The organism is Lactiplantibacillus sp. B652 (genome assembly GCF_023806745.1).
Taxonomy (GTDB): Bacteria; Bacillota; Bacilli; order Lactobacillales; family Lactobacillaceae; genus Lactiplantibacillus; species Lactiplantibacillus pentosus.
In genome coordinates, this window is the sequence record NZ_JAMSKY010000011.1 from 45,791 (window position 1) to 103,461 (window position 57,671).

Below are 57,671 nucleotides of genomic sequence, written 5' to 3' on the forward strand. Positions count from 1 at the left end.
AACCTTCAGCTGTGCACTCCGCTTGCTACGCCAGTTGACCATTGCAAGGCCCGCAATAATCAACTAGCTAGGCAATGCTCGAGCACAACCCGCTGAACGTTGCACTCTTAAAAAAATTACCGTCCACCATTGTATCGGTAAACGGTAATTTAAGCAAGTTATTCTGTTTTTTCGTCGTCCTCAGTTGCGGCTGGCAACTGGTCAACGGCCGAAACGAAGTGCCGTTCTGCATCTTCTAATTCTGGATCAGTGTCGGTGATTGCTTCATCAGGGATGCGGTCCGTATCGGCAAACATTTCAATGTGTTGCTTCAAGTTACGGAACGTCATCGGTGCATCACCACCGTATTCCCCGTCTAAGTTAATCATCAACCGGTCCTTATCAGCTGGCTTAGCAACGACCTTGCTCGTCTTGACATAGATAATGCTTGGATCATTGATGTGCTTCCCACCATTGAGCACTAAGGTCATCAGGTGGAGCATTTTGGCCAAATTACTGGTCTTAACGATAATCATCGTAAACTTACCGTCGTCGAGCGAGGCATCCGGCACCAACTGTTCGAAGCCACCCACCGAATTCGTCAGCGCTAAGAAGAACATGGACGCCTTGCCTTGATAATGGCCACCATCATATTTCAGATCCATCTCAATCGGTTTCACGCGTGGCAATAACTCAGCCCCTTTGGCCAAGTATGCGGCGTAACCGAAAATCGATTTCAATTGTGATGGCACGTCGTAAGTCAATTCCGTCAACATGCCCCCAGCCGCAATGTTGATGAAGTATTGGTCACCGGCTTGACCGATGTCCATTTTGACCGTCTGGTTCTTTAAAACGACCTTGGCCGCGGCGACCGGATCATTTCGCGGAATCCGCAGTGCCCGGGCATAATCATTGGTCGTACCCGCCGGAATAATGGCCATCTTAGGCCGCCGTTTTAAGCCAGCTAGCCCGTTTACTACTTGATTGATGGTCCCATCACCACCAGCTGCTACAATCAGTTCGAACCCATCCTTGGCACACCGGCGCGCCTCGTCAGCCGCTGAATTAGGGGCTGGCGTCGTCGCAAACGCACTGGTCTCATAGCCAGCTTGTTCAAAGATACCAAGAATTTCAACTAGATCGTGGGCGAGTGCCTCACGTCCAGAAGTCGGGTTGTAAATAAGTCGTGCCCGTTTACGCATGTTTCCTATTCCTCCGCTCGCACGGTCGAGTGTTCTGTGCTTAGTCGTGCCAACTACTGGTCATAGAATCGTGATTCAGGTCCAAGACCTAACCGACCTACCCCAACACGCTACCGTGCCTTTTGATGCAATTATCGTGCTTTTAATGACGTCATTAATAATTGGTTGACCACTTTCGGGTTGGCCTGACCACGCGTCTTCTTCATGATTTGACCCACGAGGAAGCCGACAGCCCGGTCTTTCCCATTCTTAAAGTCGTCGATTGATTGTTGGTTGTTGTCCAATACGTCATCAACGATTGGTTGTAACTTAGCTGGATCTGACAATTGAACTAAGCCCTTGTCATTGACCCATTGAACGGGTTCTGAACCAGCCATAATTGCTTTGAAGACCTTCTTGGCGATTTTACTTGAAATCGTCTCGTCAGTAATCATTTTAATCATGCCCGCCAAATGTTCTGGCGTTAACTCAGTCGCTGACAAGTCGACCTTGTGCTCGTTCAAGTAGGCGTTGACGTCCCCTTGCAAGTAGTTCGAAGCCAACTTAGGATCGGCACCCTGTGCGACCGTGTCATCAAAGAAGTCAGACATTTCCTTAGTCTGCGTCAAAACACCCGCGTCATAAGCCGTCAAACCAAATTCGTTGACGTAACGTTCGCGCCGTGAACCAGGCATTTCTGGAATCGTGGCTTTGACCGCTGCAATCCAATCATCGTCAATGTTGACGGCTGGAATATCAGGCTCTGGGAAGTAACGGTAATCATCGCTACCTTCCTTGACCCGCATTAAAATCGTTTCGCCAGTCGTTTCGTCAAACCGACGTGTCTCTTGTTGAATCTTGCCGCCAGACATTAAGACTTGTTGTTGCCGCTTTTCCTCGTATTCCAACGATTTACGGACATAGTTGAAGGAGTTCAAGTTCTTCATTTCGGTCTTCACACCGTACTTATCCGAACCTGCTGGCCGAATCGAAATGTTAACGTCGACCCGCATGGACCCTTCTTCCATCTTAACATCTGAAACACCGGTAAATTGAATCCGTTGCCGCAATGCTTCACAGTAAGCATAAGCTTCTTCTGGTGACGCAATATCCGGCTTCGAAACGATTTCGATCAATGGCGTCCCTTGCCGGTTCAAATCGACATAGGAATAGTCATTTTCGTGGGTGTTCTTCCCTGCATCTTCTTCAATATGCATTTCTTCGATACCGATTTTTTTCTTCTTGCCATCAACTTCGATTTCAATCCAACCATCATGCGCAATTGGCTTTTCATGCTGCGTAATTTGGTAGGCCTTAGGGTTATCTGGATAGAAGTAGTTTTTGCGGTCGAAGTACGTATGGTGCTCGATCTGTGCGTGTAAGGCAGTTGCGGCCTTGATTCCGGCTTCGACAACACCCTTGTTCGGTGTTGGCAGTACCCCAGGATATCCCCAATCGATCACATTGGTGTTGGCATTTGGTTCGGACCCAAATTGCACGGGTGAAGGACTAAAGATTTTGGAATTCGTTTTTAATTCAACGTGGACTTCCAAACCAATCGTGGTTACAAAATTCATTAGTTAGCACCTCCGACTTTCGGGGTTTGCTTGTAGACTTGGGTCGCCTGTTCAAAGGCATAACCCGCCTTGTAGAGCGTACTTTCATCAAACGCCTTACCGATTAATTGCAGTCCAACTGGTAACCCGTCTGCAAACCCAGCTGGCACTGACATCCCTGGCAATCCAGCCAAGTTGACCGGAATCGTCAAGACATCGTTCATATACATCGTAATTGGGTCTGAGAGTTCATCGCCTAACTTGAACGCTGGCGTTGGTGCAACTGGGCCCATGATGAGGTCGTAATCTTCAAAGACCTTATTGAAATCATTAATAATCATCGTCCGAACTTGGCCGGCCTTGTGGAAGTAGGCATCGTAGTACCCTGCTGAAAGCGAGAACGTTCCAAGCATGATCCGACGTTTAACTTCATCACCGAAGCCTTCAGAACGGCTACGAACATAGACGTCTTCCAAGTTCTTGACGTCATCCGCCCGGAAACCGTAACGAATCCCATCAAACCGTTGTAAGTTAGATGAGGCTTCTGATGACGCGATGATGTAGTATGCAGCCACACCATAGCGACTATTTGGCAATGAGACTTCTTCAACGGTCGCACCTAAGTCTTCGAATTGTTTAACGGCTTGTTCGATGACTTCGCGGACCTTCGGATCAATACCGTCGCCCATGTATTCCTTAGGTAACCCAATCTTCATACCCTTGATATCACCAGTCAAACCAGCGGTGAAATCTGGTACGGCTTGTTGTGACGAGGTCGTATCATGAACATCGTTACCGGCAATCATGTTTAAGGCCGCCGCGTTATCCTTGACCGTCCGCGTCATTGGACCGATTTGGTCGAGTGATGAGCCGAACGCGATCAGACCCCAACGTGAGACCCGACCGTACGTTGGTTTCATCCCAACGATACCGTTGAATGAAGATGGTTGACGAATTGAACCACCAGTATCAGAACCGAGTGCAACTGGCACTTGTCCAGAAGCAACTGCAACGGCTGAACCACCCGATGAACCACCGGGCACCCGACTGATGTCCCATGGATTACGGGTCACGTGGAAGGCTGACGTTTCCGTCGAACCACCCATCGCAAATTCATCCATGTTGGTCTTACCAACGATCAACGCGTTGCTGGCTAATAACTTGTCAACAACGGTCGCGTTATAGACCGGCACAAAATTTTCCAACATCTTAGATGCCGCCGTGGTCGTTAAGCCCTTGGTCACAATGTTATCCTTGACCGCCATCGGAATTCCGGCAAACACATTGTTTTCATCGATACCTTTTTGGTCTAAGGCTGCGGCTTGTTGCAATGCCTGTTCTTCATTTAAATTCAAGAAGGCCCCTAATTGGGGGTCAACCTGATTCATGGTGGCAAAAGTGGCCTTGGCTAGTTCGGTCGCACTGATTTTCTTGGCGACTAAATCAGCATGTAAACTAGTCAGATCTTGGTCGAAATAAGTCATTATTCACCGTCCCCACTTTCATCAATAATTGCTGGCACTTTGATCAAGCCATTGGCCGTTTCTGGCGCGTTCTTCAATAACGCTTCCCGTAGTGCTTCATCACTTTTGACCGCCACGTCCTCACGTAACGTATTGGTATGGTCACTCATCCGTGACGTCACGGGTACGCCAGTCGTATCAACCTTGCTCAATTCTTCGAACATGCCGATAATTTTTTCCAACTGGGGTGTAAACATCGCCAGTTGGTCTGGTGTAAATTCCAATTTTGCCAAACTGGCAACGTGTTGGACTTGTTCGGCATTAATCCGTTCTTCAGCCATCAGATTTCCTTCTTTCTCAAATCTACTTAATTATTTAATCGTCGCCCTGGTCACTAAAGACGTGGGTGTAATACGAGCTGCCCTTCGCAGTCCGCGCTAAGAAACTTTGAATATCGCCATTGGCACTCTTGACCGTGATTTCCACTGGAATCCCAGATGGCAAGTACCGTTTTGCAGCGGTCGCTAAGTACTGCGTAAAGCTAATGATTTCAGTCTCACTGTAGAACTTAGTGGTAATGTTGACACTTAACTTACTCAACGACTTGTCTTTATAGTGGGCATTGGCAGTCACACCAGACAAGTTCGGGAAGAAGTTCTGAACATGCGACTTAAATTGACTAAAGTCTGATTCATCGTTACTATTAGCGCCCGAGTTCTTAGACTCTGAGGTTGCTGGGAAGACGTAATTCTTCCAGTTCAATGAGGTCCAATTGGAAATCGATGTCGACCCATTCTTAGACACGGCGTAGGCAATCATGTCACCGCCCACTAAGCTATCGTTAGATGATTGCTTATAGAGGGCTAATACGATTGGGACACTCTTCAAAGCTGAACGTTGACGCAAACGTTGTAAGACGGTGTTAGCCATCTTCTTCCCTTGTGCCGTTAATTCAGTCGTTGAAATATTCGTCTCATAGGTCGCCCCATATTCAACCTTAGTATAGTAATCGACAGAGTTCATCCCGAGCCCGATCGTGACCCCACCAAGGGACAGCTTACTCCCATTTTGGACCATGTAGTCCTGTTCTTCAAGCTGTTGTAAGTAAATCGGATTCCGGGTCGTCTCCCCAGTCTTACCGTTACTCTTCGGGTTCAAGCCTTCAGAATTACTGCTTGATTTACGGCCTAACCAATTTTCGACCGTTGACGAACTCAAATACTGGCCTTCTTGGAAGACGTACTTGCTAGTTGGAAAGACCTTCTTAGAAACGTCCAAGAGGCCACTTTCAAAGCTCTTCAAATTCATGACGTTATCATTTTGTGATGCGGCGATTCCACGAGACTTACTCGTGCGGTACCGACCATTCTTGATCACACCTTGATAAAATTCGCTGTCGGTCGTCCCAGTCGTCGTGGTCGTTTTCGTCCCAGTCGTCGTGGTACTGCTACTACTCGAGCCAAATGATGAATTTTTTAAATTACCGCAGGCGGCTAGAACAATGGCAGCCATTGCTACTAGACCAATCGTGCGTATGCGTTTGACATTCACGCTTGTGTATCCTCCCTCATTGTTTCGCTGAACCGGGCTTCATCCCATACGGTAATGTCCAGCTGCTGTGCTTTTTGCAACTTACTTCCGGCATCGCTACCTGCAATGACGAGGTCGGTCTTTTTCGAGACGCTCCCCGTTACCGTGGCACCATGGGCCTGCAGCCATTGCGTCGCTTCAGGACGGGTGAAGCTTTCCAGCTTACCCGTTAAAACGACCCGTTTACCTGCAAACCAGCTATTACTATCTTCTGCCACGGTGGCACTAGGGCCTTGATACGTGGTATTCACCTTAACGGCTTGCAATTCGCTGATCAACGTATGCACTTCGTCACTCTCAAAATATTGAACGACGGCGTTTGCAATCACGTCGCCCATCGAATCAATGGCCGCAATTTCTTCCTGACTCGCCGCCATCAACGCTTCAATGGTGCCGAAATGTTGCGCAATCAGGCGAGCCACCTTCGCGCCAACGTGCCGAATACCAAGGCCGAACAATAACCGTTCAAGTGAATTATCACGGCTACGGTCAATTGCTGTCAAGAGCTTTTCAGCAGATTTATCTTTTATTTTATCTAAAGTTAACAGTTGGTCCTTCGTCAATCGATATAAATCAGCGACATCCGCCACCAGATGATTGGTATACAATTGGGCAATAATCCGTGGCCCTAAGCCATCGATGTTCATCGCATTACGGGAGGCAAAGTGGACGAGCCCTTCTTGGACTTGCGCCGGACACTTTGGATTAATGCACCGTAACGCCACTTCATCTTCCAAATGAACAAGTGGCGCGCCACATGATGGACAATCCGTTGGAATCTCGAGCGGTTGCGCGTCTTTTGGCCGTTGTTTTAAATCGACCGATGAAATTTCAGGAATGATATCGCCAGCCTTGTGCAACAAGACGGTGTCGCCGATGCGGACGTCCTTAGCCGCAACGTAATCCGGATTGTGCAAAGATGCGCGAGCGACCGTCGTCCCCGCCAACTGAACGGGTTCCATCACTGCAGTTGGCGTGACGACGCCCGTCCGACCAACCGTCCATTCAACATCTAACAGGGTCGTTGGTTGTTCATCGGGCGGGAACTTGTACGCAATCGCCCACCGTGGCACTTTGACCGTGGCACCCAATGACCGTTGTAGTGGTAATGGATTGGCTTTGATGACGATTCCATCAATACCATACGCCAACTCTGGTCGTTCATTTTGATACTGATCGATATAGTCAAAGACTTCGCTCATCGAATGGGCGACCTTAAAGTCAGGATTAATCGCAAACCCTAAGTCAGCAAACTCCGTCAACATATCACTCTGCGTCCGGGCTTTAAGCGGTTCGTAGTCGGCAATGTTGTACATGAAAGTACTCAGCTGACGTTCGGCGACCACGCGTGAATCTAACTGCCGCAACGTCCCAGCTGCCGCATTCCGCGGATTAGCAAAGACCGGCTCACCGGCTGCTTCTCGCCGTTCGTTCAACGCTGCAAACGCCGCTTTCGGCATATAACATTCGCCCCGAACGTCAATCGTCAATGGCTTAGTCAACCGTTGTGGAATCGACTTGATCGTCTTGATATTGGCCGTGATGTCTTCACCGACCGTCCCATTACCACGAGTAGACCCTTGAACGAGCACCCCGTCTTCATAACGCAAGGAGAGCGCTAGCCCATCGATTTTCAGCTCACAGTTATAATCCACCGCATGACCGACATTTTGTTCCAACCGGTCCGCGAATTCCTGCAATTCGGCTTGTGAGAAGACGTCGCCTAATGACAACATTGGAATCTCATGGGTGACTTTGTCAAAACCAGATTTGACCGTCCCACCAACTAATTGCGTTGGCGAATCGGGCGTGACCAATTGTGGAAATTGTTGTTCAAGTTCGACTAAGCGTTCATACTTTTGGTCATAAACACTATCTTCAACATTGGGTGCGTCTTCATCATAGTACTGCCGCCGCCATTCATTTAACGTTTGCCGTAAAGTCGCCGCTTCTTCAGCCGCCTGTGTGACGGTCATTGTGTTGGGTTCGTCTGCCATCAGCTAGTCCTCCTAACTAATCTTGTACTTTTTGAATCGGTGCAAACGCCGCTAATAAACGCTTGATCCCTTCAGATTTGAAGGCAATGTCTAATTCAGCATCCTCGCCAGCGCCAGTCACCTTCACAACCGTTCCAGTGCCCCACTTGCGATGCTTGACTTTATCACCGATTGACCAACTATTCTTGTCAGCACCCGTTCCAGCGGCCTTTTTGACCGTGGCACGCGTTCCGACTGGGTTCTTCTTGTAGGATGGTGTAAAGGCCCGCCGTTCACGATCGTTACCAAACGGTACTTTTGGCCCAGTGCTGCTGGCGCCATCCAACGTATTTTCATTTTTAATTAAGTCCGGTTCAATTTCTTCCACGAACCGTGATGCCGGGTTATTTTGCCGCCGACCATACAACATCCGTGAGTAGGCATTGGTCAAATACAGCTTCTTTTCAGCCCGGGTAATCCCAACGTAGGCTAAGCGCCGTTCTTCTTCCAATTCATCTTCATCCATCATCGCACGGGACAATGGGAAGATGCCCTCTTCCAAACCAATCAGGAAGACGACTGGAAATTCCAGCCCCTTAGCCGCATGCAGCGTCATTAACGTCACAGCTTGCGGTTCTTCTTCCACGTTATCGACATCCGAGACTAAGGCTAAGTCAGCTAAGAAATCAACAAACTTATCGCTGTCTTCATCTTCAGGTTGATAACTGTCATCAAATTGTTTGGTAACGGACAAGAATTCTTCGATGTTTTCGATCCGCGCCTGAGCTTCTAGTGATTTGGTTGCTTTAGCATCCTTCAAGGCCTTCATGTACCCAGTCCGGTTCAGGATTTCTTGCGTCAAATCAGTCACTGACAAGTATTCACGCATCGCGCGTAATTCATTCATCGTTGCCGCAAACTTAGCTAATGCCCCTTTGGCACGCGCTGAAATACCGTTGGCCATATCAACGTTGCTAGCGGCTTCGAGCATTGAATAGCCCGCTTCATCCGCAAACAACCGAAGCTTCTCAACACTAGTCTGCCCGATACCACGTTTGGGTTCATTAACGACCCGTTCAAAATTCATTGAATCTTGGTCATTGACGACAAGTGTCAAATAGGACAAAACATCGCGAATTTCTTTGCGGTCGTAGAATTTGTTGCCCCCGACCATCGTGTAAGGAATGTTGGCCTTGACCAGCGATTCTTCCATGACCCGGGACTGTGCGTTGGTTCGATACAGGATGGCAAAATCACCGTAATTAAGATTATCGGCTTGCATGCTCTCCTGAATCTTGGCAATCACAAAATGCGTTTCGTCACTTTCGCTTTGACCACGATAGTAAGAAATCTTGTCGCCCGATTCATTTTCCGTCCATAACTTCTTCGGCCGACGCGTTGAATTGTTATTGATGACCGCGTTAGCAGCCGACAAAATCGTCTTCGTTGACCGGTAATTTTGTTCCAACATCACGGTGTCGGCTTGTGGATAATCCTTTTCAAAATCCAGGATATTTTCCATGTTGGCGCCCCGCCAACCATAGATGGATTGGTCGGCATCCCCAACGACACAGAGGTTCTTATACTTGTCTGCTAACAAGTTGACCAATGTGTATTGGGCGTTATTCGTATCTTGATATTCATCCACGTGAATATAATGGAATTTATTTTGGTACCAAGCCAACGTTTCCGGATTTTGTTTAAATAACCGAATCGTCAGCATGATCAAGTCATCAAAATCGACTGCTTGGTCCGCAGCCAGTTCGCGTTGATATTGTAAATAAACATCCGCAACAACACTTTCAAAAGGACTTGCAGCGGATTCCTTATACATTTCAGGCGTCTGCAAATCGTTTTTGGCATTCGAAATCGCGGACAAAATCGAGCGCGGGTCAAACTTCTTCGAATCAATATTTTGTTCCGTCAAAATTCGTTTGACCAGTGTCCGTTGTTCACTAGTCCCCGCAATCGTAAACGCCCGGTTGTAACCGATCTGCTCGATATCACGACGTAAAATCCGGACACACAATGCATGGAACGTGGAGACCCAGACTTCCTGTGCCGATTCCCCTAGCAATTTTCCGACCCGTTCACGCATTTCACGTGCGGCCTTGTTGGTAAAGGTAATCGCTAAGACGTTCCAAGGGTTGACCCCTCGTTCTTCAATTAAATAAGCTACCCGGTGTGTCAGCACTCGCGTCTTCCCCGAGCCAGCACCGGCCATAATTAGTAGCGGTCCTTCTGTGTCTAATACGGCTTCCTGTTGCTTGTCATTCATTCCTGCCAATAGGCTTTCTTTCGACACGCTGTTCGCCACCCTTTCTAAAAATCAGTCACCAAACATTATAGCAAATTTTGGGCATGATTGCTGAACTTTAAAGCCGTCATCGCGGACAAAAATACCACTCACGACCCTGGCAACCGACACACCCTAATTTTACCCCATCCTCGTGCTTACATAAGCTTTTATTAACTTTCAAATTGAATTGTTTTTGACTGTAGTAGCTGCGAAAGTCAAAACCGCCAGCTATGGCCCGCTGGAAAGTAAGGCAAGTTAGCGTAAATCTATTTAGTTAGGCCGTCCTATACCGGCTTCCAGGTATTTCTGACAACGCTGGAACGCGATGGACACAGATTTAAGCCGACAACCCACGTCTTAAATGCTGGTCTTCCACTAACCAAGCCAAAAACGCTTGCTAAGTGGAATTTCATCGCTGAGCATTGTCAGAAACACCTTCCATCCTGGGATGGTATTCGAAAGGCAGACATGTGCGGACTCAACCTTGGATAGACTGGTCGTTGGTTCTTAGCAAACCGTTGTTTTTCCATTCCACTGTAGGACTGACGTTTGATAATTTCTATGCTATCTTACCCATATTTTCATTCTAGAGACCATCATCATCACTGAACGTTATCGGAGCTTTTTTAGTTGACTGAGATGACGATGTGTTCAAGGCTAATCGTTTGGTAATTCTTTTTTGTCAACTTTATGACTATACCCATTTCCGTTGAAACTAGTTATAAGTCTTCAAACAACTTTCTCAGTATTTAGCTGCTTGAAGTCGTCCTCGACGTTGCTTCAAAGTTTGATTGAAGTTCCCAGTCTCTTAATTATTCAGTGCTGAGTTGCGCCAGGATTGGTGGCCGTTCATCTGCCATTCGAACGTTTTTCCAACTGGCCGGACCGCCGAACAATGCTCAGTAGCCAAATTATTCGTAGTCGAAAGTGACTTTCTTCCGACTTAGAATAAGACTCGAATTTGAAATTGCGCAGTGATTTTCTGCGTGAGCTCAAATCGATGTTCGGCTGCGTTCCAGCAATTGTCGGCCGGCCCCGGAAGTCGGTAGGACGCCACCACCACTGCAGATTTACACTGTTCCCAGCGGTCCTCAGCTGGCGATCGTGACCTGAATGCGTCACAAAAATAGCCGTCTCAAGAAGATTACATCTTGAAACGACTATGTATAATCTAGTTAGCCGGCACTGCCGACAACTAGTTTGAAATTATTGATTATTGATGACTGCAATTAAGCATCGTCTTCGGTATCAGTTTCAGTCTCAGCTGGCGCGGATTGACCGAAGCGCCAGATACTGGTGTCCTCGATCTGTTCGAGAGCTTCTTTGACACTCGGTGCTTCAACGAGCACGTGACCAGCAACTGGTGCGCGGTGCGCTTGTAGCAGTGTCCGGTGATAGAAATTGAAGAACCAGTTAGTCTTGATCTGCCACTGTGTCCGAATGCCACTTTCTTGGGCCGGCGTGAAGTACGCTGCGACCACCGGCATTAGTTGCTTGACCGGCATCAATGGTAAGCCAGCAATCGCCCGTAAGTGTTGTTCGGCCATACTGATGTTCGTGGCCCGTTCGAAAACGTAGCCCGCCTGGTGCATCGCTGGGACGATCCGTTTGACATATAAATTGCCGCTCTTCGTCAAGAAGAAAGCCACTTCAAAGACACCAGTGTAGTTCAAGTTGTCACTGATTTCTTTAGTAATCCGCAACATTTCATCGTTAACGGCTGAATCGATCTGAGCCGGCACGATTGAAGCGACTAATTCATGATTTTGATAACGATTCTCGACCGTTGGGAAAAAGGCGGTCGTGTCACCGCTCTTAGCGCCAAAGACTGAGAGTTCCTTATCATAGGGAATCAAGGATTCTAACAGGTAAGTTCCCCAGTCGAGCAAGTCGGCAGCCTTAACGATATCCGTCTGCGTTTTGATGACCAGCTGGCGATTCTGACCAAGCCCCTTTTGAATCGGCTTCAAAATACTTGGGTAGCCAATCGAACCAATCGATTGATAGACATCGTCCAGGCTGACGATGGTGGCGGACGGCGCCACGTTCAAGTTAAGTTGACTAAAGAACGCCCGTTCCAAAGAGCGGTCCTGTGTGATTTCAAGGGCATCCGCACCCTGAGGAACCCGGGTATGGGCCGCCAAGAAATTAATGACGGACGCGTCAATGGTTTCCGATTCATAAGTCACCATATCACAACGTTCCGCAAAGTTTTGTAACTGTTGTTGGTCATTGAGGGCTCCGACAACGCGAAAATCTGCCAGTTCCATGGTCTCTGTATTTTCGTTATCGCCGTATACCCCGACATTGATGCCAGCATTACGCGCGGCAATTACTAATCCAACACCATTAGTACTACTTCCGATGATGCCAAGCGTACCACCTGGGTTTAAAATCGAGTTGTCCACTTCAGTCCCTACTTTCCTATGCTTAAAATAATAATTTGATTATTGATTCATACTTAACGCTGATTAACCTGTAACAATCATACTTGCTGGTGCACCTGGTTGCAAGTTTATCACTGTTTTTTCCGCCGCGCATTGCGTCGTTTGACCCGTTTGAGCCAAAAGCCACCAGAGATATAGCGCGGTTCGTAAGCGATGACGAATGCACTGGGCGCCGCCTCCTTGATCAAATCATAGAGGCGCCGTTCATTCTTGCGTGGGGCTAAAATCTCTAGCGCCAACCGTTCACCTTCCAGACCATACGCCGCGTGCTGCGTGACGCCAAAGCCATTTTCCCGCAGGATGCCAGGCAAACTTGACTTCGGGTCCGGCAAAATGACTGAAATCATCGTGTAACCCAGGGCCAAGTGGTCTTCAATCACCATCCCGACGTACACACCGACGCCGTAGCCGAGCGCGTAGACGACCAGATTGATTGGATTATGCAACCGGTCAAGCACTAGTGACAGCCCTAAGACGTAAATCGTGATTTCAATGACACTGGCGAAGGCCGCGAAGTACCGATAGCCGCGCATCACCAGCAAAAAACGCACCGTGTTTAACGTAATGTAGACGAAGTTGATGACAAAAATGAGGACCAGCATCCCAACGTCAATTTGCATCATAGTCCCCCCTACTTTTTGAGTTCAAACTTACGCATCCACGTCCTCTGAAGCAAAGTGAACGCGGTCCCCGTCAAAGGACGTAATCTGAGCCAATGATTCCAGCAGCACACCGCGGTCGACGATCATCTGGTGACCCGTCTGGAAGACTTTTTCAATGACGATCCCCACGCCGGCAATCGTCACTTGCGCTTGGTCACAAATTTCAAACATGCCTTGAACGGCTTGACCATTCGCTAAGAAGTCATCGATCAAGAGGACTTTTTCACCGGGCTGTAAGAACTTTTTGGCAATCGAGATATGGTTGGACGTCTTCTTCGTATATGAATAGACTTCAGCCGTGTATAAATCATCGATCAGCGTGACGGATTTGTGTTTCCGTGCAAACACGACGGGCACGTGCATCGCTAAACCAGCCATGACGGCTGGTGCGATACCGGATGATTCAACGGTCAAAATCTTGGTGACGCCCGCATCTTGAAAACGGTGGGCAAATTCAGTTCCCATCGCAAACATCAAATCTGGATCGACTTGGTGATTCAAAAAGCCATCCACCTTCAACACTTCACCGGGAAGTACCCGGCCATCCTTCAAAATGCGTTCTTCAAGTTCTCGCATAGTTACCTCCTAGAGTGAAATCAACAAGCCACACATTGTTCGCCACTAATGTTAGTCACGAATTTTGACAACGCCGTTTATTGATTTATTTACTCTCTATCATACCGTTGTAAGTCGTATTTTTGAATAATATTAATTAATTTTTGTGCATAACTTGGGTCGGTCGCGTAGCCAGCGGTCTGTAATGCCTTGGCTGCGACCTTGTAATCCGTAGCCTTAATGACCGCGGCGTAGTGCTGAGAATCCCAAGTCGTACCAAACGCTAACTTTTTGGCATGGTCGACCAGTGAGGCGTGCCAACTGTCGTAGACCGCAAAGCGCCGTTTGACCGTATGATAGGCACCATCATAATACTCCTGGGTCGTCATCAACCGTCCCGAATCCGATTTGACGCCAAACAAGTTATTATTTTCCGTAGCGTTCGTGCTCTTGCCCCAATCCGATTCCAGAATTGCTTGACTCAACGTGATACTCGCAAGCACGTGATACTTCTGGTCCAGCTGTTGCGCAGCCGGCGCGAGCTTCTTGATAAAGGCCGCGTGTGACGTCGCTGGGAGCGTATCGGTCGTTGAATGCGAGGTCGCTGAAGTCCAATTGTGTTGAATGAACCAGACCATGCCGACGATTGCCATAAGCACGACTAAAATATTGAGCCATTGAAGACGGCCCTTTTTCACGAATAGTTGTGAACGCGCTCGTTTACGTGGCCGTCGTCGCTTTTTCGCCATCCCCAATGCTCCCTTCTGACTAATTACACCCATTTTACCGACTTTTGGCTTAATTTTACATGATAATCAAGCGCGAATTTCTTATTTTTTTGCTAAAATGTAAGTGTTCACATTCGATTAATCCTAGGAGGAACTTTTCAATGTCGAAAACTTATCGTTGGGCCATCGTTGGCCTGGGTAACATTGCCCATAGCTTTGTTAAATATTTTGATCAACCCGATGGCGAAATTTACGCCGTCTGCTCACGTTCACAAGCCAAAGCGAGTGCTTTTGCTGCCGAACATGATATTCCAAAGGCTTATGGGAATTTAGATGATCTGCTTGCCGATGACCAGGTCGATATCGTCTACGTGGCAACGCCACACAACTACCATATCGACACCATTTTACCGGCATTACGGGCTGGCAAACACGTGCTGAGTGAAAAAGCGATTACGATGTCGAGCACCCAACTCGCAATTGCTAAGGAAGTCGCTGCCAGCAACCACCTCATCTTGGCCGAAGCCATGACACTTTACCACATGCCGCTCTATGAACGGTTACACGACTTCGCAGCCGAACGGCACCTTGGTGATCTGAAAATGGTCCAGGCTAGTTTTGGGAGCTTCAAAGAACCTGACCCGACGAATCGGTTCTTCAATCCGGACCTTGCGGGTGGTGCGCTGCTTGATATTGGCGTCTACGCCCTCGCTTTTGTCGAAGAATTCTTGACCGCCACACCTTACTTAACGGGAACCACGATGCACCGTTTCAGCAGTGGTGTCGACGAATCCTCGACCATCACGTTACGAACCGCCAACGACGAATTGGCCACGGTCGCGTTGACGTTCCGGGCCAAGATGCCTAAACGTGGCATCGTCGCGTACGAAAACGGCTACTTCACCGTCGACACCTACCCACGCGCTGACACCGCCACCTTTACCGACAGTGAAGGCCACACGGAGACGATTACTGCCGGCGATAGTACCAACGCAATGAATTACGAAATCGCTGACATGCAGAAAATGGTCGCCGGCGAATTACGGAATACCAGTCTGGCGAAAACAACCGACGTCATGGCAATCATGACCGCCGCCCGCACCCAATGGGACTTCCGCTACCCCTTTGAAAAATAACGTTGTTCGTGCTTAAAAACCAGCTCACAAGGACGCGGTCAGAATTCACTGATCATGTGCTTGTGAGCTGGTTTTTTAATTTGAATTCACACGCATTCTGCTGGTTTTCTTGTGATGGATCATGATTAAATCATGCCAGTTAGTTCGGATTACTGTTCGTCAGCCGATGCGCGTCCGATTCCGACTTCCGGGACCGGCTGACAATTGCTGGAACGTAAGCCGACATCGATTTGAACTCACGCAGAAGTTCACTGCGCAATTTCAAATACGAGTCTTATTCTAAGCCGGAAGCAACCCACTTCCGACTAAGAATAATTTGGCTACTGAGCATTGTCAGCCGGCCCCTCCAGTCGGGAAATCACTCGAATGGCGGATGAACGGCCACCTATCTGGGTACAACTGACCACTGAATATTAAGTGACTGGTCCTTCAAGCAAACTTTTAATTGGCCTCAATAATGCTTTATCACACTTAATCACTGAAAAAATCAGTTGAATTTTATTCGCAAGATTTAACGGACAGTAGTCTTGAAATGAGTTGATTAAATTGCCATCGTTTGGAATTCGAGACTTTGCTATCTCCAACGACTAGAGAAAGTTTTGACAAATCCAGTGAAACTGCTGATTTGAAAAATTAAAACATGGGTTAGGAAGCTTAGCTATCATTAGAAACTAGTCTGACAGTTGAATATCAAAATGACCATGTATCAAGGAACCAACGACTAATTCAACAAAAGGTTGGGCCCGCACATGTCCGCCTTTCGAATACCATCCAGGCTGGAAGGTGTTTCTGACAATGCTCAGCGATGAAATTCCACTTGGCAAGCGTTTTTGGCTTGGTTAGTGGAAGACCAGTATTTAAGACGTGATTTGTCGGCTTAAATCTGTGTCCATCGTGTTCCAGCGTTGTCAGAAATGCCTGGAAGCCGACATAGGACGCGGCTACAACAGAAAGTTTACGGTAACTCGCACTGTTTCCAGCGGGTCTCAGCTGGTAGCACTTGAACTTAGAAAATAACATGATTTAATCATCTTTAATGCTAAAGACTAACTAGCACACGTCATTGGACTGATATTTATAGCCAAACCCGTCCTAATGATTACGTACTAACAGTTCCGTCACCAGTCGTCGGATGGTCTGTTGCGTCTCGCCGGCGGGTAGCTGGTCGATTAAATTCAGTGCCGTTTTGGTATAGTGTGTCGCCAGTTGTTGGGCTTGAGTCACACCGCCGAGGGCAATCACCTGGTCGCGAATCATTAGCAGGTGCTCGTTACTGATTTTATCGCCTGGCTGTGGCAAAATCGTCGCCAGATTAGGGTCAGCGGTCAGCGCATAAATCAACGGTAACGAGTACACGCCGTCTTTGAGGTCGTTGAGCACTGGTTTTTGGGTCAAAGCTTCGTCTCCTGCAAAATCGAGGACATCGTCGAGCATTTGATAGGCCAATCCTAAGCGTTCACCAATTTGTTGCGCGAGTTTGACAACGTTTTCAGGAGCAGCCGCAAAGTGCGCGCCCTGTTCACAACTGAGGCTAAATAACCGAGCTGTCTTCCCTCTGGCAATTGCCAAGTAGTCGTCTACAGTCGTGGTGGGGTCGTAGTTATGGGACATCTGGTCGAGCTCCCCCTGCAAAATGGCGCGCATCGCGGCCGTGTTGATTCGAATATCATCCGCCGACTTAGCCGCAATCAAGACTTGATCAAAATAACAGGTAAACAGTAAGTCCCCCGCGTAAATCGCGTTTCGTTGCCCATAATCTTGATGAATGGTGGTGACATGGCGGCGTTCTGGCGATTCATCAATTACGTCATCGTGAATCAGGGTCGCCACGTGCAATAGCTCCATGGCCGCCGCGCCCGCCTGTAAACGAACTGAATCATGCTCAGTTCCAAATTGACTGAACAAATAAAAAAAGCCCGGCCGTAAAAATTTTCCACCCGCCGCTAATAATTGATGGACGCGCTGATTGATCGCAGCGTTATCAATCTTAACGTTTGCTGCCAGGTAAGGTTTTAAAGCTTTTAGTTCATTTGCTACGGCACTATTAGGTTGCCAAATGGTTTGCATCATCATGAAATCCCCCGTTTTTTATAGAGATGGCTCCGGGGCGTGAAGACGCCGACACTTGCAGCCAGTCACATTCTAAAATACAATCTATACTAAAGGTACAAATAACTGGTTAGGTTGTCAAACAAAAGGATGGTGTAAATCATTGAAACCAAAGGTGTTTCTTGAATTTGTCGAAATAAAATCTTTAATCGCGAGCGTTTTACCGTTCGTTTTGGGGAGTATGTACGCGTTTTATAATTATCATCAGCTGCATCTCGGCTATCTACTGCTATTTTTCATCGCGTCGTCCCTCTTTCATATGGCAACTAATGCCAATGATAACTACCAAGATTTCCTGCACGCGCCACGTAACGACGATAATCAGGCGTTTCTTGAGGAAACCAACGTGGTCGGCGTCAACCAGATTTCAATTGGCCAGGCTCGCCTGATTACGTTTGGATTGGCTGGTATCTCGCTGATTATCGGCTTATGGCTCGTCACGCAAACGGGCTTACCTCTGCTATGGATGGGGATTTATTCCTACGCGGTCGGATATTTCTATGCTGGCGGTCCTAAGCCAATTTCACAAGGTCCGTTCGGTGAATTCTTCTCTGGCTTTACGATGGGCTTCATGATTTTCTGGATTGCCGTCTTTATTAATACTTATGACGTCGCCCCACTTAGCTGGTCGTCAACGTTAGGCGTATTGATTGCCTCAGGATTAGCCATTTTCGCGATTTCAAATATTATGTTAGCTAATAATATTTGTGATATGGATGAAGATATTGCACTGGGACGGCACACCATTCTGTATTACCTTGGCAAGCCCGTCATGCTTCAAGTCTTCGCCTGGAGTTACGTCGCGGGCTATGCCTGCCTGGTGATTGCGGTCATCATGGGCGTGTTACCGAAGTTCAGCCTCCTGACTTTAATCAGTATCATTCCAGTTTGGAAAAACACCCGCATCTTCATGCACAAGCAGGTCAAACGGGAAACTTTCACAATCTCAATCAAAAACGCAACCTTAATTTGTCTCTCCTTTATCGTATTCATGGGCTTAGGATTGATTTTCAACTAGTTTCGACTTGTACCTTGACGTAACTTAAATGATGACTACCGGTCACAAAAAAACAATCGCAACAAGAATGAGTTCTTGTCGCGATTGTTTTTTTGCTTAAGTTCAATAACGGCTAACTTTGAGGCGCTAAAAATAATGCGAATTAGCCGGTTGACTGGCAGTTAGCTTACGATTCAACCCTATCTGTTTGCAACCTAGCCACTTAATTATCCGACACTCGGCTATCATGGCCTTGGTCCAAATCATAGAGCCGTTTGAACCGTGGAGCTGTGGCATATAATTCATCCGGCGTCCCGGCCATGTCGAACTTACCAGCTTCCAAGAACCGGACTTGGTCGACGTGGTTGATACCAGCTAAATGGTGCGTGACCCACAAAATGGTCTTGTCGTTGAGGACCCGGAAAACCGTCGTCAACAAGTGGGCTTCCGTAATTGGATCCAAACTAACGGTAGGTTCGTCCAAAATAATGATTGGGGCGTCTTGAAGTAGGATGCGGGCTAATGCCAACCGTTGGCGCTCACCGCCAGAGAAGCGCGCCCCGCCCTCTTCTACGACCGTTTCGTAGCCGTCGGGTAAGCTTGTAATCAAGGGTTCGAGTTCAACCGCTTTAAGCGCGGCTTTCACCTGTTCATCCGTTGCTTGTAAGTTCCCCATCCGCACGTTGTTCATGATCGTGGTGTTAAAGAGGTACGGCTGTTGGTCCAAGACGCCGAACAAGTCGGCCCGTTCTTTTTGCAAGCGTGCGATTGGAATATCATTGAGTTGAATGCTCCCAGCATCCGGCGCCACATCCCCTAAAATCAGCTTGAGTAAGGTACTCTTACCAGTTCCAGAAGGCCCTAAGAGTGCCAGTTTTTCGCCGGCTTTCAACGTCAAGTTAAGGTGTTCAAAAATTGCGTGACCGCCACCTGGATATTTGAAATCCAAATCAGCGACCCGTAAGACTTGGAACGGCTCCGTCAAAACCGTTTGATCCTGTTCGTCAACCGGCGTGGTATCCAGCGCATTGACCCGTTTAATCGAACGTTGATACGTCGGCCATTCGCTGACCCCTTGACTCACCGACTGCATCGCATCGACCAATGGGAAAACGGATAAGACAAACGCAGCAATCCAGTTGGAACTTGCGGCATTCGTCGTCCAGTAAAAGCTACTCCAGACAAGCAAGGCGAGGCAAATCACACCAAAAATAATTTGGATGGAAAAGTCACGCCACCATTGAAACCGGTGATCTTTTTTACGAAGGGCAGCAATCGCCGCAATCGGCTTGGTTTGCCGTTGGTAAAAATCGGCTTGCCGGCCCGCAATCAACCAGTCACCGAGGCCCATGACCGAATCTGTCAGTTGAGTATAAAAGCCCTGTTGAATCTGACGACTCTGCGATTCCCGCGCGCCGTTTAATAACACTGACCAGAGTGGCATCACAACTACGACGAGTCCTAACATCAGTAGCATCAGCAATCCGAACCACCAACTGAAATAGCCGAGTGCAATCACGATAATCAGCGTCATGAACCACGCGATCACTGTCGGAAAGACCGTCCGCAGATATAAGTTCTCAATGTGGTCGATATCATCCGCCAAGATACTTAGGACATCCCCCGTTTGAAAGTTTTGCCGAATGGCGACCGCGTGCTTGGCGACCGCTTGGTATAACTTCTTACGAAAGTCTGACACGATCCGTAAGACCCAGTTATGACTCGTGATCCGTTCTGCGTAGCGAAAGGCAGGACGGCCAATCCCAAACGCCCGCGTGAGCACGATTGGCACGTAAATCATTAGGATATTATACGGATGCCGCGCCGCCTTACTGATTAAATAACCGGAGTTAAACATCAGCGCTGAGCCGCAAAAGAAGGTCATCAAGCCTAGAAACAGCGTCAACGCGAGTAATTTTTTGTACTTACGCAGGTATGGCATGACCCACGTATCGTGTTTAAATGTTGCTAAAAAATCTTTCATTAGATCGCACCTACCATTTCATCACGCAAGCGGACATAAGCGCCGTCATGTGCCGCCAATTCTGCTGGCGTGCCTTGTTCGACGATTTGGCCATGGTCCATCACTAACACGTAATCCATCTGATTGATCCAGTGTAGCCGGTGGGTCGCAAAGAAGACGAGATGGTCATCTAATACGGGCAAAATCGTCTCCTTCAAGGCCGCTTCCGTCTCAATATCCAGATGGGCAGTCGGTTCATCAAATAGTAAGACTCGCCGTGAATCATCCAGAAAGGCCCGTGCGAGCGCGATTCGTTGGGCTTGTCCACCACTGACACCCCGCGATCCTTCACCAATCTGGGTGTCGAGTCCGTCTGGCAACGTGGCGATCCAAGCCGTTAAACCGGCTTTTTCGGCCGCTTGTTCAATCGCTTCACGCGACGCATGCGGCTGATAAAAGGCCAGATTCTCAGCTAAGGTTGCATGGAACAAATAGGGATTTTGTGGAATGTAGAAAAAGCTCTGTTGCCAGGCCTGTTGACTCAGGTGAGTTACGGTTTGACCATTGACCTGAAGCTCACCCTGGTCCGCAACTGGCGTCAAGAAACCACCGAGCAAATTAATCAGGGTCGATTTACCTGAACCCGAGGCACCAATAATCCCAATCCGTTGATAGCCGTGCACCTCGAGGTCAATCTTCTTCAACGCTAGTTTATCATCATTGTCATAGCTAAAATCGACGTCGTGTAAGCTTAACGTACTATCTGCCTGCCAATGAATCGGCGTCGTTCCGAGTTGTTCACGATCAGTCGGAATCGGCAGCGCTAACATCTTTTGCACATCCGCAAACGCGTTTTTCCCATTCAGAGTCGCGTGATAGTCATTCGCAAACGTCCGGAGTGGTAGGAAGTAATCTGGTGACAACACCAGAATTACGAGTGCTGGCAACAGGCTAATCGTCCCGTTAATCAGGCCGAACCCTAGGAAGACGGCAACGACCGCAATGGATAGTGTCGTGAAGAAGTCGAGTGCAAACGTCGAGAGCATCGCAATTTTGATGACCGCTAACGTCTGCTTACGGTAGCCTTCACTGACTTGATAGACGTTATCCGCATAGCGTTTTGACAGTCCTAATTGTTTGAGCGTTGGTAGGCCCCGTAGCGTATCCACAAAGTGATTGGACATCCGCTGGTAACCGACGTATTGCGCGTCAGCCTTGGCTTGGGCGGCGTAACCCAAAATAATCATGAAGAGGATAATCAGTGGAAAAATAGCAAATAGAAAGAGGGCTTCGCGCCACCGCAATACCGCAATATAAATTAAAATAATCCACGGAATCACCATCATGTCGATCACTTTGATGACGACTAACATTAAGTACGTTTGAACCTTATCGATACCTTCCAAGGCCGTCGTGACCACGTTCCCGGTCCCAGTCTTCGCGACGTAGCCCGGTCCTAATTGGTACAGTTTTTGCATGACTTGCCGACGCATATCGCCACTCGTCCGCTCAACCAAGGGGTACATCACCCGATTTTTGATAACGACCAGTAGCTGACGACCGACCCACGCTAAGGCAAATATCAGCATTGGCCGCAGAATCGTGGACAAGGCATGCAAGTGCCACAGTCCAACGATGGCGACCGACAAATAGTAGGCCTGAAATACAATACAAATGCCTTCGATGACCGCCAGCAGGCCTAAAATACCCGCTGCTCGGCGCATTCCCGGTAGTTTAAATAACGCTGGATCAAACACATCCGATCCCTCCCCGCTTAAAATGAACGGGGCCGCCCCCTGGCACTAGGCCAGGGTCGCGACCCCGTTGGTGCTGTTAAATTCATTGTACCACCGCACCCCGTGATACTGTTGTCATCAAATTAAATTATGATGCCAAGCGTTTGTAAAATACCCAGTAACTCCAAATAAAGTAAATCAACATGATCGGTAAGACCGTTAAGGAAATCACCGTCATCAGATGTAACGTGTATGGTGAGTTCGACGCGTCTTTGATCAGAATGCTGTAAGCCGAATTGTTGGCAACCATCACCCGTGGGAATAAGCCGTTGAACAGTAAGACGACCACGTCAATCAGTGATAAGCCACTGCTGATGAAAGACAGCCATTCGTGATTACCATAAACGCCCCAGGTTGCTAAGACGGTCAATAAGACCAATGCGACCACTAAAATCGTTGTTGAGATTGGCTTCTTCGTGAAGAAATCCGTATTGAAGAAGAGTAGAATCGCAAAGACCACTTCACCTGCAAAGAGCACCCAGTATAGTGGTTTGGCCCATTGCAATGCTCGTTCACGCAACGTCCCGGTCGTCTTCAGGCGAATGAAGTTCAAGCCGTGCAAGTAGCAGAGCAAGGTCACTGCGACCCCACCGACGATTGAGAACAAGTTGACGTAATCCGTAAAGTGCGCCGTCATATCACCATTGGCGTTGATTGGCATCCCTTTGACCAGCGCGGTGAACATCATCCCAAATAGGAAGGCAGCGAAGAAACTACCCAGTGCGGCTGCCCATTCCCAGAAGTTGCGACCAGATTCAGTTTCCATCCGGCTGCGGAATTCAAACGAGACACCCCGCATGATCAAAGCAACCAAAATCAACAAGAGAATCAGATAGAAGCCGGAGAATAAGGAAGCATACCACATTGGAAACGAGGCGAACATTGCCCCACCAGCGGTAATCAACCAAACTTCATTGGCATCCCAGTGTGGGCCAATCGTGTGAATCACCACGTCCCGTTCATCACGGGTCTGTGCCAAGCTCTTGATGGTCATCCCAACCCCGAAGTCAAAGCCTTCCAGGAAGAAGAAGCCACTGAATAGCACGCCGACAAGTATAAACCATAAGAATTGTAAGTTACTCATGACTGAACGCCTCCTTACCATAAGGATCGTATGATGCGTCATCAGCAGCTTGTAGTAAATCATCTGGTCCTTGATGTAAGGCCCGCCGTGACAAGACGATCATGACAATTCCGAGACCACTGAAGAGGCAGAAGTAGACGATGTTAGAAATCAACAACGAAGCAACACTGACATTTGGCGATACCGCATCGGCAATCGTGAGTAAGCCATAAACGACCCATGGATAACGGCCAAGTTCAGTAATCAACCAACCAGCCGTGTTAGCGGCAAATGGTAAGAACGTACAAATACCGAGTACCCAGAGGAACCAGCGTTGCCGTTCGATCAACGTCGATTTCGCACGAACGAAGAACAACCCGATGATCGCAATCAGCGCGAACAATCCACCGGAGACCGTCATGACCCGGAAGCTCCAGAACAAGGTCTTGGTTGGCACGTAGTAATTCATGTCCTTACCAAACTTCTTATCATACTTCGCGTGTAACTCTTTGTTGATCGTATTTTGACCCTTAACGTTACCAGATAACTTGTGGTAGCTGAGAATATCGAGGACGTATGGAATTTCAACCGACCATTTGGCCTTGTGATTCTTGGTATCCATACCTTCGATCACCGCCCAAGAAGCTGGTGAACCGGAGTCCTTGTACAACCCTTCAGTTGCGGCAAACTTCATCGGTTGTTCCTTAATAATGTAGCGTGTTTGTAAATCACCCATGCCGACCACACCGATAGAAGCAACCAAACCAACGATCAAGCTGACCTTAATCGACTTGCGGAAGAAGGTCACATTCTTCTTCTTCAACAAAGCGAAGGCCGCCATACCTGCAACCACAAATGAACCGGTGACAAAGGCGCCAAACAACACGTGTGGTAATTCATACCATAACTGTTCGTTCTTAACGACGGCGGCAAAGCTCGTCATTTGTGCCCGACCAGTCTTCGTGTTGATCATAAAGCCAACCGGATTTTGCATGAAACTATTCGCCGCTAAGATCCACATTGCGGAAATCATCGTCCCAATCGACGTTAACCAGATAAACGCACAGTGGATTTTGGCATTAAAGCGGTCCCAACCAAACATCCATAAACCAATAAACGTGGATTCCATAAAGAATGCCACCAACGCTTCAATTGCAAGTGGTGCACCAAAAATGTCACCCATGAAACGTGAATAATCAGACCAGTTCATCCCAAATTGGAATTCTTGTATAATCCCTGTTACGACACCAACGGCAAAGCTAAGTAAGAAAATTCGGCCCCAAAATTGTGCCATGTGTTTGTACATGATGTCTTTTTTGACAACATATACCGTTTCCATAATTGCAACAATCAAGGCTAAGCCGATTGATAATGGCACGAAGAAGAAATGAAACACCGTGGTCATCGCAAATTGAAAGCGCGCCAAGGATAAGATACTTAATCCGAGATTCATAATGGTCCCCCCTTTATAAATTTATTCCCTACGAAAGCGGAAACACCTTATTCACCTTTAATAATAGCAAGTGATAAGTGAAATTTCAATCAATCTCAACTTTTATTCCCAAAATAGTCAAAGTCGCTAATTTTCAAGGCCACTATTAGTACAAATACTAGTTAGTTAGTTGACATTGTCTGTTGCTAATCACGTGATAATTCACGGTTTTGCGCGACTTTAGTTTGGCCATTGGGATTACAAAGCTTTTGACAACTTTAACCAATATAGCTGTGTATTTCACACTATAAACAAGTGATGCCGTTATTAAAAAAGTCCCTGTTTCCACAACTTAAACCGTGGAAACGGGAACAATCGCGCGCTGACGTGCTATATTTTTTAATGTGCAACAGACTAAAACGTTACGAGGAGTAAATAATATGAAAAGGAATTCACAACCATCGGCCACCATTGATCATTATAAAATGTTCAAAGATGGCAAGCATTGGGTCTATGCCGGCATTACCATCGCGGGGCTTGGTAGTACGCTGATGCTGACCACCAATGCGCTTGCCGACACGACGACACCCGTGAGTGCCACCACCACGGCTTCCGCACCCAATGCCACCACTAGTGACCAACTCAGTCAGGCTGCCGGGGCAACTGCGGCTGATTCGAGTTCGGTAACTGATACGAACAGTACGCCGGTCACTGCTAGTTCTGAGACCAGTACCAGCAACACCACTGGCGATGACACGACTGCTACAACAGCAGCCGCCATCAGCCGGACCAGTCTCGCCACAACAACGACTGACGCTGATGCAGACGCGGCTAATAACACTAGCGCGACTGATACTGCGGTAACCAGCGGCTCAACTAATAATACTGTTACAGATCAAACCAGCACTGACGCCACTGCCACGGCGGATTCAACGAAGTCTACAACGACAACTGATGCCGTTAGCGACAAGACTAGTGCTGCGCTAAATTCAACTGAAACGTCATCAGCGTATACGACAACTGCTGTGGACAATCAAGCTGATACGACGACTGCTTCAACGGATGCCGCAGCAAACACGACGTCAAGTGCAACTGATGATGCGACAACTGACGATGCGTCGACCGGTACGACGACAGCTGCAACTACTCTGACTGGCGAAGATGCTACGACTGACATTGACGCGACCGCCGAAGACGCTACAGCCGACACTACCGCAGCGACGACTGCCGTTACGCCCGCCAGTACCAGTTTAACAACGACTGACAGTGGCCACGGTTTGATTTATGAAACCAATGACCAAACCGGCAACCAAAAGAGCACGATCACGATTGAGCAAACTGGTCCTTATAGTGTCACTTGGAAAAAGGTCACGACTTCAAATAAGGACGAAACCACGACCGTCACGTTAGACGCCAGTGATATCGTCGCAATCGTCAATGAAATCAAAGATTTAACTAACCAAGCAGCGACATCCGCTGTCCAAGAAAAATTAGCAGCGGCAAAGGCCAAGCTTAACACGATCGTCGACCAACTCAAAGAACTACCAACCACGATTGCCAGCACGATCGTCGGTAACTTGATCTACCCGATCGTTTTCACTGGAAGTGGCTCAGAAGCGCTGTCGAATTTACGTACTGAAATGAATGAACATCGCTACGACATTTCCAATACTTGGGAAGGCCTCGACCCCGTGGCTTACGCAACTGACCGGGCGGCGGCAGAAGAATACTACCCCGCCGCAGTCACGTGGTGGAACAACGTCACCAAAGAAACTTGGACATTGCCAGAATATAACGACCCGACACAAAACGTTCGGGCCTACTACATTCAAAACGGCGATGCCACCAAAACCGTTATTATTGGTCAGGGTTGGACTGAACATCTCGACTGGATCGGCTACGTCTCTAAAATCTGGTATGACATGGGTTATAACATCCTAATGCCAAGCCAACGTGGTCAATTCCTGAGTGACGGCGATGATTTGACCTTTGGATACCAGGATAAGTATGACTGGTTGAACTGGGTCAAGATGGTCGACGAACGCAACGGCGCCAACAGTGAAGTCGTCTTCTACGGCCAATCATTAGGTGCTGACACCGTGCTCGAGGCTGCTTCAGTTCCGGGGTTATCAAAATCGGTCAAGGCGGTGGTCGCTGATGCCGGTTACGCGACCTTACCTGAATTGGGTGCGTCACTGTACACGAAGGCCATCAATTACGTCTCGAACGCCCTTCAATCAGTTGGGTTACCAGCGATTACTAGTTTGCCGTTCTTATCGTATGACAAAATTGTGGCTGCCATTAACGCTCGTTTGATTAAAACTCAGGGCTTCAATGTTGACGACTTATCCGCCGTCGATGCGGCAAGCAAAGTAACGATTCCCCTGCTGTTGATTCACACCGAAGATGACGCGTTCATTCCATACACGCAATCACTTGAATTAGCCGCTGCTAATCATTCAGCCGACCAAGAAGTCTGGATTTTACCCGGACAAGTTGGTGGTCACGCAGCCGCAAACAACGCGATTCTTCAGTACCAACAACATCTACGTGACTTCCTCGCACCATTAGTATCAGTCGCAGAAGCAGAAGATGAAGCGGTCGATGTCGACCCTAGTGCTGACTCGACGGCAACATCTGATGCGACTGATCGTACGACCGATGCGAGTGTTAATACAGACGGCAAAACCAGTACTACGGAAACGACTGATGACACAGACGGCAAAACCAGTACTACAGATACGACTGATGAAACGGATGGTTTAACTGATACCACTGAAACGACTAACAGTGCGGACAGTTCGACCGACACGACTCACACAGCCAAAAATTCAGCAAGTGCCACCGGCTCGGCTGAATCAGCAGATGATACGACTAATGGCAACGATTCATCGCAAACTGATCCGGATGCCACAACTACTGACGACGATCAGGATGAGTCGACTGCCACCGCTGATGGTTCAACTTCAACAATCGTCAAAAATGGCCGTTTAGCACCTGTCACCACGACGGATGAGTCCGCTACTGACACCGTATCGCTGGCAGATGCGACTCCAACAGACGTTGATATGACCAACGACCAGACGGATGCTGCTGAAGCCAGTGCCACCGATGCTGCAGTCACAAACAATGACTGGCTGGTTAATCACGACCACAGTGGTTCCGTGGTAACTGCCAGTCTACGCGAAGATTTGAGCGCGGCTGACGCAAAGATTGCCATGACACCAACGGCCGTTTCGACGACTAAGCCCGAGGCAGATTCAGACCTTGCCCCGGTCAGCTCACCAACGACTAAATCAGCACCAGCCTTGCCACAAACTGATGAAACGTCGCAATCATGGTTGACTGCGCTCGGTGCCAGTTTATTAACTGTTGTCACTGGTCTTTGGACACGGATTCGTCGGCGTTTTGCTTAACGCAGCGGCCCAACTTTGTGGTATTCTGAATGAACAATAACCAGTGAGGAATGATAATAATGGATATTGGAACATCAGTCTCGTTCGTACTTGAGGGGCAAACCTATACTGGTACGATTGCCAAAAGTTACACGAATTCTTATCTCATCAACTTTAACAGCACTGACCCTGAAATCATTGATAAGTATCATAATAAAGTCATTATCAGTCAAAAGAAGGTTCAGGCAGTTAAATAACGTCAAATAAGCATCGCAGCAAATTACCCCGATTGAGGGTTTGCTGCGATGCTTATTTTATTTTGCAATCATAGCTCAATCTATGCCTTTTTAAAACGTAATAATGGCGTTCCAATCAGCGGCGTTAAAATCCCAGCTAAAATAGCTTCTGGCACCCCATTTGAGGCAACGACCGCTAATAAATAAGGCATTAGCTTACTTAAATTGATTTGATAAAATCCCGCTGCCTGATGACTGTATAGCAGACCAATCAAGCCAAGCACCAAAATCGTGTTGGTCAAAGCGCCAGCAACACCAGCTAGCGTGAATCCCAGCGTTCGGTGTTGTCGTTTTTGAAACCAAATAAAAATCCAGCCAGCGACCACTCCAATCAAAATTCGCGGTACCACTGAAATTAATGGATTGGTAAACACGATTGGCGCTAACGCACTGGTGGGCGCGACGAATGCGCGAATCCAATCAATGATTCCCCAAATACCCCCAACAATTGCGCCATCTCGTGGTCCCAAAACCACCGCAGCAATAATGACCGTTACATGAATCGTCGTAATGCTCAATCCCGGCAACGGAATGTACCCAAAAAACGGCACGATATTTTGAATGATCACAATCGCCATTAGTACCGCCAACACACTGATATGATAGGCGTTTGAACGTCTCTGCATCATCAGTCACCTCAACTCTCTTTTCCATTCAATTACGCGCTTAATTATAGCATATGACTGGAGCCAAATCGCAAACGATATAGCGACAAAAAAACTAGCCCCAAAGCTGGCAGCTAGTTTCGAATTTCATTCCGATTCTTTTTTCCGTAGGCCCGCGCGAATCCGTGAGTGACGATAACTGTAGCTAAAGTAGATGACCACCCCGATGACGAGCCAAATGGCAAACATGTGCCAAGTGAAGGCTTGCAAGTTGATCATCAGATAAATACAAGCTAGAAACGATACGATCGGCAACACCGGATAGAATGGCACTTTGAAGGAACTATTGATTTGCTGTAGCGTTTCATGGCGACGTAAGAAGACGACTCCAATCGAGACCATAGCGAATGCAAATAAAGTCCCGATGTTGACCAACTCCGCAATCTTATCCAACGGAATCACCGCTGCAAAGACGCTGGCGATGATACCAAAAATCCAGGTACTTTTAACAGGGACTTTGGTATGTGGACTGACCGTCCGAAACGCCTTCGGTAAGAGCCCATCCCGACTGATGGCAAAGAGCAACCGGGTACCACCATACAACATGACGATCAGCACCGTTGTCATCCCAACGACTGCGCCGAGGGATACAATGCCCGCGGCCCAATTCTGATGAATCACAGCTAACGCGTAAGCCACGGGATCCCCAACGTTTAATTGACTATAATGGACGACCCCAACCAGAACGGCAGCCATCGCCACGTAGAGAATCGAAGCAACCACCAACGAGCCGACGATTCCAATTGGCATATTGCGCTTCGGATTTTTAACCTCTTCGGATGCCGTTGATACCGCGTCAAACCCAATGTAGGCATAAAACGCAAGTGACGCACCTTTGACTAAGCCGCTCACCCCATGGGGCATGAACGGATGATAATTGGCTGGTTTCACGAAGAAAATCGCAACCGCGATAAAGAGTACAATCACTAAAATTTTGACAATTACCATAATCGAATTGACCCGGGTCGATTCTTGCAACCCGCCGACCAACAGTAACGATACCGCTAAAACGACCACAAAGGCAATCAAGTTAAAGCCCGCGTGACTCGTTCCAGCCGTCCCCGCGGCCGCCGACAAATACGACGGTAGCTTGAGCCCGAAACCACTAATCAAATTTTGAAAATACGACGACCAACTGACAGCGACTGAAGAAACGGCAAATAAATACTCCGATATCAGTGACCAACCCAAAATCCAAGCTAGAAATTCACCGAAGACCGTGTATACATAAGTGTAGGCACTCCCAGCTAACGGAATCGTCGAGGAAAATTCAGCGTAACATAATGCAGCTAACGAACAAACCACCGCCGCAATCACAAAGGATAACATTGCAGCGGGACCGGCATATTTGGCCGCAATAATTCCGGGCGTGATAAAAATCCCGGAACCAACAATTGCCCCCACCCCCATCATCGTCAGGCTAAAGGCATTTAACGTTTTTGCGAGGCCGCCCTGATTAAAACTCGCTGGATTGACTGGCTTTTTGACCAACAATCGGCGTGACTCTTTCATATGGGGTTCCTCCTAATCAAATTCTTAATAATGCAACGTGCTTAATTCTATTAATTTTTGTGCGATTAGTCAAGTTAATCTAGAAAATTCAACCAAATTATCTTAAAACGCCTTAAGATAGCGTTTTATTTGGTTAGTTACTTTAAACAAATTTATTAATTGTTCATAAGATTTGCTAATTTCAATCTCACGCTGTGCTTAATAATTCAGCTACTACTACATATGTTGCTAGTTATTATTTAGCATTAAAGATGATTAAATCATGCTATTTTCCAAGTTCAAAAGCTGCCAGCTGAGACCCGCTGGGAACAGTGCGAGTTACCGTAAACTTGCAGTGGTAGGATCGTCCTCGGGCGGCTTCCAGGCATTCTGGGTAATGGCCGTGACGTGGTGGACACAGATTTAAGCCGACAACCCACGTCTTAAATACTGGTCTTTCACTAACCAAGCACAAGACGCTTGCTAAGTGAAATTTCACCACTGGGCCTTCCCCAGAATACCTTCCAGCCGGGATATTATTCGAAAGGCAGACATGTGCGGACCCAATCTTTTGATGAGCTAGTCGTTGATTCTTAACAAAATGTGATTTCGACATTCAACAGTCAGACTACCTTCTTGAAACAACTAAACTTTCTTAGCCATGTTTTAAGATTACTGACAACTTCACTGAACTTGCTTGTCAAAATCTTCTCTAACCATCTAAGATAACAAAATTTTGAATTCTAAACGAGGGCAACTTTATCGACCAATTTCAAGACTAGTTGTCCTTGAAATTGGTGGCATTGAGATGAGTGAATAGTATTCAGATGATCTTCTCAGTAATTAATGCCATCAGTCCTCATCCGTACCAAATAAACTTTTGCCTAAAGGGTCCAATCACTAAATATTCAATGGTCAATTGCACCTAGATAGGTGGCCGTTCATTCGCCATTCGAGCGGCTTCCCGACTGTAGGGGCCGGCTGACAATGCTCAGTAGCCAAATTATTCTTAGCTGGAAGTGGTCTTCTTTCGGCTTAGAATAAGACTCGTATTTGAAATTGCGCAGTGGGTTTCTGCGTGAGTTCAAATCGACGTCGGCTGCGTTCCAGCAATTGTCAGCCGGCCCCGAAAGTCGGACTAAGGCGTGCATCGGCTGACGAACAGGAATCCACCAACTAGCATGATTTATCATGATTCATGACAAGTTAACCAGCACAATGCGTATGCCATAAAAAAAGCGGCCCATCACAGGCCGCTTTTTAACAGTAAATCTAGTTTGGATTAAATATATTGAATCAAGGTCATCAAGACTGGCACAACCACGATGAACAAGACGGTACTGGTTGTGACAATGTTGGTGGCGTATTCGACGTCTCCATGTGCTTCGTTAGCCAAGATTGGCAATACGGCTAACATTGGCGTTGCTGATTGAACGATCAACGTTTGTGAAGCCATGGTTGGGAAGCTGGCGCCCAAGTTGCCGGCAACCATCAAGACCAAAATCATGATGATTGGTGACAAGATGAAGCGACCAATCAACGCAACGATCGTATCACGGTCGAAACGAATACTCTTCAACCCGGCATCCGCTAGCACGATCCCGATATAAATCAAGGAAAGCGGTGTGACCAAGTTACCAACATACGTCAAGGTCGAACTGATGAAATCAACCTTCATCACTGGGATATTGAGTAATAGCACAACTAATGCGACTAAGAACCCAACCAGTGGCATTGGAATAACTTTCTTCCAATCAATCTTGTTGTGTGTCTTTTCCTTAGGCTTCGTTGGATCATCGTTAGAAATCAAGAATACCCCGAAAGCCCAAGTTGAAACGGTGTTAACAATATAGTAAACCAGGAAGTACGTCATACTCTTATCGCCAAACAACGCAATGTTCAAAGGTAACCCAATGAAGATCGTGTTGGCGTTGACGATTGCATTAATGAAAATCCCTTTACGACCGGGCTTGACCCGCATCAATTTGACCAGGATAAACGCAATCACATAACCAATGATGACGGCTAAGAATGCGTAGGCCAAGTAGCCGGCAAACGACCCTAGCTGACCACGCGTCAACCGACTCAACACTGAAACGAAAATCGACGCTGGCAGGGCGATGTTTTTGATAAACTTGGAAATCGTCCCCGCAAACTTGTCATCAAACCAACCGGTCCGCCGTAAGACAAACCCTAATATCATGATCAAAACGACCACTAGGACGCTTTGAATCGAATTCCATAAAACTGCCATGTGCACTTATACCCTCTTACAATCTCTTAATTTGCCGATGCCATTCGCGACGTTAACCTGCCAAGCTAACTCGCGGCATGGGCTTGTCAATCTCTTATTTGCCGACGCTATTTGCTGATGGTTTTGTATTCTGGAACCCACTTCATATCAGCAACTGCTTGTTTGGCATCCGTAATTGGTTCTTTGTTTAACTTCTGATCAATCACACTTTGTGCAACGACTTCAGCTAAAGTTTGTGAAAATTCAGTAATCTTTGAAACTGGTGGTAAGACCGCTGCACCTGGCTTAGACGTATCCACGATACCGCCCAAGGCATGGCATGCAGCTGATAAGGTCTCACTGTTCAAGACTTTGGCCGTTGATGCAATCAAACCAAATCCTAAACCAGGGTACATCAAGGCGTTGTTCCCTTGACCGATTTGGTAAGTAACACCCTTGTATTCCACATCGTCAGCTGGAATCCCAGTGGCAACTAAGGCGCGACCATCAGTCCATTTGATCAAATCTTCTGCTTTGGCTTCTGCTAACTTGGTTGGGTTAGACAGTGGGAAGATGATTGGCCGTTCCGTATGTGCAGCCATTTCCTTAACAATGCTTTCAGTGAACGTCCCTGGTTGAGTTGACGTCCCAATCATAACTGTTGGGTGAACGGCCTTAACAACGGCTTCAAGGTTAGTTAGTTCATCAGCGTTACTAAATTCGCTACGCTTACGAGTGAAGGCCTTTTGGGCTGGGGTTAAACCTTCAGTATCGTCAAAAAGTAAACCTTGCTTATCAACAGCGTAGAAGTGTTGCTTAGCTTCTTCTTCGGTCAAACCAGCTTGCATTAATTCATCGAGGATTTGGTTGGCAATCCCCATGCCGGCAGTACCCGCACCGAATGACAAGATCTTTTGGTCCTTGATACTTTCCTTAGAAATGTTCAAAGCACCTAAGATACCCGCTAAAACGACCATCCCAGTTCCTTGGATATCATCGTTAAAGGTTGCGATTTGATCTTTGTACTTGTCCAAGATAACTTGCGCGTTGTCACGACCGAAATCTTCAAAGTGTAACAATGAATCTGGGAATAATTTTTGTTCTGCTTCAACAAACTTGTCGATCACATCGTAGTATTGTGCGCCAGAAACTCGCTTGTGACGGTTACCTAGATACAATGGATCATCCAATAATTTCTGGTTGTTGGTCCCAGCATCAATGCTTACAGGCAAGACTTGAGATGGGTCGATACCGGCAGCGGCCGTGTAGACCATCAACTTACCAATGGCGATATCAACACCGTTAACGCCCCAGTCACCCATACCAAGGATTCCTTCAGCGTCAGTCACAACGACTAAGCGAATATCGCGACCATCAGCCGCGTTCTTCAAAGTAGCTTCAATATCTTCTGGTGCATCAACTGAAACAAAGGCGGCATTTTGTGGATCCAAGAATAATTCGTTGTATTGTTCGATTGAATCAGCAACGACCGGATCATAAACGATTGGCATGAATTCAACCACGTGTTCATCCATTAAGTGGAAGAACAACGTCCGGTTTTCGTTGAACAGATTCATTAAGAAAATCCGTTGTTCCAACCGACTTGGCTTGCTCTTGAATTGCGCATAAGCTTGAGTCGCTTGTTCGTCGATGGTTTGAACCTTACTTGGTAACGTCCCGGTCAAGCCCAATGCTTGGCGTTCTTCTTTAGTAAAAGCAGTCCCCTTATTTAAGAATGGGTTATTTAAAATGGTACTTGCAGTTTTTGTCATTACTGCGACCTCCTATTTTTGAATGAGCTTCAATAAACTTATATCAACAGGAAAAACTGTTCTTATCATTTTACATGCAATAAGATAACAGCCAGCGTGTCGTCCGTCAAACATTTGAGAATGTCTCTCTCAAAATTCTTGGTTGCCACACAGTTGGTTAACAGTCAGTAAACTTGCCTGAGCAGGAAAACTGTTCCTATCAATTTACAAAACATACTATAGGCCCCCGGAAATGTTATAGTCAAAACTATGTTATGATATAAATAAATTAAATAAGGTCGCTATAAACGCTGATTTAGAAAGGATAAAAAATGAACACAAAAGACTTAGCTTATTTCGATGAATTAATTTCTCAAAAAAATTTTTCAAAAGTTGCGAAAACTTTCAATGTGAGCCAACCAACCATTACCACTGCCATCAAAAGATTGGAAACTGAGTTCGGCGCCCCACTAGTGATTCGTGACCGCATCCAGAACACCTTGCACGTTACTGAGAGCGGCGCACAACTAGCTGAACACGCCAAAATCGTGCTTCACGAACTGCGCATCGCTCATCAGGAGATTGATAACCTCTCGCAAAACCGACTGATTTTAGGGTTACCGCCGATTATTGAAAATCACTATTTTCCTAAAGTCGGTGCCAAATTGGCGGAAGCCGGACTGCTTGCCAGTCTGGAGACGGTGGAAGGCGGGTCGATTTTCTTACGAAACGCCGTGCGCGACGGGCGAGTGGACTTGACCTTACTTGGTTCAGTCGAACCACTCGCTTATCAGACTCTGATTGCGGAAGAATTTGACCGTCAACCCTTCTGTATTTACGTCTCTAAGGACCACCCACTCGCCCAACGCAAACGAATTTACTTCAATGAATTACGCCGTGAGAACTTTGTCTTCTTTAATAGTAATTTCATCCATAACACCGCGTTCAACAAACTCACGCGCCGGAATCATTTCCGTCCCAACATCGTCTTTCGTTCCAATGACACCCACGTGTTGATGAAATTGATTGGCGAAAACGTCGGCGTCGGCTTTTTCACACGAATCGTCGATCACTACCGCAAAGATGTCGTTCGCCTCGACTTGATGGATACCGAACCACCAGAGTTCATCACCAGCATCGTCTACCGAACGACCCACATTTTGACACCGGTCCAGCACCAACTATTGACCATCATGCACGACACGTTGGCACCCAATGACGACGATTCGAATGAATCCTAAGTTGTTGTATTTGAAATGCATTGTGCGCATTAGTTTATCATGAATTGTGATTAAATCATGCCAGTGGTTGGCTTACTGTTCGTCAGTCGATGCGCGCCTTAGTCCGACTTCCGGGGCCGGCTGACAATTGCTGGAACGTAAGCCGACATCGATTTGAACTCACGCAGAAACCCACTGCGCAATTTCAAATACGAGTCTTATTCTAAGCCGGAAGAAAATCACTTCCGACTAAGAATAATTTGGCTACTGAGCATTGTCAGCCAGCCCCTACAGTCGGGAAGCCGCTCGAATGGCGGATGAACGGCCACCTAGCTTGGCACAATTGATCATTGAATATTTATTGACTGGCTCCTTCAGATAAATACTTAATCGGTATCGATGATGACTGATGGCATTTAATCACTGAGAAGATCACCTGAATATTGTTCACTCATCTCAATGCCACAAATTTCAGTGACCACCACTCGTCTTGAAATTAGTTGACAAGATTTCTTTCGCCTATAATTCAGGAGTTTGTTGTCTCGGGCAACTAGAGAAAATCTGACAACTGCAGTGAAGTTGCTTGTCTGACAGCATGAGAAAGAAACTTTAGCTATAATTAGAGATCAGACTGACAGTTGAATGTCAAAATAACTGTGTACCAATGAATCAATGATTAATTAAACAAAATGTTGAGTTCGCACATGTCTGCCTTTCGAATACAATCCCGACTGGAAGGCATTCTGGGCAAGGCCAAGTGGTGAAATTTCACTTAGCAAGCGTTTTTGGCTTGGTTAGCGAAAGACCAGCATTTAAGACGTGGGTTATCGGCTTAAATCTGTGTCCACCACGTTCCGGCCATTGCCCAGAATGCCTGGAAGCCGGTGTAGGACGTCGCCACCACAGAAAGTTTACGGTAACTCGCACTGTTTCCAGTGGGTCTCAGCTGGTAGCACTTGAATTCATAAAATAGCATGATTTGATCATTTTTAATGCTAAAGAATAACTACCACAACGTGTATTTAAAGCACGCCTGCACAAAAACTCGCACCACCACTTATTGTGGTCGTGCGAGTTTTTTGGTGTTATCCGAATAATCAGTCATTTTCATTGATCCATAATGATTGTCTCACGTATAGTCGCGCCAGACGCAATCACAACTAACCATTAGACGGTCATTTTCAACAGTTGGTCAATAAAACGTTGTTCATCATCAGTCGGTAAGTAGCCGGCGCGAGTCACGACCGAAATGTTGAAGCTGACGGGTAATTGGTCCTCAATGTCGAGGCACACCACCCCATCATCTGGTTTCACGACGTCGCGGACTAGCATGCTGATGCCGAGGTTGGCTTTGACCAGCGCTTTGACCCACGAAATATCAGGAGTGCGGTAAATGACTTCCGGATGAACCCCGGCAAAATCACAGTAGGCTTGAAAGGCTTGCGGATGAACGTATTTACCATCCAGGCCGATAAACTGTGCTTGTCCTAGATCTTTGAAACCAATACTTGTCTGCGTCGCCAAGCTGTTTTGCGGACTGACAATGATGCTGAAAGGTCGCGCCCCTAACTTTACCGCGTGTACGGTCGGCAAATCAAATGGCAGATACGATCCCAATAACGCAATATTGATTTCACCTTTGACCAGTTTGTGCAGTAATTCGTCCGAGCCCGTCTCGGTAATTTTCAACTGCTGTAACAACCCGTTTTGTAGCAATTTTTCAGCAATTTGTGGGAAATACAACGTCCCGATAATCGGCGGTAGACCAAACCGAATCTCCGCTTGCTGAGCACTATCAATTTCTTGATGGGCCAAGCGCAAACTCGCTTGAATTTGTTGGGCGTTCTTATACAGTAGATGGCCCGCCCGCGTGATATTCGTCTGTTGATGATGGCGGTCTTGAATCACCAACTTGACCGCGAATTCTTTCTCCAACCGATGAATCGCCTGCGTCACTGCCGGTTGTGAAACGGCAAACTGGCGCGCAACCATCGTATAATTCTGACAATCGACCAGTGCCCGAAAATAATCTAAATCCCGTGTATTCATACGCGATCACCGAATTCTGCGTCATACATCGCCGTAATTTTTGCTTGCAAGTCCGCCACTGAATGGCGCCGTGACCGCGCGCAATCCTTGGCGTCACGCCCACACAACAAGCACCGCCGTTTTGGTAATCCCAAATCAGTCCGCGACAGTGCACGTTGCGAACCCGTTTGTAAAATATCAATATCGTACAATCGTCCGAGCGAATCCTGCTCTTCAAACGCTACCGCCGCGCGCTTACTGGTCGCAAAATCTAGTGGCAAAATCAAAAAGCGTTCATTTCCCGCAGGATGATTCCAGTCCGCCGCCACCGTATAATCCGCCAGCTGGTCCTCAAACCGCTGAACACCGGCTAAAAACAGCCGCCGCAACGCATCATTATTCTTGATTGGCCCCGGAATATTGAGCTTGATCGCCGCAATCGACGACTTCGGATGAGCAGTCGTCAGTTCCTGTTGAAAGGCCACGCGCTGGTCCCTTGCCGCCAACATATCCGTAATTGACTGCGGTTTTCCGCTCGTAAAAATACTCGCCATACTTGTCACTTTCTTCCTATTATAAATACTTATACACTCAGCTTAACTGAAAATGCGGAATTTTGAAACCGATTTTATCCGAATTTGGGGAATTTTGTCATATTGCCTGTTATTCAAATCCTGACGCTAAAGCCGACATCTCAGGATTGCAGGAAGCCGTGCAAGTTGGCGTAAATTTGCCTTAGTGGCTGGGTGAATCAAAATCGATATTTCCTTGTTAACCGGTTTTAGCGTCCAGATTAGCGCGATTACCGGATGACTAACAGGATATCTGGGGCTGTATTTTGAGCTTGATCAGTCATCAATTCCAACACCAAAAAAAGTTGCCCTGACAATCCATTACTGAATTCTCAAAGCAACTTTAAATTTATCCGCTCAGCGCACAACGACCGCTGACGCGATTACTGTAAATATTTGAACATCTGTTGTCCGGCTTGGCGACCGAAGATGACCGTTTCGGCAATCGAGTTACCGCCAATCCGGTTATTGCCGTGCAAGCCGCCAACGACTTCACCGGCTGCAAATAAGCCGTTGATTGGTTGGTCCTGTTTGTCCAGAACTTGAGTCGCTGGGTTGATGCCAACGCCACCCATGGTGTAATGGACAGCCGGTGCGATGTGAATCGCATAGAATGGGCCTTTGGCAATGTCACGATCCATCCCAGTTGTCCGCTTGAAGGCAGTATCCGCATGGTTAGCAACAGCTTGATTCCAGTCCGCAACCGTCTGGGTCAACGTATCAGCGTCTAAACCAGCTTCAGTCGCTAATGCCGCCAAATCAGCACCAGTTTTGACTAGACCAATGTGGTCGTAGAATTCAACGGCCTTGACCCGGTCACGAATGCCGCGGTCAAAAATCAGATAAGCCCCGGTACCACCGAGCTGGTCGATGGCGGCGGTCACGTTCTTACGCGTGTCCAATTCGTTGACAAACCGCTTACCTTGCTGGTCGACTAAAATGGCCCCTTCACCACGCACGGCTTCACCAATCAAGTAAGCATGGTCCGTATCTTGTTGCACAGTCGGATGTACTTGAACTTGGTCCATATCAACCACCTTGGCCCCAACGGCTTCGGCTAGTAAGATACCGTCGCCGGTCGCACCCGGTTGATTAGTGGTTTGATAATTTTTGAGGTCATCGCGATACTTACCCAATAAGGCTTTGTTGGCACCGAAGCCACCAGTCGCTAAGAGGACGGCACCGGCATTGATGGTTACTGCACCGTTAGCGGTGGTTGCCTTGACCCCGGTAATTTTACCATCCGTCTGAACCAGTTGGTCAACTTTGATATCTGTGAACAATGGTAACTTAGCCGCCGCCACTTGTTTCAATAACTCAGTAACCAAGAAGCCGCCGATTGGGGCCATCGAGCTTGGGCGGTGAGTCCGCATGACACTCATCCCACCCGTAATCGTTAAGTCGTCTAATTCGATACCGTGGTCGGCTAACCAGTCGATGGCTAATGCACTGTGTTCCGTGAAGAACTTCAACAGTGCTTGGTTATTCAGATTGCCGCCACCTTTAAGCGTTTCGTCGTAGAAGTCGCCAAAACTGTCGACGATGTGGTGATGCAATTGGACGTTGGTTTCAGCGGCGTTCATCCCCGAAGAAGCCCGCGTCGTGTTGCCACCGATTTTCGGCATTTTTTCTAAGATCACCGGTTTTAATCCAAGCTCGTGGGCTTGAATCGCTGCGGTCAAACCAGCACCACCCGATCCAATAATGACCACGTCATAGGTTGTTTTTAAATCCGCTAAAGCGGTTGGCGTAAACGTAAATTTGTCAGCCATCAAATTACTCCTCTCAATTCATCACACACCGCGTTACCGATGTGGATCGATTCATTTTCATTAAGTTTATTTTTCAAGGTACTCATCTACGCACCCCGTAAACTAGCGATAAGCGGGTACGGGCCACCATTCCACTCGCGGAACAATGACCCGTCTCCAGCCTAGTCGCCACTCGCTACAGGAGCGCTATCACTAGTTTACCTTAATTATCAATGTTGGTCATATCAATTGGAACCATCCATTCGTCGAATTGTTCCGCTGTAACTTTACCAGACTTGATGGCCGCTTCACGCAAGGTCGTGCCTGCTTTTTCAGCTTGTTGGGCAATCACCGCACTGTCATGGTAACCAATGTGTGGTGACAACGCCGTCACAGTCATCAAGGAACGGTCCACTAATTCAGCCATCCGGTCTTCGTTGATCGTCAAACCTGCAATCATCCGGTCTGCAAAACCAGTGATCGTACCGGCTAATAATTCGGCGGATTCCAAGAAGGCGTCAATCAGCACGGTCTTGTAAACGTTCATTTCAAAGTTACCTTGACTAGATGCTAAGTCCACGACCACGTCATTCCCCATGACCCGGACCGCTGCCATGGTGATGGCTTCGGCTTGAGTCGGGTTGACCTTCCCAGGCATGATCGATGAACCTGGTTCGTTAGCTGGAATGTTCAATTCGTCATATCCAGCCCGTGGGCCACTAGCGAGGAACCGCACGTCGTTGGCGATCTTCATCAAATCAGCCGCTAACGTCTTGATGGCACCATGGACCACGTTCAAACCAGAGTGATGGGCCAAGCCATAGAACTTATTGGAGTCAGCCGTAAATTCAATGCCGTACAGTTTACTCATGGCAGCGGCAATATTTTCAGCAAAATGTGGCGCCGCATTCAGCCCAGTTCCGACAGCCGTACCACCCATGGCCAGTTCGCCCAAGGTTGGGTTCAATTGTTTCAAGTAAGCAATGTCATGTTCGATAGCACTTGCCCAGCCACTGACTTCTTGGCCAAATGTTAATGGCGTCGCGTCTTGTAAATGGGTACGGCCAATCTTAACAACGCGCCAGTACTTCTTTTGTTTAGCTTTTAATTCATCTAATAAGTGTTCGGCAGCTGCAATCAATTTATCGACAGCCACGGCAGCCGTGATGTTCATGGCCGTTGGGAAAATGTCGTTCGAACTTTGACCATGGTTAACGTCGTCATTTGGCAAAATTTCAACGTCTGGGTTGAGTTTGCCGGCCATATGGGCCACAACTTCGTTCACGTTCATGTTGGTTTGAGTTCCTGAACCAGTTTGATAAACAACTAACGGAAAGTCCTTCCGTAAGTCTTCATCGTCTAACGCCAACAGTTTATCAATGGCGGCTACGATCAAATCAGCCTTCTCGGCGGTCATTGCTTCAACTTCCTTGTTCGCAATGGCAGCGGCCCGTTTGATTTGCAAGAGTGCCCGGATAATTTCTAATGGCATCTTCGTACCAGTTGGGAAATTATGGCGACTCCGTTCAGTTTGGGCTCCCCACAGCGCGGTGGCTGGAATTTTAACTTCGCCTAAAGTATCTGATTCTACACGATATTCTGTCATGTTAATAACCTCCAATTAATGTGTTGGTAAGCGCTTACTAAATGTGTGAAAAAAATAACATTCAATTTATAAATTAAGTTTAGCGCCTCCAGAAGACTATAGTCAAACATCGATTTAGTTATAAATTTTAGTTATGAGGTTGATGTGGCAGTGGTTTGTCATCTACAACTTGCAACAATCGCGTTCACGATAAAAATGTTTATTTTTTCACATGTTGCGATTTATCTCTGTTGATTAATTTTAATTGTAATCGGCACTTTCTTACCCTTTTCATAGTCCAAAATCGACAAGAAATCACATCGGCTGAGCAACAGCGCTTCTGACTGCATGACCGAACCATGTCAAAAAAAGAGGCATCGCAAACCAAGACAAAAAGCACCCCCTACTACTAATCACAATTAGCCGAGATGTTTTTGACAAAGACAGTCTGAATATGCCCACCTAACACCAATCTTAGCGATTCAACCATAATCCAAGCACTAAAAGGACAATCATGATGCCTAAAATTTTGGCGTGGTTCCAATATTTGAATAGTAAGTCAATAATTGCGACCACCACGAATACAATCAGCACTGCCATAAAATACAGCCAGACATTACCATTAACACTAACCGTCACAACAAAACCAATCACGGCCAGCCATGGTAAGTATTTATCGATAAATAGCTTAAAATTTGGAAATTGATCCATCATTATTCACTCACATCACCTTATCATTCGCTACACGCGTTGCGCTTGTTATTATTCGGCATTATAGATGATTAAATCATGCCAGTTAGTTGGTTTGTTGTTCGTCAGCCGGTGCGCGTCTTAGTCCGACCTCCGAGGCTGGCTGACAACGCTGGAACAGGGCGGACATCGATTTGAACTTACGCAGAACCCCACTGCGCAATTTCAAATACGAGTCTTCTTCTAGCCCGGGAAGACCACCCGGACAAGAAGAACTTCGCCCTTGAGCATTGTCAGCCAGCCTCTCCAGTCGGGAAGCCGCTCGAATGGCGGATGAACGGCCACCTATCCGGGTGCAACTGACCACTGAATGTTAGAAAACAGGTCCTTCAAATAAACTCTTAATCAGCTGATTTATCGCACGTAAATCCTGTGAAGACGACCTAAAGATTACGGATAAGTATTACTGGTAACTAGCTTTAAAATTTACCGATAGTACTGCCTTTCATCTGGGACTCAAGGTTTGTAATCACAGTCGACTGAAATAACGCTTAGTGATGCTATTGGTTTATAACATTCAAATACAAGTTAGGATAACTTAGTGAAAATCAGTAGCTCACCTTACAGTTTGAATGCTCAAAATAACCGTATGTTAAGAATCAATGACCAATCCATCAAAAAGTTGGGCCCGCACATGTCTGCCTTTCGAATACCATCCCGGCTGGAAGGTATTCTGGGCAAGGCCCAGTGATTCCCAGAGTGTGAGGTTCAGACGGGTTGGGACTGAGGATTAGCCTAGCTAGAACGTTAAGCGGCGAACTTCCGCTTGGCGTTCTGGCGTAGCTAACCGGAAGTCCCAGTCTGACCAGAACACGTTTCATCCATATCGCGGGCAACGTGAAAGACCAGTATTTAAGACGTGGGCTTCGGCTTAAATCTGTGTCCACTACGTTACGGCCATTGACCAGAATGCCTGGAAGCCGGACTAGGACGTAGCAATCACAGCAAGTTTACGGTAACTCGCACTATTCCCAGCGGGTCTCAGCTGGTAGCTCTTGAACTTAAAAACTGGCATGATTTAATCATCTTTAATACTAAATAACAATAGGTACAACTCGCAACTATTTATATTGTACTACATATTTCGTCGCTTTTAGGCTCACATTGGACATAATTGCCATCGAACGCCCCTGCTCAACTCAGATTGATTCGCCTTAAATAAAAATGACCCAACTGGCAATTTACCAGCAAGGTCATTATTAATCAGTATTAGGTTAGTCCTTAACCGCTTTGATCGTATCAATAATCGTACCGTCGCGATATTCAATCAATGCGACAATCCGGTCTGTGAATTCAAGTGGTTGTGGTTGACCGACTTTCTTTTCGGCCATTTGTTGCAATTCTTCAATCGTGTAAACGGGCACACCTGGAACGTGGCTCAACGCCTTGACTAAGTCTTGGCGGCGTGGATTGATGGCAATCCCATATTCAGTGACCACGACATCAATCGAATCGCCTGGTGTCACGACCGTCGTAACATCCGGCACGATCGTGGCTAACCGGCCCCGAACGAGTGGCGCAGAAATAATCGTTAACTTGGCCGTCGCAGCGTCTTGGTGACCACCGATTGCGCCCCGAATGACCCCGTCAGAGCCAGACATGACGTTGACGTTGAAGTGGGTGTCGACTTCCAAGGCACTGAGAATGGCGGCATCTAATTGGTCGACCATCGCACCCTTGTTGTCAGGATCCGCGTACCAGGAAGCATCGATTTCTTGTTGATTTGGGTTGGCGTGCATTGAAGCCGCGGCGCCCTTATCAAAATCTTGAACGTCCATGACTTTGTCGACTAACCCTTCTTCGAGCAAGTCGGTAGTTGGTTTGGTAATCCCACCGAGTGCAAACGATGCTTTGATTTGATTATCGAGCATGGCTTGGCGTAAGTAGCGGGTTACGGCCAGGGCAGCACCACCAGAACCAGTTTGGAATGAAAAGCCGTCCTTGAAGTATGGTGAGTTGACGATGACGTCATTGACCGTCTGCGCAATCTTTAATTCCTTTGGGTCCTTAGTGAAACGCGTTGCACCAGAACCAATCTTGTCTGGATCACCGACTTGGTCGACTTTGACCACGTAATCAACTTGGGTTTGCTTGATCGAAGCTGGCGTATTTGGATAAGCAACTAAGTTATCCGTGAGTAAGACCACTTGATCGGCGTATTGCGCATCCATTAACGCATAACCCAATGAACCGAAGACCGCTTTACCAGCCATCCCATTCGCATTACCTAACCGATCCGCATTTGGAACCCCCAGGAAAGCCACGTCGATCTTAATATCGCCGTGTTCGATGGCCCGCGCCCGGTTACCGTGTGACCGGAAGATGACCGGGTTCTTTAAGCCACCGTGTGAAACGAAGTCGCCAAGTGAGCCACGCATCCCAGAACTGGTGATGTTGGTAATCGTCCCCGCCTTGATGGCTTCGATCACCATATCATTCATGACACCCGTTAATGAGGAAGGTGCCAAAGTTAGATTCTGGATACCGGCATCAATGATTGCCCGCATGACTTGGTTGAAGACGAAATCCCCATTCCGAAAATGGTGGTGAAATGAAATCGTCATGCCATCTTTGACGGTCGCCTTGACCACGTCTTTGATCGAATCGACGACCTTATCGTCACCGGTTGAAACGTGGACTTTTGGGGCGACCCGCTGAATTTCGGGATGGCCGATTTCAGTGGATTCGAAGCCCTGGTAGTTTAACTTCGACAATAATTCATCTGGTAATTCACGGTTTACACTATTTTTCAATGTAATTGCCCTCCTCATCAAGTAAGTTGGAAACTTTGGCTAACTGCATGACCCGCTGTGCGCGCAAGACGACTGGCCGGTCGACCATTTGACCATTCATCGAGATGACTCCGGAGCCTTTGATACGGGCTTCTTCGATGGCGGCAATCACTTTTTGTGCCTTAACGACTTCATCCTTGGTTGGTTCATAGACCGAGTTGACCATTGGAATCTGCCGTGGGTTGACCAATGACTTCCCATCAAATCCGAGTTGATGGATGTGCCGCGTCTCACGGTAGAACCCATCTGGGTCGGCCATATTCGTGAAGACCGTATCGAAGGCGGCAATTCCAGCGGCCCGTGCGGCGTGGAGGACCATGTTGCGGGCAAATTCAAGTTCGGCACCATCCGGATAACGGTGCGTCTTCATGTCAGTGGTGTAATCTTCAGCGGATAACGCGACCCCAATCATCCGATCAGAAGCAGCGGCAATCGCTGGCGCATTCAAGACCCCTTTGGCACTTTCAATGGCGGCCATCAAATGAGTCGTGCCAACTGGCAAGCCAAATTCAGTTTCCGCTGCAGCCACGTCTTTTTCGAGTTGTTGGATCATTTCAGCGGATTCGACCTTTGGCAACCGAATCACGTCGATGCCCGCCTTGACCATTGCTTTGACGTCATTGGCGTAGTACGACGTATCCAAGCCATTGATCCGCACGACTAATTCGGCATTGCCATAATCTTGCGTTTTAAGGGCTTCATAGACCAAGACCCGAGCCGCATCCTTTTCAGCCATTGAGACGGCATCTTCCAAGTCAAACATGATTGAATCAGCGCCATAAATTCCCGCGTCTTTGACCATGGCCGGATTATTCCCCGGCACAAACATCATTGTCCGCCGTAAGCGTTCTTCTTTTTCAGCCATTATAAGACCTCCCATGCTGGTGTCGTTTGTTCCAATGCGCGTTGAGCAGCGGTAATCGTCCGTGCTTTGATGACACAATCTAACGCACCCTTATCCACTGCCTTGACCTTGGCATTTTCGATACCGAGTTGTTGCAGCGTCGTCGTGATGACCTGTTTGATTTGGGCCCCAAATTGCTTGATGACATCTGATTCCAAGTCAATCTGAATGCCAGTGCCTCCCGCAGCCAACATGATTTGAATATCGGAAGATTCCAACGTTCCGGCCACAGCCGTAGTCTTAATTTCCATTAATTTTCATTCCTTCCTGAATACGCTTCTGTAATGTTGCTAAATGAGTTTTAATAAAACGCGCCGTCGTGGACGGTACGAGTTGATCTAACTTAGTTAACTCGCCGGTTTGAATCGCCTGGCGAACGGTGCGGGCTGAGATGGGCTCGGTCCCGACCGTTTTACGCGGAATTACCTGTAATGCCACTTTTGGCGGTAACTCGCGTTGTAGCACCTGGTTGTAAATGCCAGTCGTACGCGAGGTTGGCTCAGTGCCAACGAAGCGGGTCGTCAAGTGCAGTCGTGGCGCTAACTGATTGCGGAAGATCCGTGCGTCCAAGGTGGTTTGCGCCTTAATGGCACTTTCCGCTGAGTCTAAGAAATAAGCGGGAAATGTGGCGGCACTGACCAGATAATCGCCCCCGCTGACGACCCGGACATTCGCCAAGTCTGCGGTGCCCTGTCGAACTAACTCAAGCCGTTCGGCAGTTTTGAATAAACTAGCGTCGGTGGCGACCACGAAGACGTACACCAAGTCACAGGCCGCAGCCGCTTGAACGACCAATTCGCGATGGCCCTGAGTAAACGGGTTGGCGTTCATCACGATCGCACCAATGCGCTTGTTTTCCTGATCCGGAATCGTCGGTAACTGTTGAACAAAATCAGCAATATCCGGCGTCCCGTTTTCAAGCACCGCCGCTTCATCCGAGTGCGCCAGCTCTTTAAAGCCTACGTGTTGAAAGCTCTGCGAATACTTAGCTTTCGTGAAGACCATCAAATGAAACTGTTGGGCTTGAAACGCACGGCTGACTAGTGCACTCACGATTTGATTGAACCGTGCTCCCGGCTGACTATCCCGATTACAAACGCCGACGTATTTCAGCACGTTTCCCGCTAATGAGCCGGTCCCGACTAACTGGTCGTCTTCCATCAAGCCCAGGGTCAAGTCGATTTTATCCACTTCCTGATCACTGAAATTAGTGATATCCAGTGAGCTTAAGAATTGTTGCCACTGGGTGCGTTCGCGTGAATTATTCAGTTGTAACTCAACGACTTGCGCTGTCATCTGGAACCCTCCTATGCTTGACTAGTCTCGGCTGAAGCGGCAACCGCGGCCGTCACGTTTGGCACCACGGCTGGATCAAACACGCTGGGGACAATGGCTTGCGCGGTCGGATTCTTGACCGTGGCCGCCAACGCTTTGGCGATTTTAACTTGCAGGTCATCATCGACTTGTTTGACCCCATTTTCGAGTAATCCTTTAAATAATCCTGGGAAGGCCAAAATATTATTGACCTGATTAGGATACTGACTTGAGCCGGTCGCAATCACTGCCGCACCCGCCTTTTCAGCAACGGCTGGGTCGATTTCTGGGACCGGGTTCGCCAACGCGAAAATGATTGGATCATGATTCATCAAGTGCACGGCGCCTGCGGATAAGACGTTGGCATCTGACAAACCGATAAACGCGTCTTGGTCCGCCATGACCTTTGCCAAAGGTTGGCCCTTCAACGTTGCCGGTGTGCCGAGTTGCTTAGCTAAGTCCCGTTGATAGCGGTTATAGCGCGAATCATCCGCAGTCACGACGCCGTATACGTCGACCAGTGTCAGTTGTTTGACGCCGACTGCCGCCAGCAAACGAGCAGTGGCCAACCCAGAGGCCCCAACGCCATTCACAACGACTCGCAGCTGTTGTAAGGATTTGCCAACCACGTGGGCGGCATTGATCAGTCCTGCCAACACCACGATGGCCGTCCCTTCTTGGTCGTCATGGTAGACCGGGATGTTCAACTCAGCTTTGAGCGCGGCTTCCAACTCGAAACACTTGGGCGCCGTAATATCTTCGAGATGAATCCCAGCAAACGAAAGCGACAGGTTCTTGATGGTCTTGACCATTTCAGGAACGCTGACTTGATTGAGCGCTAACGGGATCGCGTTGATGCCAGCTAAGTTTTTGTAGAGTAAAGCCTTACCTTCTACGACCGGCAAACCACCAGCCGGGCCGATGTTGCCGAGTCCCAGGACGGCCGAACCATCCGTGATCAAGGCGACCAATTTACCACTCATCGTGTACTTCGCCTTTAATTCGGGATGGGCCGCAATCAGCTTCGAAATCACCGCAACTCCCGGAGTGTAAGCCTGTCCGAGTTCTGCCTTGTCCGTCACTGCCAAATCCGATTTGACTTCCAACACGCCGGTATGCGCCGCGTGCAGCTTTAAAATTTCATCTTGTTCAACCATTTTGTCATGCCTTCTCTTTCGTCAAAATACCGTTCATCTTTGTTAAATTCAGTGTACGACCATTTTTAAAAAATATCAAATTTAATCTGTATTTTTTAAATTTTTAAAATGTCGTTTATCTGGTATAATGAACTTATCTTTAAACGAAGAGGTCATCGATATGGACGATATGAACCATCGCCGCCTGCTCATTGGGATTGCCCATGATTACTACTTATCGAAAATCAACATTGCTGAAATTTCTAAAAAATATCAAGTCAGTCGTTACTTGATTTCCAAATATCTGGACGAAGCAATGGCGACCGGGTTAGTAAAAATCAGCATCAACACCCCCATCGAGCGCAATGGCGAACTAGAAACCAAATTCAAAAAACAATTTCCGATTGATCACATTTACATCATTAAAGATGCCGATACGACCAGTGACGATGAACGCCACGTCATTCAATTCGCCGCAGAGGAGATTCAACATCAAATCTTGCAAAGTCAGATTATCGGCGTGGCGTGGGGCGGCACCGTCCTCAGTGTCATCGACAACTTTCAGATTAGCACCCGCGATGACTTGCTGTTTACGCAGTTCATGGGTGACAACTTGAAAACCAACGCTGCCAATGGGTCGACCCCACTCGTACAAAAAGCGGCTGCGAAGTTCAGCGCGAAGTACGTGACGATTCCAGCACCACTCTACCTGTTTAATGACCGGGCTCACCAGGCACTTGCCCAGGAACCCGCCATTACACCGGCCATCAGTAATTTTGACCGGATGGACATGTTGTTCGCGGGTATCGGGACCTTGGCATCGATCGACTCGATTCCAGTGTGGAAAGCCCATCAACAAGCCATCTTGGGTGGCGCGGATCCTGAGGCCGTCGCTGGCATGCTTTATGGTCGTCCTTACGATATCAACGGCCGGATCTTGAACACCGACCATGACAAGTTATTCGGCGCTAAGATGGCCGCGATTTTGAAGGTGCCCCGGCGCTTTGGCGTCATCAAAAGCAAGTTTAAAAGTAAGGCCTTGCTGGGTGCGCTGCGGGGACATCTGCTCACGGACATCATTATTGACGAAGCCGTAGCCAACCGCGTCTTACAAGAAGACCAAGCCACCCCACTTCAATCATAAATGTGGCTTACTAAAACAGGTACCAACGCTGACCGGTTCGCGGCAGCCTGGTACCTGTTTTTTCAGTCGCTCAGTCTACCAAATACCAATTACTTTCATCCAGAGCGCGCCAACGCCACCCCAAACGACTAAGTAGAAGAGACCGAGTACGAAGTTTAACTGCCACCACTTACCTTGCGTCACATAACCCGAACCGAAGAGCACACTGGCCGGACCATTCGCGTAATGCGTCGTCGAAGCAAAGATCGACCCGGTAAAGCCGAGCATCAATGCTGAGAAGGCCGCGGGAGCACCGGCAGAAACCGCCACCCCGAGCAATGCGCCGTACATGGCAGACACGTGGGCCGTCCCACTGGCAAACAAATAATGACTGTAGAAGTAGAACAGCACTAACGCTGCCAAGACAATGCCCCAGCTGAAGCCTTTCAGCGCGCCACCAATGGCACCTGATAACCACGGAATAAATCCGAGTTTGTTCAACTCATTGGCCATAAAGATCAAAATCGAGAACCAAACCAACGTGTTCCAAGCACCAGTTTCGTGCAAGACATCGTCAACGGACAATACCCCAGCAATTAACAGCAATGAAACGGCCATGAAGGCAACTAATGAGGCTTCCAAACCGATAAAGCTTGATAACATCCACAAAACTAAGGCTAATAGGAAAACAGCGCCCATGATTTTTTCAGGTAAGCTCATCTTGCCCATTTTGCTTAACTCATTGTCAGCCCATTCCTTGGCATTGGGCGTATCTTTGATTTCTGGTGGATACATTTTGTAAATTAAATATGGCACAACCAACAAACAAATAATCCCGGGAACGATCCCTGCTAGGAACCACTGCATCCACGATAAGGTAATGTGAAGACTCTTAGCTAAGGTGACAGCCACCAAGTTTGGTGCCATCGCCGTCATAAACATCGTACTGGTAATCAAATCACCGTGAAATTCGGCAAACACGAGAAACGATCCGATTTTACTTTGCGTCCCGTCTTTAGGATCGGAACCAAACGTTTCAGCCAGAGATTGAATAATTGGATAGACGATCCCACCGGCACGGGCCGTGTTACTTGGGGTGGCGGGTGCCGTGACCAAGTCGACCCCAATCAGCGCGTAGGCCAATCCAAGGGTTCGTTTACCAAACAGTCGCACGAACACCAACGCGACCCGCCGGCCTAAACCGGTATTGATGAAGCCCCGGGACATGAAGTAGGCCATGGCAATCATCCAAACGGTACTACTCCCAAACCCTGCGACCGCCGTATCCATGGGCACGACGCCCAGTAAAACGGTCAGGGTCAAACCAATGATGGCCACACCGGCAATTGGTAACGGCCGGGTAATACAACCAATAATCGTTGCCACGAAAATGGCTAAAATGTGCCAAGCGTTCATTGAAACGTCCGCTGGCTTGATGGGACTGCTGAACCAGATAATCAGGCCGACGATCAACGGCGCTAGAAAATCCCGGTATTTGACTTTGTTGAGTGTCATATCAATTCCTCCTACCCACTAATTCATTCTTATGATGCGACATTCATCATGTTGAGCATCTTGCTGGCAAAATGCTGCATCCGGCCGCGTTCGTCGTCAGACAATTCGGCTTCGATCACTTTTTCAACCCCATTGTGATTGATGATGGCTGGTGAGCCCAGATATAAATCATGAATGCCGTATTCCCCAGCTAATGGTGCTGAGATAATCAATTCGGTACTTTCGTCGTTCAAAATTGCCCGGCAAATCTGCATTAAACTAATGGCTACCCCATAGAAGGTCGCACCCTTTTGTTCAATGATCTTGCCACCCTTGCCACGAACGGCTTGTTCGATGTCGGCCTTAAACTGGTCATCGACGGTCGTGACAGTATTCAGTGGTTGATAAGCAATTTTGATCTCATCGAAGTTCACGAGGGACGTGTCGCCATGTTCTCCTAAAACGGCGGCATCGACTGCATCCGTCGAGACGTTCAACTTCTGGGCCAAAGCGACCCGGAGCCGTGCCGTATCAAGGGAAGTCCCCGTTCCGATTACCCGGTTACGTGGAAAACCGGATAACCGTTGCGTCATGGAAGTCAAAATATCGACGGGATTGCTTGAAATGACGAAGCAGCCGTTAAATCCGCTAGCCACTACTGGTTTAACAATCGATTCCAAGATTTTGGTATTCCGATTGACCAGATCAAGTCGGCTTTCACCAGGCTTGCGGGGCACCCCGGCCGTAATCACCACGATATCAGCATCATGGGCATCCGCGTATTCACCAGTATGAACATTCGTCGCATTCGTAAACGCGGCAACGTCTTCCAAATCTTTAACATCGCCCTCAGCATGTTGCTTGACCAAATCAACGATCACTAATTCATCGAGCGCACAATTTTGGACCAACGAAAATGCAAATGAGGAACCGACTGAGCCATCACCGACGATAACGATTTTGCGTTGCTTCTTATCCATATCAATATCCTTCTTCCATTGAGCTTCTTGTTGTGAGATATCTGAAACACTTAGTTACTTAACTCACAAGTATTATAACGCAACCGCTCACATTTTTGTTAATTTTTTAAAAATAAATTACTTTTTTGAAAAATTTAAACGTAATTATCGCTATGAACGGGATTATACCGGTGTTTTAAATGTTTTAGCTTGTGAACCATTTCTAAAGTGTCAGCTTTGTGAAAAGGTATTCGTAAGCGTTTACAATCCGAACGTTTTGTGTGCTTGCCACCAAGTTCCTAGCAGGACCTGATTGGCTCAGCCGGTTACTGAGATTTAGGCCAGCTAAATTCAGAACAGCGTGGTATATTAGAGGTACGACTCAACGAAGAAAGGAACAACACTGTGGATAACGAAACACTAAAAACATACCTGGCTGATAACTCCCAGGTCATCACCATTTTTATGGATAAGGCAACCGATTTTCTCAATCGCCAAAACGCCGACCGCGCACCCGCTCGACAATATAATGACGCTGAAATCGCCCGGCAAGCCGATAAAATGTTGGACGAGGTCATCGCCAACATTCATGACAAGATCGTCCCCCACACCCGCGAACAAACGCCAGCCGCCTGGGAACAATTTTTGAGTGAAAATGACGTGCTCGACGACTTGGAGCTGTCGATGACGGAATTGTCATTTGAATCAGAAGACTAAGTTATCGACACTAGTTTAATCAGGCGCTGATAACAATGTCAGTCAAAAAAGGACCGCGAATTCTCATTTGATTGAGAACTCGCGGTCCTTTTCAAAATGCTTAAAGACCCTTTGTTAATTGTTGTGGCGCCGCCGTTTAGTGAAGCCTAACGCGCCGACCAGTCCAATTAGCCCGGCCATGAGTGCGGCCCACTCGAACGATGCTTCAGCCGTTTGTGGTAGTTTTGCTTGCCTTTTCGCTTGGGCATGATCTACGCCCGCAACCGCACTTGCTGCCGCCGGTTGGATTTTAGCCTTCGCAATTGCCTCAGTCGCTGGTGTCACCTGATGTTTAGACGTCAAACTTACGCGCTGCTGAGATTGACTTGGTTGCGTCGCTGGACGAGCTTGATTGGACCCGGTATTGTCGTTATCGCCATTTGAGCCAGCATTGCCGCTCAAATCTGGCTTATCAATAACATCGGCCTCACCATCATCAATGACCGGTTGCTTATCAGGATTCGTCGTGTCGACATTATCATCAGGATTGGTCGTATCACCACCGTTACCCGGGTCAGTAATGCCATCACCTTCGCCGGGGTCAGTTGTACCACCGCCATCACCGGGGTCAGTTGTACCACCGCCATCACCTGGATTGGTCGTGCCGCCACCGTTGCCGGGGTCAGTTGTACCACCGCCATCGCCGGGGTCAGTCGTGCCGCCACCATCACCGGGGTCAGTCGTGCCGCCACCATCATCCGGGTCGGTTGGGTCTTCAACAACGGTGATGAAGGCCGTTTCGGTTAACACATTACCGACTGCATCCGTATACGTGTAAGTCACTGGATACACCCCGGCAACACTCGTATCTACCGATTTAGTCACCGTTAGCTGATCAATACCAACCGCTTCACCGTTCTGATTAGTGACCTGAACAAGGTTGTCGCCAGCTTGCCAAACGCTACCGACCTTAATTTGGCTATTTTTCACCTGCAGCACTGCTTGCGAAGCAATCACATTAACAGTGGCCGTTCCAGTAATTAAGTTGCCGGCAGCATCGACGTAACTTAACTGCAAGGCATACTGACCTGGAACTTGCAGATTCGGCTTCAAATCAGCTGTCACCTCAGACACGTCGGCCTCAGAAAGCGGTTGTCCATCACTCATCAAGCTCTTGGACCAGTCCACACTATCACTTAGCGTCCAATCAGCTACTGGACCAGCGATAAGGGTGACATCCCGACCAACCAACTGAGCCTGTGATTTGGTTGTTGTCACAACTGCACTGACCTGTTGTGTGCGCCCAAGGTCGTCCACATATGCCAAGATAACGGTTTGCGGCTGACCAATGAATTCGGGGCTCAGATTAGGTGCACTAATGACGTTAATCGTTGCTTGATCAACCTCAACCGGATTGCCTAAACTATCCGTCACGCCGGCAACACTCATCCCGTAGTGCCACTGTGCGTTTGGTCCGGCGACCAATTGAACAGGCGCCGTCTTCAGTTCAGCTAAATCAACCGTAACCATGGCTATTGCGGTTACTTTATTACCTACCGCATCCGTATAGGTCAATGTAATTGCTTGTGGTCCCGCCTGCGTTTTGTCGATTGGCGTCATGGCAACGTTGTTAACATCGGTCACGACCTGGCCATTCGCATCGGTAACTTGCCGAACTAAATCCGCTACTGACAGCTTGGCAACGTCTTGCGGCCAAACCTTCTGTGGGGCTTTGGCCGTAATGTTAGCTTGGCTTGCCACCACTTTGACGAGGGCCGTTGCCGTCAGTTCGTTGCCTTGATTATCCGTATAGGTGAACGTCACGTTCTGAACGCCCGCAGTGGCTAAGTCTGGCAAGCTCGTCACGTTCTTAATGGACAAATCGCCCCAAGCACTGGACTCAATGGCGTTGCCATCATAGTCTGTCACACTGGCAATATGCGCCAGATAATTCCAACTCGCATCGGGTCCCATCACAACTTCGCTCGGGTTAAAGGTCAGCTGAGCTTTAGAACTCGTCACCGGCTGATAAACAAGTGCACCGGCAGCGATGTTAAAATAGTCGATTGGATTACCCGCAGCATCCGTATAATAGCGCTTCCAAATTCCGTCCGCATAATAAAAGGTTCCATAAATCAAGTAGCCATTATTGACTTTCGGATTAACCAACGTGTATTTCCAAACTTCATGAGTGGTACCATCGGCATCAGTGACGGTCGCCAGGTGCGCGTCGGCCTGCACGAGTTTGCCATTGGCGGTGCCATCATCTTGATAGTACCGCGCCGTATAATTCAATGATTCACCTTGAAGCCCCGTCAGCTCTGAGGTAACCTCGACGGTGTCCCCGGGTCGATAGGAGACCTTATTCTGGAGATAAATATTCTCAAAAAGACCAGTAACTTGCCCGTCCGTGGTTGGCACCAGCGATTTCAAAGCACTAAAATCACTGATTCGATTACCCGAAAATCCAATCATTTGCGATGCCTTGCCGCTGTTTTCAATGGCGGCTTTAACAAACGGAACCAAGATATTAAACTGGCGATTCGTCATCCCGTACGGATTGGATAGGTATTTGTTTGGTGAGGAAAATTCCAAATTATGGATTTGACTCGGATCCAAGGCAGCAAGCAGCTGTAATTGCTCATCAGTCACGGCGCCCCAATAAAAGGTGTACAAGTTGAGATCATACAATTGAACGCTTTGTAGTGGTGAAAAGTCAAATTGCGGTATTTCCCGATAATTCGCCGCAATTTGCACCGTCACGCTCGTCGTGGTGCCAGCTGGCAAGTTAGCCAATAGCTGCAATCCCTGTAAACTGGTCACTGGTTGATAATCGCCAGTACCGTCACTATTCCACTTAACTGCCTGAACTTTGAAATCTGCGTTTTTGTATGCTTTGATGGTATTGACCGTCAGTTTGTCTTGAGCCGTTAATCCAAGGCCGCTACGAACAGCGGTCAACAAATTGGCATCAGCAAATTGAGAGCTAACATCCTCATCATCGACATCGGTCGCAGCTGCGATGGTTGGCGTCGTGGTTTCTGATTGTTTGACAGTCGATGTGGCATTGCTGCCCGTTGTAGTTGAATTGGTGGCTGATTGGGTTGACTGGTTCGGCTGCTCAGCGGTATTATTCGCTGACGTTTTCGTAGTTAGCTTAGTGCTCGTATCTGATACTGTTTCCGTAGTCTGCTTCGTGTTCGATGTCGTGCCCGTTGTTTGCTTAGTGCTTGTGGCCGATGTCGTTTTAGTGGTTTGAGTAGCCTTTGTATTCTGTGCCTTGTCCACTGTTTGTTCAGTGTTCGTGTTCGATGTCGTTCCTGCGGTTTGTTCAGTGCTCAAGTTAGCCACTGTAGCAGTCGATTTATCAGCTACAGCAGTTGTCTGCGTTACACTAGTCTGCTGATTTGATTGTTCAGCTGTTGCCGCCGTTGACTGAGTTTTTGCAGCCACGGCCTCAGCATTTTGAGTTGTATTAGCTTTCTGCCCGGTATTTTCAGCAGTCGTAGTGACTTGAGTGATCGACTGATTTTCGGTTTCATCCGTCGCGGATGATTTCGTCGTCACCGCCGTATTATTTGCTGAACCCTTCAAAGCCACTGTGTTACCAGTGCTTGTTGATGTGGCAGACACGCTAGTTTGAGCTGCTGTCACAGCATCATTCGTATCTGCGTGTCCGATTATCGGACTTACCCCAGCGCCAAAAACCATGATCCCCGCTACAACCCAAAAGCGTCCACTTTTGTACATCTTATAATACCGTTTTTGTTCCTGTAATCGTTGCATTCTTGCACTACCCCCCGAGTAATTACCAAATCCGAAGCAACCAACAACTGTTCGTCAAGCTCCTAAACCCCTCCTCAATAGGAAAACGCTGACAGGCAATTATCATGACATTTGATTACAATATTAATAAAGCAGAAACATTGTTATCGTGTTTAACTATCTATGTACTACTATTACAGATTTTATATATTTAAGCAAGGATAATTGTATGCTTCTATAAACAAAATTAAAGCGCTGTCACAGTTTTCGTTTCGAATATTAGGCGCTACCAACTTAAGACTACCTGGCTTCAATGGCGCTGACTGCCGTGTTATGCGCGTTTAGCATCCGTAATTTGATATTAATAAATTGATAAAAAATTGGGAATCAATATTGAAATAGCAGTTTGTTAACCTTCTTCATTAATCGGCAACACGCCTTAATAAACGGGATTGGTAAACAGCCTCTGATGCATCTCCTTGCGTATCATCATTCCAGTTTCTTCTGAGTGCATGCTTGTTTAATATCAGTTGTCTCGTCCCACACATGTCACGTGAGTTGTGGCTTGGATAATGCCGATGAACGACAATTTCTGAAAACGGGACGAAAAAAAGCCTAGCAATGTAGGCAAGCCTTAAACCTCGACTTATCTACCTTGCTAGGCATATCTATCCAAGCTAATCACCAATTAATAGCTCAATAACGCTCGGGTCTTTTTGAATAACTTCTAACAACCGACAAGCGGTTCGACTAGGACGTGAACGACCAATTTCCCATGCTTTAACCGTGCGTGGCGAGACCGCCAAGACTGCGGCTAGC

General features: G+C 47.7%; 41 protein-coding genes (1 of these 41 cut by a window edge). 7 read left to right on the plus strand and 34 right to left on the minus strand.

The window, feature by feature from the left end:
* Positions 1–158: 158 nt before the first annotated feature.
* From MZO40_RS13070 to MZO40_RS13120, 11 genes are all read right to left on the minus strand, one after another.
* Positions 159–1,181, minus strand: a complete 1,023-nt coding sequence (locus tag MZO40_RS13070) for a diacylglycerol kinase (protein WP_003638157.1) — start codon at positions 1,179–1,181, stop codon at positions 159–161.
* A gap of 131 nt (positions 1,182–1,312) precedes the next feature.
* Positions 1,313–2,737, minus strand: coding sequence for an Asp-tRNA(Asn)/Glu-tRNA(Gln) amidotransferase subunit GatB (gatB, locus tag MZO40_RS13075; protein WP_105920513.1), 1,425 nt, complete (start codon positions 2,735–2,737; stop codon positions 1,313–1,315).
* On the minus strand, positions 2,737–4,200 hold the full coding sequence (gatA, locus tag MZO40_RS13080; protein ID WP_003638155.1) for an Asp-tRNA(Asn)/Glu-tRNA(Gln) amidotransferase subunit GatA: 1,464 nt from the start codon (positions 4,198–4,200) through the stop codon (positions 2,737–2,739). The genes gatB and gatA overlap by 1 nt, the downstream gene beginning before the upstream one ends.
* Positions 4,200–4,520, minus strand: coding sequence for an Asp-tRNA(Asn)/Glu-tRNA(Gln) amidotransferase subunit GatC (gene gatC, locus MZO40_RS13085; protein ID WP_105921474.1), 321 nt, complete (start codon positions 4,518–4,520; stop codon positions 4,200–4,202). The genes gatA and gatC overlap by 1 nt, the downstream gene beginning before the upstream one ends.
* A 34-nt stretch (positions 4,521–4,554) precedes the next feature.
* Positions 4,555–5,730, minus strand: a complete 1,176-nt coding sequence (locus MZO40_RS13090; protein WP_082230257.1) for a CamS family sex pheromone protein — start codon at positions 5,728–5,730, stop codon at positions 4,555–4,557.
* Positions 5,727–7,766, minus strand: a complete 2,040-nt coding sequence (gene ligA / locus MZO40_RS13095; RefSeq protein ID WP_252133328.1) for an NAD-dependent DNA ligase LigA — start codon at positions 7,764–7,766, stop codon at positions 5,727–5,729. Before ligA ends, MZO40_RS13090 begins: the two co-directional genes overlap by 4 nt.
* A gap of 16 nt (positions 7,767–7,782) precedes the next feature.
* Positions 7,783–10,050 carry a DNA helicase PcrA gene (pcrA, locus tag MZO40_RS13100; protein ID WP_050338915.1) on the minus strand — a complete coding sequence of 756 codons (2,268 nt, stop codon included), beginning with the start codon at positions 10,048–10,050 and terminating at the stop codon, positions 7,783–7,785.
* A gap of 1,223 nt (positions 10,051–11,273) precedes the next feature.
* Positions 11,274–12,452: an ATP-grasp domain-containing protein gene (locus MZO40_RS13105; RefSeq protein WP_216769221.1), complete on the minus strand. Its 1,179-nt coding sequence runs from the start codon at positions 12,450–12,452 to the stop codon at positions 11,274–11,276.
* 110 nt (positions 12,453–12,562) lie between these two features.
* Positions 12,563–13,111, minus strand: coding sequence for a DUF2179 domain-containing protein (locus MZO40_RS13110; protein WP_105920516.1), 549 nt, complete (start codon positions 13,109–13,111; stop codon positions 12,563–12,565).
* A 30-nt stretch (positions 13,112–13,141) separates the two neighbouring features.
* On the minus strand, positions 13,142–13,729 hold the full coding sequence (locus MZO40_RS13115; protein ID WP_105962110.1) for a xanthine phosphoribosyltransferase: 588 nt from the start codon (positions 13,727–13,729) through the stop codon (positions 13,142–13,144).
* An 89-nt stretch (positions 13,730–13,818) separates the two neighbouring features.
* Positions 13,819–14,457, minus strand: a complete 639-nt coding sequence (locus MZO40_RS13120; RefSeq protein ID WP_101873852.1) for a glycoside hydrolase family 73 protein — start codon at positions 14,455–14,457, stop codon at positions 13,819–13,821.
* 140 nt (positions 14,458–14,597) lie between these two features.
* On the opposite strand from MZO40_RS13120, the gene MZO40_RS13125 reads away from it, so the two are divergent.
* Entirely contained in the window at positions 14,598–15,572 is a 975-nt protein-coding gene (locus MZO40_RS13125; protein ID WP_003638146.1) for a Gfo/Idh/MocA family protein, read from the plus strand.
* A 1,092-nt stretch (positions 15,573–16,664) separates the two neighbouring features.
* Here MZO40_RS13125 and MZO40_RS13130 read toward each other — a convergent pair.
* Positions 16,665–17,642, minus strand: coding sequence for a polyprenyl synthetase family protein (locus MZO40_RS13130; RefSeq protein ID WP_050338922.1), 978 nt, complete (start codon positions 17,640–17,642; stop codon positions 16,665–16,667).
* Between the two features lie 142 nt (positions 17,643–17,784).
* Between MZO40_RS13130 and MZO40_RS13135 the strand changes: the two genes are divergently transcribed.
* On the plus strand, positions 17,785–18,699 hold the full coding sequence (locus MZO40_RS13135; RefSeq protein WP_050338923.1) for a prenyltransferase: 915 nt from the start codon (positions 17,785–17,787) through the stop codon (positions 18,697–18,699).
* A 202-nt stretch (positions 18,700–18,901) separates the two neighbouring features.
* On the opposite strand, the gene cydC is transcribed toward MZO40_RS13135, so the two are convergent.
* The 4 genes from cydC to MZO40_RS13155 all read right to left on the minus strand — a co-directional run bounded on the left by cydC (position 18,902) and on the right by MZO40_RS13155 (position 24,953).
* The gene (cydC, locus tag MZO40_RS13140) at positions 18,902–20,662 is read right to left on the minus strand and encodes a thiol reductant ABC exporter subunit CydC (RefSeq protein WP_050338924.1); all 1,761 of its coding nucleotides are present in this window, start codon (positions 20,660–20,662) and stop codon (positions 18,902–18,904) included.
* Positions 20,662–22,398 carry a thiol reductant ABC exporter subunit CydD gene (cydD, locus tag MZO40_RS13145; protein WP_050338925.1) on the minus strand — a complete coding sequence of 579 codons (1,737 nt, stop codon included), beginning with the start codon at positions 22,396–22,398 and terminating at the stop codon, positions 20,662–20,664. The genes cydC and cydD overlap by 1 nt, the downstream gene beginning before the upstream one ends.
* A 127-nt stretch (positions 22,399–22,525) precedes the next feature.
* Positions 22,526–23,521, minus strand: coding sequence for a cytochrome d ubiquinol oxidase subunit II (cydB, locus tag MZO40_RS13150; protein ID WP_050338926.1), 996 nt, complete (start codon positions 23,519–23,521; stop codon positions 22,526–22,528).
* Positions 23,514–24,953 carry a cytochrome ubiquinol oxidase subunit I gene (locus MZO40_RS13155; protein WP_050338927.1) on the minus strand — a complete coding sequence of 480 codons (1,440 nt, stop codon included), beginning with the start codon at positions 24,951–24,953 and terminating at the stop codon, positions 23,514–23,516. The genes cydB and MZO40_RS13155 overlap by 8 nt, the downstream gene beginning before the upstream one ends.
* A gap of 419 nt (positions 24,954–25,372) precedes the next feature.
* Here MZO40_RS13155 and MZO40_RS13160 point away from each other — a divergent pair, with 419 nt between their 5' ends.
* Together MZO40_RS13160 and MZO40_RS13165 are read left to right on the plus strand one after the other, a co-directional pair.
* Positions 25,373–28,348: a serine aminopeptidase domain-containing protein gene (locus MZO40_RS13160; RefSeq protein WP_105962109.1), complete on the plus strand. Its 2,976-nt coding sequence runs from the start codon at positions 25,373–25,375 to the stop codon at positions 28,346–28,348.
* A 59-nt stretch (positions 28,349–28,407) separates the two neighbouring features.
* The gene (locus MZO40_RS13165; protein ID WP_082230258.1) at positions 28,408–28,584 is read left to right on the plus strand and encodes a hypothetical protein; all 177 of its coding nucleotides are present in this window, start codon (positions 28,408–28,410) and stop codon (positions 28,582–28,584) included.
* Positions 28,585–28,664: 80 nt separating this feature from the next.
* Here the strand turns inward: MZO40_RS13165 and MZO40_RS13170 are convergent, their stop codons facing one another.
* The 4 genes from MZO40_RS13170 to MZO40_RS13185 form a co-directional block, all read right to left on the minus strand.
* Positions 28,665–29,249 carry an ECF transporter S component gene (locus MZO40_RS13170; RefSeq protein ID WP_003638137.1) on the minus strand — a complete coding sequence of 195 codons (585 nt, stop codon included), beginning with the start codon at positions 29,247–29,249 and terminating at the stop codon, positions 28,665–28,667.
* Between the two features lie 126 nt (positions 29,250–29,375).
* Positions 29,376–30,800 carry an amino acid permease gene (locus tag MZO40_RS13175; RefSeq protein WP_088769854.1) on the minus strand — a complete coding sequence of 475 codons (1,425 nt, stop codon included), beginning with the start codon at positions 30,798–30,800 and terminating at the stop codon, positions 29,376–29,378.
* A gap of 1,261 nt (positions 30,801–32,061) precedes the next feature.
* Positions 32,062–33,033, minus strand: a complete 972-nt coding sequence (locus tag MZO40_RS13180; protein WP_101873860.1) for an AEC family transporter — start codon at positions 33,031–33,033, stop codon at positions 32,062–32,064.
* A gap of 107 nt (positions 33,034–33,140) precedes the next feature.
* Entirely contained in the window at positions 33,141–34,784 is a 1,644-nt protein-coding gene (locus MZO40_RS13185; protein ID WP_088769856.1) for a malolactic enzyme, read from the minus strand.
* Positions 34,785–35,095: 311 nt separating this feature from the next.
* On the opposite strand from MZO40_RS13185, the gene MZO40_RS13190 reads away from it, so the two are divergent.
* Positions 35,096–36,004: a LysR family transcriptional regulator gene (locus MZO40_RS13190; protein ID WP_105962108.1), complete on the plus strand. Its 909-nt coding sequence runs from the start codon at positions 35,096–35,098 to the stop codon at positions 36,002–36,004.
* Between the two features lie 1,146 nt (positions 36,005–37,150).
* Here MZO40_RS13190 and MZO40_RS13195 read toward each other — a convergent pair.
* From MZO40_RS13195 to MZO40_RS13240, 10 genes are all read right to left on the minus strand, one after another.
* Entirely contained in the window at positions 37,151–38,032 is an 882-nt protein-coding gene (locus MZO40_RS13195; protein ID WP_050338933.1) for a LysR family transcriptional regulator, read from the minus strand.
* Positions 38,029–38,565, minus strand: a complete 537-nt coding sequence (gene citX / locus MZO40_RS13200) for a citrate lyase holo-[acyl-carrier protein] synthase (RefSeq protein WP_050338934.1) — start codon at positions 38,563–38,565, stop codon at positions 38,029–38,031. Before citX ends, MZO40_RS13195 begins: the two co-directional genes overlap by 4 nt.
* 401 nt (positions 38,566–38,966) lie before the next feature.
* Positions 38,967–40,355, minus strand: coding sequence for a flavocytochrome c (locus MZO40_RS13205; protein ID WP_050338935.1), 1,389 nt, complete (start codon positions 40,353–40,355; stop codon positions 38,967–38,969).
* Positions 40,356–40,557: 202 nt separating this feature from the next.
* Entirely contained in the window at positions 40,558–41,940 is a 1,383-nt protein-coding gene (locus MZO40_RS13210; RefSeq protein WP_003638129.1) for a class II fumarate hydratase, read from the minus strand.
* Positions 41,941–42,393: 453 nt separating this feature from the next.
* Positions 42,394–42,633, minus strand: a complete 240-nt coding sequence (locus MZO40_RS13215; RefSeq protein ID WP_252133329.1) for a flagellar biosynthesis protein FlhB — start codon at positions 42,631–42,633, stop codon at positions 42,394–42,396.
* Between the two features lie 1,250 nt (positions 42,634–43,883).
* On the minus strand, positions 43,884–45,422 hold the full coding sequence (gene citF, locus MZO40_RS13220; protein WP_252133330.1) for a citrate lyase subunit alpha: 1,539 nt from the start codon (positions 45,420–45,422) through the stop codon (positions 43,884–43,886).
* Complete coding sequence (gene citE / locus MZO40_RS13225; RefSeq protein WP_088769859.1) at positions 45,412–46,326, minus strand: citrate (pro-3S)-lyase subunit beta; 915 nt, start codon at positions 46,324–46,326, stop codon at positions 45,412–45,414. The genes citF and citE overlap by 11 nt, the downstream gene beginning before the upstream one ends.
* Positions 46,326–46,616 (minus strand): citrate lyase acyl carrier protein, encoded by a 291-nt coding sequence (gene citD / locus MZO40_RS13230; protein ID WP_050338939.1) that lies wholly within the window; start codon positions 46,614–46,616, stop codon positions 46,326–46,328. Before citD ends, citE begins: the two co-directional genes overlap by 1 nt.
* Positions 46,606–47,661, minus strand: coding sequence for a [citrate (pro-3S)-lyase] ligase (citC, locus tag MZO40_RS13235; RefSeq protein WP_105962106.1), 1,056 nt, complete (start codon positions 47,659–47,661; stop codon positions 46,606–46,608). The genes citD and citC overlap by 11 nt, the downstream gene beginning before the upstream one ends.
* Positions 47,662–47,672: 11 nt before the next feature.
* Complete coding sequence (locus MZO40_RS13240) at positions 47,673–48,836, minus strand: NADP-dependent malic enzyme (protein WP_088769861.1); 1,164 nt, start codon at positions 48,834–48,836, stop codon at positions 47,673–47,675.
* Between the two features lie 160 nt (positions 48,837–48,996).
* Here MZO40_RS13240 and MZO40_RS13245 point away from each other — a divergent pair, with 160 nt between their 5' ends.
* The gene (locus tag MZO40_RS13245; RefSeq protein ID WP_050338942.1) at positions 48,997–49,959 is read left to right on the plus strand and encodes a sugar-binding transcriptional regulator; all 963 of its coding nucleotides are present in this window, start codon (positions 48,997–48,999) and stop codon (positions 49,957–49,959) included.
* Between the two features lie 75 nt (positions 49,960–50,034).
* On the opposite strand, the gene MZO40_RS13250 is transcribed toward MZO40_RS13245, so the two are convergent.
* Both MZO40_RS13250 and MZO40_RS13255 read right to left on the minus strand, forming a co-directional pair.
* Complete coding sequence (locus tag MZO40_RS13250; RefSeq protein ID WP_088769862.1) at positions 50,035–51,453, minus strand: anion permease; 1,419 nt, start codon at positions 51,451–51,453, stop codon at positions 50,035–50,037.
* A gap of 29 nt (positions 51,454–51,482) precedes the next feature.
* Positions 51,483–52,412, minus strand: a complete 930-nt coding sequence (locus MZO40_RS13255; protein WP_105962104.1) for an L-lactate dehydrogenase — start codon at positions 52,410–52,412, stop codon at positions 51,483–51,485.
* Between the two features lie 384 nt (positions 52,413–52,796).
* Between MZO40_RS13255 and MZO40_RS13260 the strand changes: the two genes are divergently transcribed.
* Positions 52,797–53,108, plus strand: coding sequence for a hypothetical protein (locus MZO40_RS13260; protein WP_003638119.1), 312 nt, complete (start codon positions 52,797–52,799; stop codon positions 53,106–53,108).
* Positions 53,109–53,222: 114 nt separating this feature from the next.
* Here the strand turns inward: MZO40_RS13260 and MZO40_RS13265 are convergent, their stop codons facing one another.
* Both MZO40_RS13265 and MZO40_RS13270 read right to left on the minus strand, forming a co-directional pair.
* The gene (locus tag MZO40_RS13265; protein ID WP_122217701.1) at positions 53,223–56,873 is read right to left on the minus strand and encodes a bacterial Ig-like domain-containing protein; all 3,651 of its coding nucleotides are present in this window, start codon (positions 56,871–56,873) and stop codon (positions 53,223–53,225) included.
* Positions 56,874–57,529: 656 nt separating this feature from the next.
* On the minus strand, positions 57,530–57,671 hold the 3' end of the coding sequence (locus MZO40_RS13270; RefSeq protein WP_105962102.1) for a DNA-binding transcriptional regulator. Its footprint extends 170 nt past the window's final position; only the last 142 of its 312 coding nucleotides appear in the window; its start codon lies off the right edge, out of view — the gene reads right to left on this strand; the stop codon is at positions 57,530–57,532.

Coding starts and splice junctions, on each gene's coding strand:
- MZO40_RS13070 (WP_003638157.1), bottom strand. CDS start 1,181: ATGCGTAAACGGGCACGACTTATTTACAACCCGACTTCTGGACGTGAG.
- gatB (WP_105920513.1), bottom strand. CDS start 2,737: ATGAATTTTGTAACCACGATTGGTTTGGAAGTCCACGTTGAATTAAAA.
- gatA (WP_003638155.1), bottom strand. CDS start 4,200: ATGACTTATTTCGACCAAGATCTGACTAGTTTACATGCTGATTTAGTC.
- gatC (WP_105921474.1), bottom strand. CDS start 4,520: ATGGCTGAAGAACGGATTAATGCCGAACAAGTCCAACACGTTGCCAGT.
- ligA (WP_252133328.1), bottom strand. CDS start 7,766: ATGGCAGACGAACCCAACACAATGACCGTCACACAGGCGGCTGAAGAA.
- MZO40_RS13110 (WP_105920516.1), bottom strand. CDS start 13,111: ATGCAAATTGACGTTGGGATGCTGGTCCTCATTTTTGTCATCAACTTC.
- MZO40_RS13115 (WP_105962110.1), bottom strand. CDS start 13,729: ATGCGAGAACTTGAAGAACGCATTTTGAAGGATGGCCGGGTACTTCCC.
- MZO40_RS13120 (WP_101873852.1), bottom strand. CDS start 14,457: ATGGCGAAAAAGCGACGACGGCCACGTAAACGAGCGCGTTCACAACTA.
- MZO40_RS13125 (WP_003638146.1), top strand. CDS start 14,598: ATGTCGAAAACTTATCGTTGGGCCATCGTTGGCCTGGGTAACATTGCC.
- MZO40_RS13130 (WP_050338922.1), bottom strand. CDS start 17,642: ATGATGCAAACCATTTGGCAACCTAATAGTGCCGTAGCAAATGAACTA.
- cydC (WP_050338924.1), bottom strand. CDS start 20,662: ATGAAAGATTTTTTAGCAACATTTAAACACGATACGTGGGTCATGCCA.
- cydB (WP_050338926.1), bottom strand. CDS start 23,521: ATGAGTAACTTACAATTCTTATGGTTTATACTTGTCGGCGTGCTATTC.
- MZO40_RS13155 (WP_050338927.1), bottom strand. CDS start 24,953: ATGAATCTCGGATTAAGTATCTTATCCTTGGCGCGCTTTCAATTTGCG.
- MZO40_RS13160 (WP_105962109.1), top strand. CDS start 25,373: ATGAAAAGGAATTCACAACCATCGGCCACCATTGATCATTATAAAATG.
- MZO40_RS13165 (WP_082230258.1), top strand. CDS start 28,408: ATGGATATTGGAACATCAGTCTCGTTCGTACTTGAGGGGCAAACCTAT.
- MZO40_RS13170 (WP_003638137.1), bottom strand. CDS start 29,249: ATGCAGAGACGTTCAAACGCCTATCATATCAGTGTGTTGGCGGTACTA.
- MZO40_RS13175 (WP_088769854.1), bottom strand. CDS start 30,800: ATGAAAGAGTCACGCCGATTGTTGGTCAAAAAGCCAGTCAATCCAGCG.
- MZO40_RS13180 (WP_101873860.1), bottom strand. CDS start 33,033: ATGGCAGTTTTATGGAATTCGATTCAAAGCGTCCTAGTGGTCGTTTTG.
- MZO40_RS13185 (WP_088769856.1), bottom strand. CDS start 34,784: ATGACAAAAACTGCAAGTACCATTTTAAATAACCCATTCTTAAATAAG.
- MZO40_RS13190 (WP_105962108.1), top strand. CDS start 35,096: ATGAACACAAAAGACTTAGCTTATTTCGATGAATTAATTTCTCAAAAA.
- MZO40_RS13195 (WP_050338933.1), bottom strand. CDS start 38,032: ATGAATACACGGGATTTAGATTATTTTCGGGCACTGGTCGATTGTCAG.
- citX (WP_050338934.1), bottom strand. CDS start 38,565: ATGGCGAGTATTTTTACGAGCGGAAAACCGCAGTCAATTACGGATATG.
- MZO40_RS13205 (WP_050338935.1), bottom strand. CDS start 40,355: ATGGCTGACAAATTTACGTTTACGCCAACCGCTTTAGCGGATTTAAAA.
- MZO40_RS13210 (WP_003638129.1), bottom strand. CDS start 41,940: ATGACAGAATATCGTGTAGAATCAGATACTTTAGGCGAAGTTAAAATT.
- MZO40_RS13215 (WP_252133329.1), bottom strand. CDS start 42,633: ATGATGGATCAATTTCCAAATTTTAAGCTATTTATCGATAAATACTTA.
- citE (WP_088769859.1), bottom strand. CDS start 46,326: ATGGCTGAAAAAGAAGAACGCTTACGGCGGACAATGATGTTTGTGCCG.
- citD (WP_050338939.1), bottom strand. CDS start 46,616: ATGGAAATTAAGACTACGGCTGTGGCCGGAACGTTGGAATCTTCCGAT.
- citC (WP_105962106.1), bottom strand. CDS start 47,661: ATGACAGCGCAAGTCGTTGAGTTACAACTGAATAATTCACGCGAACGC.
- MZO40_RS13240 (WP_088769861.1), bottom strand. CDS start 48,836: ATGGTTGAACAAGATGAAATTTTAAAGCTGCACGCGGCGCATACCGGC.
- MZO40_RS13245 (WP_050338942.1), top strand. CDS start 48,997: ATGGACGATATGAACCATCGCCGCCTGCTCATTGGGATTGCCCATGAT.
- MZO40_RS13250 (WP_088769862.1), bottom strand. CDS start 51,453: ATGACACTCAACAAAGTCAAATACCGGGATTTTCTAGCGCCGTTGATC.
- MZO40_RS13255 (WP_105962104.1), bottom strand. CDS start 52,412: ATGGATAAGAAGCAACGCAAAATCGTTATCGTCGGTGATGGCTCAGTC.
- MZO40_RS13265 (WP_122217701.1), bottom strand. CDS start 56,873: ATGCAACGATTACAGGAACAAAAACGGTATTATAAGATGTACAAAAGT.